Source organism: Pseudomonas sp. C1C7 (assembly GCF_013359595.1).
Taxonomy (GTDB): Bacteria; Pseudomonadota; Gammaproteobacteria; order Pseudomonadales; family Pseudomonadaceae; genus Aquipseudomonas.
In genome coordinates this window covers 57672-115342 of the sequence record NZ_JABFMP010000018.1, presented here as the reverse complement: position 1 = coordinate 115342, position 57671 = coordinate 57672, and the positions used below count along the sequence as shown (strand labels likewise).

The following is a 57671-nucleotide window of genomic DNA, read 5'->3' as shown; positions in this document are numbered from 1 at the left end:
TCACTTCGCGGAAGGTCTGGCGCGGCACGCTGGTTTCTTCCAGCGGCAGGTCGTAGCGCTTGTTGACCACGGTGAACCAGTCGATGTCGTCGTTGACGCTGTTGTCCAGAATCCGGCTCGCCCGGCCGACCGCCTTGGCCGAATGGAAATACCGCGACTGCTCGCCGTACACGATCAACTCGGGACCGCGCTGGCTGATGCGCTCCACCTTGTAGCCGGCGTTCTGTTGCAGGCGCTGGGAAACGTTCGCCCAATCCACCTGATCCGCAGGAGTGGAAGGCGCCTTCGCCGGCAGCGGTTCGGCCGGTGGATCGTAGGTTTTCACCGGTGCCTTGCGACTGGCGAAGTTGGTGTGGAAGGTGACGCCGAACATCGCCGTGTTGCCGCGCTCCCAGGCGGCGCTGAGGTCGACCGAATCGGTCAGCTTGAACACCGCACCGAGGTTGATCGGCGAGTCCTGCTTGATCACGTTGTCCTTGGGTTCGTGCTTGTAATCATTGCCTTCGTATTCGAGCTTCAGGCTCAGCCGGTCCCAGGGCGTCTGGTAGCTGACACCGCCAAAGAATGACGGACTGCCACGAAAGTACGACCCGGCGTTGACGTCACCGGTGCCTTCGCTGTCTGGCCGCGTCTCGAAGCGATCATCGAGCGAGGCCAAGGGGTTTTCGAAGTCGCCGCGATTACCCAGATAACCCCATGCGATGCCGGCGCTGAAATCCAGGTTCTCGTAGCGCTTGCTGGCCACGAAATACTCACTGGAGAACAGGCCCGTACCGCCGATGTCTCGGAAGCCCAGCGCCACTTCCGGCGCCCAGTGAGTTTCCTCCCACAGCCGGGCCTTGATATCGACCGCCTTGTCCTTATAGCTCTGGCTGCCGCTCAGCGATTCGGGGCCGTAAGGCCGGTTGGTGATGGCGGTGTAGCGAAACGAACCTTCCAGCCATTCGAACGGCTGCAACGACACGCTGTAACGGCTGTAAGGGTCGGTGCGGTTGGCGTTCAGGCTCAGCTCGCCGGCCGGGGCCATGCGCGCGGTCGGCGTCTGCAACAGGCCGGCGCCACCGAAGTCATTCTGGGTAATACGTGGTTCGCCATGGGCCAGACCACAGGGCAATAACAACACCGCTGCAAAACGTAAATTCAACGAACCACCTCAGCCAGCTGCGTGGCAATGAATTCGGCCAACTGCTGATTCAGTTCAGGAACAGGCGGATCAAGATCATCGGTCTTGACCGGCACCAGAATCTTGCTGCCAGCGGCAGGTATCTGCCCGCTCTCGCGATTCCACGCGGCGATACCGACGCGCCGCGACACGCCATTGGGCTGGATCAGCCACAGGTAGTCGGCGTCGGCATCGTCCAGGATCGCGCAGCCTTGCAGGTATTCGCTGGCTTCCTGCATCGGCTGATAGGCCAGGCGGCACGACTCGGCGACCGCGCCGAGCACTTCAACCTCGTTGACCCGAGGCGGATACGTCAGGCGATCGCCATCGTCCAGGCGCATGTTGCGGGCAAAGCCGACCTCCACCGCGACCGGATCCAGCACCGCGACCTGACGCCCGGTGACGGGCATCTGCGTGACCTGCTCGGCCAATCGCACCGCCAGCGCCGCGCGGCTCGGCCGGTCGAAGAGCAAGGCCATGCGCTGCAAGACGTTCAGGTCGAACAGCACGCCGGCCTTGAGTCGCTCCTGCTCTTCGAGCAACGACTTGCGCTGCAACTCAGCCGCCAGCCAGTAACTTTCGGCATTGGGGATGGCCACGCTGATCACGTCGAGCAAGCGACCGCCGGGCGGCAGATCCACCGGTCCCGGATTGGCCACGTCACCGCTGACGATGACCGCTGCCTGACTCATCCCCGTGATCAACAGCAGGCACGCCGATAACGCCCTCACCCGCTTCAAGGCGCGGTCCTGCGTTCGGGGGTCAGTTGCACGATCTTGACCCGCAGTTGCGAGGTCAGTTGTTGCTCGCTCTGCACAATGAAACCGTCAACGGGATCGACCCAATAACGATTGGTCGCACTCAGACCGATGGCCGGGGCGTCAATCTGCTCATCGACACGTAGCACGGTGTATTCCTTGTTGAGAATTTCGAGGGTTTCCACGGACTTTCGGGAGAAGCGGCTGTTGAGGGTCACGCCGACTTCCTGGCCCTGATACAGGTCGATCCAGCGCTGGCTGGTGTAGCCATCGGGCAATCGATGCAGGCCTTGCTTGAACGGCGAGGCCGTCGCCAAACGGGTGCCGTCCAGGTCGCCGCCCAGGCCCAGGCCGATGCTGCGCACCGCCAGGCCGTCACGCAGGAGCAGTACCTGCTTGCCGGACGCGACCCAGAACTGCAGGTCGCCCCGCTCACGCACCAGCGCCAGCACCCCGGAGCCGGACGGTGTGGTCAGCCTGAGCTGCGGATAACGAACGTCCGCGACCTGCGCCGCCGTCACCTCGATCTCATCCGGCCCCACCAGCGCCGACTGCAGGTTGTTCACCGACGCGACCATCAACGGGTTGCAGCCACACAACGACAAGCCCGCCATCAAGCAGACGCCAACTTTCAACGTTCTCACTGTCTGACCCGGCCTTATTTACTGTTGCTGCTGACTTCACTTGCGTTCTTGGCGGCCGATGCGCCGGTGCCGACGATCGACGCCGATGGCACCAACTGGCTGACGAAGCGGTTCCAGCGCGTCACGTTGGCAGGGCCGACGTAAACCACGTCCTGGGGACGAACCTGAAAGTGTGTGGCCAGGGCCATGGCGGTCGGCGACTCGGCTTCCAGCTGGAAGACCTTGGCCGGCTCCACGTCGAGGTTTTCCACACCGCGGATGACGTACACCGCGTTGCCGTTGGAGGTGGTTTGGCTCAAGCCGCCCACCGAGCCCAGCACGTCGGACAGGTTCATGGTGGCAGTCTTGAAGCTCAGCGCGCGCGGCTGGTTGACCTCGCCCATGACATAAATGCGCTTGTTGTCGTTGTACGGCAGGTACAGCTGATCGCCACCCTTGAGGTAGACGTTCTGCAACTCGGAATCCTGCTGGTTGAGCCCGTCCAGGTCGAGCTTGTACACCCGCCCGTTGCGCGTCAGCAGCAGGCCGGACAAGTCGGCATTGTTGGTATCGATCCCGGCGGAACCGAGGGCTTCGACCACGCTCAGCGGGTTGGTGGAAATCGCCTGCGGACCGGCCTTCTCGACCGCGCCGGAGACCACGACTTTCTGGCTGGCGAAACGCAGCACCGCGACATCCACCTGCGGCTCGGCAATGAAGGCCGACAGCCGTTGCTCGATGTCCGCGCGCAATTGCTGGATGGTTCTGCCCGCGGCCTGGACTTCCTTGATGTACGGGTAGAACAGCGTGCCGTCGGAACGCACCAGGCGGCCGTTGGCGTCGATCTGCTGTTGCGCACCGGACGGGGCCGTCAGCTCCGGGTGGTCCCACACCGTGATGTACAGCACATCGTTGCGACCGATACGGTACTCGACAGGATCGGTCAACAGTTCCGCCGGCACCGTCTCACGCTTGAACGTGGCGCGGTCCATGGAAATCAGCTTGGGGGTGATCGGGATGAGCTCCACGCGGCTGCTTTCGCTGGCGCCCTGACGCGTGATATCGCTGGTGCTCAGGTACTGACCGGGGGAAAACATGCAACCTTGTAAAGCGAAACTTGCCAACGTCAAAAGATAAACACTGCGATTCATAATGGCACTACGCTATTCAAGGGCAACTCTAAAAACAAAGTCACCCGACTTGCGTCGGGCGACCTTGTACTACACGTGCGGTTTCTGCTTAGTTGTGCGTGCCGGTTGTACCCGTAGTACCTGTGGTACCGGTTGTACCGCCGTTGGCACTGCCACCACTGTTGGACGCCGCTATCGCACTTGCCACCATTGCAGTACTGGCCGCCGTGGCTTGAGACGCCGCCACATTGCCCAATACATTAGTGGCAGCCGTTAACGGCGCCTCCACCGCGGATGCCCAGTTGCTCAACATCGACAACAGGGCAATTGCCATCACTTTCTTCATATCAACTCCTTTCCAACATTCAACCGCACAACTACCCGGAAGTCCGTTGGAGGTGAGAGACCAAGTCGCAAACATTGCGAACAGGGCCATTGTTCATTCACAGTTTTACGCGACTGATAAATGTCGAATGGCGAGGTTTATATCTACGGACTTGCAAGTGGCAATTCCAGTCTATTTTCCCGACGATATCTAACATCCTGACCGGAAATAACATTTCATCGAAATGACGGTTAACGGTCATTAAATTGACATCAACCGAGATAGCCCCGCGGGTTGTTCGATTGCCAGCGCCAGGTGTCGGTCATCATTTGCTGCAAGTTGCGCGTGGCTTTCCAGCCCAGCTCTTCGGCTGCCTTGGACGGGTCGGCCCAGCTCTCGGCGATATCGCCCGAGCGGCGCGGCATCACCCGATAAGGCACCGGCCGCCCGCACGCCTGTTCGAAGGCCCGCAGCACCTGCATCACGCTGTAGCCATCGCCGGTGCCGAGGTTCCAGGTGTGGATGCCGGTGCGCCCGCTGATGGACTGCAAGGCCTTGAGGTGGCCGTCCGCCAGGTCCACCACGTGGATGTAATCGCGCACGCCGGTGCCGTCGACCGTGGGGTAGTCGTCGCCGAAAATCGACAATTCCTGCAGACTGCCGACCGCGACCTGGCTGATATAGGGCACCAGGTTGTTGGGAATGCCATTGGGGTCTTCGCCCATCCGGCCGCTGTCGTGGGCGCCGATCGGGTTGAAGTAGCGCAGCAGCGCGATGCTCCAGCGCGGCTCGGACCGGGACAGGTCACGCAGCACGTTTTCGACGATCAGCTTGGACTGGCCGTAGGGGTTGGTCGGGATGCCGGTGGGGAAGTCCTCGCGGATCGGCATCTTGTCGGGCTCGCCGTACACCGTGGCCGAGGAACTGAACACCAGGCGGAACACACCGGCAGCGGCCATCGCCTGGCACAGCGTGATGCTGCCGCCCACGTTGGTTTCGTAATACTCCAGCGGCTTGCGCACGCTCTCGCCGACCGCCTTGAGCCCGGCAAAGTGCAGCACCGCATCGATGGCGTGCTCCTGGAAAATCCGGTCCAGCAGCGCCCTGTCGCAAACATCGCCGTGAATCATCAACGCACTTCTGCCACAAATGGCTTCCACGGCATGCAGCGCGGCGTCGGAACTATTGCAAAGATTATCCAGTACAACGACTTCATAACCTGCTTCAAGCAATGCAAGTGTGGTATGCGAACCGATATAGCCGGTGCCACCGGTTACCAGAATCTTCATAGCGCGGTCCATAGTGGGGAAAGTGCCAAGTAGTGTGTCAAGCCCCCTTTATTGAATGTGCGAACCAGGCCTCACAAACAAGGGCGGCAACAACCGAAAACAAATTTAGTTCAACGACTGGCAATAATTATTTTTGCAGGCCAAACTGTATTGCCGGTTACTTATTAGCACTCGAACGCAAACACCACTATCAACAGATACCGACTAAAAATAACTAACAACTATCAAACCGACATCTCATAACATTACCCTGTTTCTCCTGCATTGCCATTTGCCATCAACTAGCCGCGTCGGGTATTAAAGTAAGCCTTCAATAATCATTGAAACTTGCAATCACTCGTTATTGCGCACACTTGGCTGTGTGCCGTGACACCCCCAGGATATTTTTATGATTCGTAAATGTTTGTTCCCCGCTGCCGGCTATGGCACTCGTTTCCTGCCGGCAACCAAAGCCATGCCCAAGGAAATGCTGCCGATCGTCAACAAGCCGCTCATCGAGTACGCCGTCGAAGAAGCACGGGACGCGGGCCTGGAGCACATGGCGATCGTCACCGGACGGGGCAAGCGTGCGCTGGAAGACCATTTCGACATCAGCTACGAGCTTGAGCACCAGATCCGCGGAACCGAGAAGGAGAAGTTCCTCGCCGGCACCCGCGAGCTGATCGACACCTGCACCTTCTCCTACACCCGCCAGATCGAAATGAAGGGACTGGGCCACGCGATCCTCAGCGGCCGCCCGCTGATCGGTGATGAACCGTTCGCCGTGGTGCTGGCCGATGACCTGTGCCTGAACCTGGAAGGTGATGGTGTACTGGCGCAAATGATCCAGCTCTACAAGAAATTCCGCTGCTCGATCGTGGCCATTCAGGAAGTGCCGCGGGACCAGACGCACAAGTACGGGGTGATCGCCGGCGAGCAGATCTCCGAGGGCATCTACCGGGTCAACAGCATGGTGGAAAAACCAAGCCCGCAGGATGCGCCGTCCAACCTGGCGATCATCGGCCGTTACATCCTGACGCCGGACATTTTTGATCTGATCACCGACACCCAGCCGGGCAAGGGCGGGGAAATCCAGATCACCGACGCCCTGATGAAGCAGGCGCAGAACGGTTGCGTGCTGGCCTACAAGTTCAAGGGCCTGCGCTTCGACTGCGGCGGCGCCGAGGGTTACCTCGAAGCGACCAACTTCTGCTACGAGAACCTGTACCTCAAGGGCCGCTAAGCGACCCGGGATTGCATCCACGCCCACTCTTCATTCAGGCAGGCCACTATGAACATTGCACAACATTCGGCAGACATTGAACTGGAGGTGGGCAACCTCGGGGTGATGAGCTGGCTCTCACAGCACCAGCCGCTGCCCAGCGCCAACGAACCCTGGCTGGGCACTCACCTGCTGGTGGAACGGATCGGCGTATTCCCCTCTTCCGGCGACATCCGCCGGGCGACACCCGATCCCTATCCCCTGCTCGCCCACCTGAAAAGGATCTACGGCGAACAGGCACTGGAAATCTGCGACCGCGACGGGTTGAAAGTGATCTTCAGCGATTGGCGATTCCGGGTCCGCCTGTGCTGCAACGAACCGGCGATCATCATCAATGTGGAAACACGGTGCGACATGCAGTCGATGCCGGTGAGGACGGCGCAGCTGTTGAGTCAGTTGGAGCAATTCGAAGCCACAACCCGGTAACCCTGCAGGAGCGAGGCTTGCCCGCGAAGAGGCCCGCACATCCAGCATCGATGGAGCCAGACACACCGCCTTCGCGAGCAAGCCCGCTCCCACAGTTTCGATCGCGGTGATACCCAAATCCTGCATCCACAGCAGATCCCCTGTGGGAGCGGGCTTGCCCGCGAAGAGGCCCGCACATCCAGCATCGATGGAGCCAGACACACCGCCTTCGCGAGCAAGCCCGCTCCCACAGTTTTTGTGATGCGCCCGCCTACAACGCAGGGCCGCAGCCTTCCTGCGATGAACCGCTGGTGATCATCCGATACAGATAATCAGCAATCACCCGCCCTCCCGTCTCCGGGATCGGGTGGATGTTGTCGGGGCCGATCATGGGGGTTGGGCCGCTGCGGGCGTAGCGTTTGGGGTCGGTGCCGAAGGCGCATTGCAGGTTGGCGTATCCCAGATGCTCGGCGCGGGCCCAGGGCTGCAGGACTTGCGCGTAGGCCGACATCGGGTAGGCGCTGGAACGGGTGGTGTCCTGGCGCAGGATCAGGTTGATGCTCGCCGCCGGCTGAATCTCGCGCACCATCCGCACCAGCCCCTGGATGTTCTGCAGATACTGCTCGGGCTTGACCCCAAACCCCTGGTCATTACCACCAAGCATGATCAGGTAAACATCCGCGGGAATCTTCGAGACCACCGCTTTCCACTGCGCCTGCCAGCGACCATCGTTGTGATAGAAATCAGCCGACGCCGCCCCGGACGCCGCCAGCTTGGACACCCGAACGCCACCCTGGTCATTGCTCAACCACAGACCAAACAGCGTCGGCGTCCCCTTCACCACTTCCAGCCTGAACGCCCAATCCCGTGATGCTGACAAGCCAGGCAACTGCACTTCCTGAACCCCGCTGCCGCCGAGCGTGAACGACTGCCAAGGCTGCGACGGCGACCAGCGATAACGCACCTCACTGGCAGTCCCATCTCCCAGATACAGCAACTTCGCAGCAGACACGGCCGTATCGATGCCCTTGCCCGAACCGGCATCCACCTCCAGCCATGCACCCGGCCGCCCCGTCACAGTCCGGCTGTCAGGACTCGCCTGCCCCAGCCCCGACACCTGCCAATCACCACCAAAGTACTTTTCGCTACTACGCGTGTACTTGAAGTGCGAACCACCCAGCGCCGCACCATGGTTGAAACCCACATACCCAGGCCCGGCGAAACCCGCCTCACCCGCCAGCCGCTGGACCAACCGGTTCAGATAAAAATCCTGTCCCGCGCTGTAGCTGTCCCCGATCACCGAGATGGCCAGCACCTTCCCCGCCTTGCCCTCGCGCCACTGGGCAAAGCGCTCACGAGCATCACCCACCTCGACCACTGAAGCCGCAACCGGTTGCGCACCATCGACTGTCAACATGAATCAGCGAACCTGCGGCACGGCAACCACGGTTTCCCGAGGCTTTTTGTTCGCAGCGCGCTCGCCCAGAAACAGCACGGAAGTGAAGTTGAACCGACTGAACACCATCGACAGCACCACCGGCCCCAGCAAGCCACACATCAGCCCGCCAAACACCAGCACGCTCTCATCCTTCACGCCCAGACGCCCCAGCACGAACCGCGACGTGGCGGCGAACAGCACATGGAACAGGAAGATTGCGTAGGAATAGCCGCCCAGCCAGGTCAACCACTTCGAGCGCACGTCACTCGACAGCAGCGCAATGCAGGACACGCAACCCACCGTCAGGCCAATCAGGCTGCGGCGATCGACGATCAACTCGCGATCCACCGCCGCCACGTACAACAGCACCAGCGCAATCAGGGCGAACACCAACGGCCCCACCACCTTGAACGATTGCTTCAACACGACAACTTTTTCCTGGCCAATCATCCCGGCCACGAAAAACGGCAGCAGGTACAACGCGCCATTGATACCGAACGCATCCACCGTGAACGGCGGCAGCAGAAACAGCACCGCAGCAAAGGCAAACAACAGATACAGCCGCGTCATCCCACGCAGCAATCCACGCCACTCCAGCAGGCCGACGAACATGAAGATGATGAACACCGCCTGCAGGAACCAGAAGTGATTGATCGGCACGTAGAACGACAGCAGCGCCTCCATCACACCGACATCCTTGTTCACACCGGGGCCGACCGCCTGCAACACGGAAAACGGCACACCCACGCAAAGCAGCGGAACCAGCAGCCGCCGGACCTTACCGGCAAAAAAGCTCGGGAAGTGATTGCCCCTGATTTTGTAGATGGAATAGATGTAGCCCGAAATGAAGGTGAACAGCGGCATGCGCACGTACACCATGGAATCGGCGATCACCCGGAACGGCGAACCCAGGTCGATTTTCAAGCCGCCGCCCAGCGGGCCGATCACGTGATAGAGCACCAGCAGCAGGCACGCCAGGCCGCGCAGGGTTTCGATCTCCAGTGACTTTTTATTGCTCGACATAACGTAGCCTCAACTCATGTTTCCAGGTTCGGAACTCTCGATTCAACCAACACCGGTTTTCGCGCTCGCAGCATCAGCCCAAGCCCGACGAACAGCACCGGCACCACCATGGAAAAGTGCCGGGCGAAGGAACCGAAGTCCGGCTCGAACAACCCTTGAACCAGCAGGAAGGACAACGGAATCGCGATCAGCTCCTTGGCCTTGGTCTGGATCGGCACGCCCTTGTACTCGGACGAGGTGATCACCTTGAACAGCAGCAAGGCGGTCATGATCATCAACGACACGAAGATCACCTGGCCGGGACCGGACAGCATGATCAGCTCCACCGGGAACGACAGGCGGAAGAAGATCACCATCGAGTCGATCGCCTGGGAAACGAAGTCACCACCGCTGATCCAGGACACGATCAACGACTTCGAGCCCTCCTCCCCCGCCGTGCGCAACTCGTTGTTGCTGGCGCGAATCGACGACACCGAGTAACCGAGTGCCAGCTGAATCGCCGTGGCGATGGCCAGGTAGAACAGGAACAGCATCAGGAAAAAGGTCGTGCGCGAAACGTACTTCTTCATCACGCAAACCCCGACCCAGGCCATGGAAAACAGAATCCAGTAAGGCCGAATCAGCACGCCATAGATCAGCGCGGAGACGAAGAACCCGACACGGTATTGCCTGGAATAGGAAGTCAGCAGGATCGACAGCACCGCCACCGACACGATGATTTCCTTGGTCAGGTTTTCCAGGAAGAACGAACGGACCACGCCCCACAGGCACAGGGTAAAAAATATCGTCAGCGGCATGCGCCGGAAGATGAAGACCGGAATCGTCGTCAGCAGGAAATTGCAGAACATGCCGTAGGCCCAGGCATTGGTCAGATTGATCCCGGTGGGCCGCAGGAGAAATGCCGAACACTCGTAGGACGATCGATCCGGCGAGAAGGGATTCCAGAAGTTGCAGTTGTCAGCCCGGGCATAGGACGACCACAACGTCATGGCGTCCGGTCCCGGGTCCCGGGAGATCAGCAGCGGCATGGCCACCGACAGGAACAGGCCGCTGAACAGGATCAGGAACGACAGCGACGAATCGAGTTTCTGCCCGCGAAACTCGATGCAGGGCAATTTCAATCCCATGCCAAGGCACCTTTTCCTCGCGGCGCACGGGTCAGCACGGCGATCACGCCGAGCTGCACGATGATCGCAAAAACGTTGCCCCAGGCCGCGCCATAAATCGAATGGTGCTTGATCAGCAGATAGCTGACCGGCGTCGATACCAGCAGGCAGATGGCTGCACTGGCCACCGACACCCGGCTGTTTTTCGAGGCGATCAAACCACCCCAGACGATGTCGCCGATGGCCCGCAGGGCGAAGGAAACAATCAGCACGCCGAGGATCGCGTTATCCGGACGCGGCACCGTCGCGGCGACGTAATCCAGCACCACGTTGAAGAACAGATAGATCAGCACCGCCACCGCCGCGGACACCATCAGCGAACGCATGACCCACTGATTGACGAACAGTTCGCGGACCGTGAACGCCTGCTGGTCGCGCTGAAAACGCTTGGACAGCACCGGAATGCCCACCACCGCCACCACCGCATAGGACAACGCCTGCAAAGTGTTGGCCGCCGACCAGGCATACACGTATTTACCCAGGCTGGCGTAAGGCTCGATGTCGATGATGAGGAAGCGCTCGACGTACTGACTCAACGCAATCAGGCCGGTGCCCAGATAGAACGGCAAGCCGGCCTTCCACACCGACGTCGCCCCCAGTTCACCCTTGACCCGGCCCTCATGCAGCTTCGCCACGATCAGATAACCCATCACCATCACCACGACGTTGGCCGCGACCCACAGCCACAGCACCGTGTCGATCGCCGACACCCGACCGAGCATCATCCCGCCCACCGCCAGCAACGCCCAGAGGCCGGTCTTGATGAAAAACAGCATCGCGCCCCAGGTGGCTTTCTGCGCGGAGAACACGAAGGAGTTGATCTCGAACGACAGGTGCTCGGTGAGCAGCACCAGCGTCACGCAGAGAATCAGCGCGGTACTGGCCTGCACGTCCTGGAACAGCGAATAGATCGCCACCGTCGCTACCGAAAGCACCAGCCCTACGGCCAGGTACAGCAGCAGCACCTTGTTGACGACCCGCCGCGAACTCAGGCCGACGCTGATCAGGCGGTTGATTTCGGAACTGAAACCAACACTATAGAACTTCGAAGCGATCAGCGACGCGGCCACCACCACGCCGTAAAAACCCAGGGCGTCGTAGCCCAGGTAATGGGTGATGGCCAACACCAGCAGAAACTTCGCACCCAGGGCCCCGCCCCGGAGCAACAGCCGGAATATCATCGAACGATTCCCTTGATGATGTCGTCCATCATCACCGACTTGGCTTCGATCTCGCGGCAGGTGTCGGTCAGGCGTTTGCCGAAACTGGCCAAGGCGTTCGGCGCGTAGACCGTGTTGATGATGGTGTCGACATCGATATCGCCGCCATTGATCACCCAGTCTTCCACGCCCATGTCCTGATAGGCGCCAAAGCCCTTGCGCTCATAGCTGATGTGGTACGCCGGCACGCCCGACAACAAGGATTCGATGGCGCCGTGCAGGCGCACGGAAATGACCAGGTCCGGCTGATGTTTGGCGATGGTCGCCTTCAACGACAGCAGTTCCTCGGTAATGCCCAGCTCGCGATAAAACGCGCCGTCATCGTTGCCACGCACGGCGCTCTGCACCGCGCAAATCACCTTGCTCTTGTTCTTCAGGCGCTGCAGCAGCACCTTCAGATTGGCCACGTAGGCGACCTTCTTCTCTTTGCTCCACTGCGGCGGCTTGCGCAGCACCACGCACACCACCGCCGGCGACGATGCGCAGCGGGTGAACTTGGGTTGCATGAGGATTTTGCTGGCCAGCGACTGCACCGCCAGATCGGGCGCGCGGTAGACGTTTTCACAGGCATCGAACATCGCCGAGGAGCGGTTATCGCGCACGAACACCGCGTCGGCGCTGGCGTAATGCTCGACGATCTTGCTGCTCTCACCGTGGAACGGGCCGATGCTTTGCGGCAGGTAAACCGACGGCACCTTGCTCAGGATCGCGGTTTCCAGCTGCTTGGCGTGTCCCAGTTTCAATTTGATGTGCTCGAAGGCGCTTTTGGAACGCATGTAGCCGCCGCCGACGCCAACGATCAGGTCGGTGGTCTTGAGCAGATCCGCGAGCCCGGCGTAGGACTGGTTGAGGAACACCGCCTGCTTGACCCGCCCCAGCCCCTTGGCCGCCATCACCGGTGCGTCGTAACGCTTGTGGGGCAGATAGCTGAAAGACTCGGGATCGGAGGCCACGACGTTGATCGTGGTGTCTTCGCCAAAGTTGCGTTGCACCAGGGCAATCGCCAGATCCACGAGCAGGCCGTCGCCGGAGTTGGACGCGCTGTAGCCGTGCAAAATCGTTACGTTCATGAGCTGATGTCTACTTAATAAGTTTGAGCGGAATACACGTCATAGGTTTGCCGGATCATCAACGCGGCACTGAAGCGCTCGCGCACGGTCTTGCGGCCTTCGGCGCCAAGGTCCTGCAGACGCGGCTTCTGGATGTCCACCAGCACATCGGCCAGGGCCTGGTGATCGCCGGTCGGGAACACGTAGCCCGTCACCCCGTGGCTGACCAGTTCGGGCAACGAGGTGCAATCGCTGGCGATCACCGGCAGCCCCATGGCCATGCCTTCCAGCGGCACCATGGCGAAACCTTCCCAGCGACTGGGCACGATCAGCGCATCGGCCTTTTGATAAAGCGCATTGACCTCGGTCGGTGTGACCCAGGGCAGGTATTCCACCGAGTCCATCTCGGGCCGTTCGACGGATTCCTCGTTGACCGCACTGCCCACCACCGTCAGTTTCATGTCGCTGCGTTGCACCTTGGCGTACGCCTTGAGCAGCACATCGAAACCTTTCTGGTAGTCGAGACGACCGACAAACAGCAGGTGAATCGGCTTCTGCTCATCGTCCTTCTGCGGATCGTCCCGGTGATGAATGCCGTTGTAGATCAGCTTCATGCGGTGACGATCGATGCCGAACGCGGCGGCCTTGTCCATCTCGTACTGGCTGACGCAAATGATCACGTCGGTGACCTTCTGCAACGCCCGTTCGATCAGCGAATAGACCTTCTGCTTGGCCGGCGAGCTTTCCATCAGGAATGAAAAGGCGTGGGGGCAGTAGACGATTTTCGGCGAGCGCCACGGCCGCAGGACCAGGCACACGCAGCGCCCGATCACCCCGGAAAAGGTGCTGTGCAGATGCACGACCTGGGGTTTTTCCTTGAGGATCACCCGGGTCAGTTGCCAGGCAAAACGCAGCAGCGACAGCACATCGCGGCGGGTCCTGTCGAAGGTCCTGATCTGTTGTTCGTCGATACCGTGCAACTCTTTGCGCTGATCGAACGGGATCAGGTAGATCAGCTCATAGTTGGAGGTATCGCCTTCCGGCGGCGCGGAAATCGTGCGGATAACCGTGGCGACACCACCCTTGATCGTTTCGGCTACGTGCAATATTTTTTTCACAGCCCACCCACTTCCATGCATGTAAAAACAGTCGCTGACACTCAGGATTTGTCCGACGCGTATTCGTAGTTGTAATAACCGTAACCACCGTTGCCGTAGTAACTGGCGGCCCGTTTCTCGACGCCGTTGAACACGGCACCCTTCAACTCGATGCCGTTCTGGGCAAAGCGGCGAATGGTCAACTCGATCTCTTTGGCGGGGTTCACGGCAAAGCGCGTGACGATCAGGCTGATCGCCGCTTCACGGCCGACAATCGCCGCATCGGTCACCGCCAACAGTGGCGGCGTGTCGATGATCACCACGTCGTAGCGCTCGCTGAGTTCGGCCATCAGCTCGCGGAAGTTGGCGTGCATCAACAGCTCCGATGGGTTGGGCGGGACCTGTCCACGGCTGATGAAATGCAGGTTCTCGACTTCGACGGTGTTGATCGCCTGGTCGATGGTGCAACGCTTGACCAGCAGGTCCGACAGGCCATTGGCGATCGGCGTGTTCAGGGTCTTGTGCAGATGGCCCTTGCGCATGTCGGCGTCGATCAGCACCACGCGCTGCCCGCTCTGCGCCATGACGGCGGCGAGGTTGGAGGAGACGAAGGTCTTGCCGACCTGAGGGCTGGGGCCCGAAATCATGATGCGGTTGTTGGTCGAATCCAGCGCCGCGAAGTGCAGGCAGGTGCGCAGGCTTCGGATCGACTCGATGGACAGGTCCGTGGGGTTACGCAGCGCCAGCAGATAGGCCTGGTCGGCCTCCTTTTTCGCGCGGAGCTTCTTGCTGTCTTCTTCCTGTTGCAGCGCGCTGTAGGGAATCGAGGCGTACACCGGCAAGCCCAGTTGCTCGATGGCTTCCGGCCCTTCCAGGCCGCGGCTCAGGGATTTGCGCAGCAGCACCAGCGCTACGCCGACAAACGCGCCGAGGAAGGTGGCGATCAGCACGATCAGCGCCTTGCGCGGTTTGACCGGGTTGGTCAGGTCGACATCCGCGGTGTCGATCAACCGCGCATTGCCCACTGCCCCTGCCCGGACGATGTCCAGTTCCTGGGATTTGTTCAGCAATTGGGTGTAGATCTGCGAGGCCACTTCCACGTCGCGGGTCAGGTTCAACAGTTCCTGCTGGGTCGAAGGCAGGTTCTGGGATTTGCTCTCCAGCGCCTTCTGTTGCTGGGTCAATTCACCGATCTGGGTCATCAGCGCGCGATACGCCGGATGCTGCTTGGTGAATTTGCGATCCAGCTCGGCCTGCTGCATTTTCAGCTCGGAAATCCGCGTGTCCAGGCTGACGATCTGCTCCAACACCGATTGGGTTTCGAGGGAAATGTTCACGGTCTTGCCGCGGGTCTGGTAGCCGTTCAGCGCTTCGCTGGCCTTGGCCAGATCCCGCTTGACCTGCGGCAGCTGGCCTTGCAGGAAGTCCAGGCTCTGCGCCGCTTCGGCGGAGGTGCGCTGCACGTTCTGCTCCACGTACAACGACGAGACTTTATTGAGGATCCGCACGGCTTCGGCCGCGTCGGTGCTGGCCAGGGCCAGGCGAATGATGCCGGACTCCTTGCCCTGCTCGGAAATATCCAGGCCATCCTGATAGTTCTGGATGGTCACGATCCTTGCACTGCGCACCACCTCGAAGCGAGTGCCGGGATTGGCCTGCAGGTGGGTCACCAGACCTTCCACGCCGTCCTGGACAAAAGCCGTGCCGACAACACCTTCGGCCAGCAGGTTGTCGCTGTCATCGAACAGCTGGAAACGCTGCTGCTCGCCGGCGACCAGTGTGAGCTTCTTGCCCAGCAGTTCGTTGGGCAGATTGAGTCGCGCAATGTCCAGCCGCTCACCGCCCCACGCATAGCTGTTCAAGCCAAAACGCGGCGCCGCAACACTTTCGGGTGTCTCGCCGCGGAAACGCCGCGCGAGAAACCCGCCAATTACCGGAAAGGTGTTGGGAGTAACGTCGATGTCCAGGTGCAGGTCATCGACGGTTCGGCCGATCACCGCGCGGGACTTGATGATGCCGATCTCGGTCACCGACGGCGATTGCCCGCCGAGCATGCTGTTGAGGTCGGAAAAACCGAGCATGTCGTTCTTCTTCGGTTCGACCTGAACCAGCGCATTCGCCAGGTACACCGGCGTCGACAGAATCGCATAGGCGACACCGGCCGCCATGAATGCGCCGGTGAATGCGCCGATCAACCATTTCTGATCGATTAAAGTGCCGAATATACCGAGAAGATCAATATTGTCTTGCTCGTTATCGCGGGTGCTGATGACTGACGGTAACTGCATAAGTCTGTTCTTACCATTCACGGGTCTGAAGAATATTGATCAATGTCCGAGGCGCTGCGCCCATGAGCAAACAGCATCTTCAATCAATGCATGGGCATGAATAAATGCTGCTTGTCCTTGACGATAAGGGTCTTGTATTTCTCGTTCGCTCTGCCATTTACCGAGCAGAAACACCTTGCCCCGGGCGTGGGATGCAATCTTCAGTACTTGTTTTACATGCTCTTTTTCCATCACCAGAATCAGGTCTGATTCATTGACGATGTCCGATGTGAGTTGCCGGGCCTTGAACGCCTCGGCGCTGTGCCCGCGGTCTTCCAGGACCTGCCGCGCCGACGGCTCCATGGCTTCGCCGACCCGTGCGGCAAGGCCTGCCGAGGTCACGCTGATCGATGAAGTTGCCAATGCGTTGCGCAGCAACAGTTCTGCCGTAGGACTGCGGCAAATATTGCCCACGCATACGACAAGAATATTTTTGAACAAGGTTACTTTCCTGTGTAATGCTGCCCGTGTAATGCTGATCGGCCACTACGTCGCGCAGGTTTAATGAACCCGCACAACCTTCCTGCACTCAGAAATAGATTCACCCTGCAAGTACAGGTGCATTAAGTACCACAGCCGCGGAAAGTCCCCCAACCAGAATTGCCGGACCAAAAATAACGAGCGTTATCTAACATTTACTACCCGACAAAAATTAACATTCGTGCACTTCAGCGCCTGACAATCATCGAATTTCAAGTAACGGAATAACTAATGACTGATGTCAACTCTCATGAGGAGAACGGACATGAATTCGGTACATTTGAAACGACTTACCCTTTCGACCTTGATGATGCTCGGTGCCGCCAGCCAGGTGCACGCCAACGAGCTGTTTCCAGCATTGGCCGCCAACAAGAACATCGGTGTTCAGGTCAAGATCCAGAGCTTTACCGCCGCCGATGCCGAGGACATCAAGGCGCAGGGTTTCGGCTTCGTGCGCTTTGGCGTCTGGACCAACAGCCTGGGCGGCAAGGCTTATCAAAAACAGGTTAGCGATGCGTTCGCCGCTGCCCGCTCCTCCGGCCTGCCGGTGCTGCTGACCATGCGTTCGACCAAGGCGCTGACCACATCGCCGGGCAATACCAGTGAACTGACTGCCGCCGGGGAAAGCTTCGCAGGTTCCGTGAAGGATCTGGAGCAAACCTATGGATCGCAACTGGTGGCGATCGAGATCTGGAACGAGCCGGACCTGGGCACCTACTGGCCGACCGGCAGTTTCGACACCACCTTCGTGCCCTTCATGAACGCCATGTGCAGTACGCTGCAGCAAAAGCCGCCGTCAGTGCCGGTGGTGGGCTTCGGCTTCGCCCGGCCGCCGACTGCCGGTTCCGCGTCGACGGTGGCGATGAACAAGATCGTCAGTGCCTACCCCGACTGCCTGGATGCGGTTTCCTACCATCCCTACGGCATGACGAGCCCCCAGATCAGCAATGCCCAGGCGTTCATTCAACAGAACTTCCACATTCCCGGCGTGATCAGCGAATGGGGCGTGTCGGCGCTGGCCTCCAACGGCGGCGCAGACGGCCAGGCAGCCAAAATCAGCGCGTTCATCAGCGATGTGAAGAAGCAGAAGATCGGATTGGCCTCGATCTACGAATGGCGGAACACCGACTCGGGCAGTGACGAGCGGGAGAAAAACTTCGGCCTGCTGTTCTCCGACGGTCAACCGAAGCCGGCCAAACTGGCTGCCAAAACCCAGCTGGATCTTGAATGAGGCACAGGCGATAGACGGACCTGGCGGGGTGCTGGCGGTCGGTTGCCTGGAACCTCAGGGCGCTTTCGGTATCTCAATTATCGATATGTTGCCCGCCTTTCAAACAGCCGTTTTCAGGATGTTGCCGCCGGGACCGTCTATACACGTATGCGCCCTTGAGCGGCTGTCGGCGCTCGGGTAATGTCATCAGACCCATAGGACAGAGCACGCTCATGACTTCCAAGCTGGAACAACTCAAGCAATTCACCACCGTGGTTGCCGACACCGGTGACTTCGAAGCAATCGCCCGCGTTAAACCGGTGGATGCCACCACCAACCCTTCCCTCCTGCTCAAGGCCGCGGCCATTCCAGGCTACGCCGACCTGCTCAACCGCTGTGTCAGCGACTGCAAGGGCGATGTGGGCCTGGCCAGCGACCGCTTTGGCGTCGCGGTGGGTCAGGAAATCCTCAAGGTGATTCCGGGTCGCATTTCCACTGAAGTGGATGCGCGCCTGTCGTTCGACACCGATGCAGTGCTCAAGCGTGCGCACCGTCTGATCGAGCTGTATGAAAAAGCCGGCGTCGGCCGCGACCGCGTGCTGATCAAGATAGCCTCCACCTGGGAAGGCATCCGTGCCGCCGAGATCCTGGAAAAGGAAGGCATCCAGACCAACCTGACCCTGCTGTTCTCCTTCGCCCAGGCCGCGGCCTGTGCCGACGCGGGTGTGTTCCTGATTTCGCCGTTCGTGGGCCGCATCTACGACTGGTACAAGAAAGCCACCGGCAACGAATACACCGGCGCGGACGATCCTGGCGTGCAGTCGGTGACCCGCATCTACAACTACTACAAGGCCAACGACTACAAGACCGTGGTGATGGGCGCCAGCTTCCGTAACCTGAGCCAGATCGAGCAACTGGCCGGCTGCGACCGCCTGACCATCAGCCCGGACCTGATCGACAAACTGGCCGCCGACACCGGCAAGCTCGAGCGCAAACTGGCGCCGGGGCATGCGGGTGAAGCACGCCTGAACCTCAACGAGGCGCAGTTCCGCTGGTTGTCCAACGAGGACGCCATGGCGACCGAGAAACTGGCCGAGGGCATTCGCCAGTTCGCCCGGGACCAGGAGAAGCTCGAGGCGCTGCTGCAGGCCAAGCTGTGATCTGAGTCGGTGCAATGCAAAAAGGGCGAACCCTGGTGGGTTCGCCCTTTTTTATGGTGTCTGCTCAGGATCGATGGTGATTGAGCTGCCGCCTTCGCGGGCAAGCCTCGCTCCTACAAGGGATCGTGTGTACCTGTAGGAGCGAGGCTTGCCCGCGAAGCTTTAATGCCGCTCCAGCGCATTCACCAAATCATGGAACGCTTCCCGATTGGAATCGTTAAGGCCCATGAGGATCTTGTGCGCTTCGAGCACCTTGATCCGCACCACTTCTTCGGACTGGTCCTGATCCGGCAGGTCGTCCAGGCATTCCGGGCACGGAATCGGCTTGTTGACGATATTGAACACCTGCTCGAAGCCCATCGACTGCAACAGTCGGGTGATGTCTTCGTGGGTGGTGACGACGGTCGGCAGCAGGCCGACTTTCTGCCTCGACAGGATCGACAGCTTGGCCAGAAGGCCCAGGGTCGTGCTGTCGATGCTGCGGGTTTCGGTCAAATCGATCACGATCGCGTTGAAATTCATCGCGGTGAAGATTTTCTCAATAGTCGCATCCAACGCCGAACACAGGGTCAGGCGAACTTCACCGACGAACTTCAGGACGAAGGTGCCGTCCTGCTCGGCGAACTGGATTCTACCGGTACTCATTGAAGATTCCTGCTCAACACCAACAGGGCGATATCATCCGGCATCTCCCCTAGCGTGGCCAATCCAAAAACCTGCCGCAGGCCATCCAGGCTGCCGCCCGCTGCCTTGACCCGTTGGGGCAACGCAGCTTCTTTCTCTTTGAGTGTGGGTTCTGGCAAAAGGTCCAGAATGCCATCAGACATCAGCGTCAGGCTGAACGTCTCTGGCAGCTCCAGCACGTGGTCTTCGTAGGTGGCTTCGTTGAAGAGGCCCACCGGCAAGCCACGCCCTTCCAGATAACGGACACTGTCGGGTGTGTACAACACAGGCAACGGCAAATGACCACCGATGCTATAGGTCAACAAACCTGTCTCCTCGTCGATGACTCCACCGACCATTGTGACGTGTTTACCCAGCTTACAACTGATCAGGCCCCGGTTGATATGACCAAGAACCTCTGAGGGCTTGAATTCCGGCAAGGTGCCGCTGCGCTTGGACTCGAACAGCAGGCGCGTGGTCATGAACTTCAGCAGCACGGTGACGAAGGCTGAAGAGGCACCATGACCCGATACATCCGCCAGGTAGAACGCGACCCGGCGCTCGTCGACGCGGAAATAGTCGACAAAATCACCCGACAGGTACAGCGACGGGATGATCTGGTGCGCAAACTTGAAATCGTTGATCGCCCAGGGGCTGCCCGGCAGCATGTTCATCTGCACCTGGCGACCGGCGTTCTGGTCTTCCTGGAGCAGGTTCAGGCTGGCGGCGAGCTCGCGGTTGGCCTTTTCCAGCTTCTCGCGGTAGCGCTGGTTTTCCAGCAACAGGCGCGCACGATCCAGGGCCCGGCGCACGGAATGCTCGAGCACGGCCAGATCTTCGAGAGGTTTGATCAGGTAGTCCGCCGCGCCCAGGCGCAGCGCCTCGACCGCGTCGTTCATCACGCCGGCACCCGACACCACGATCACCGGGGTTTGCGGCGACAGTTCGGTAACCTGGCGAATGAGTTCGAGTCCACCCATCTGCGGCATGCGCAGATCGCAGATGACCAAGTCGGGCTTGTCTTGCTCGAATACCTGAAGACCCTGCTGACCATTGCTGGCCTGCAAGACGCTGAAACCACTGTCTTCCAAATAGGCCGCGAGGCTCGCGCGCACTACTTCGTCATCATCGATTATCAGCAGCGTGGCACTGGTTTTTGGCATGTGGGCAAACGGCGCCAGAATTAGGTTGGCGTAGCGGCACGGACGTTGACCCGTTTCACACTACTGGATTCGCTTTCTAGCCTCTCTGCCGCACCGTTTTCGAGCGTTTGCCCTAAAGCCGGTACACCAGAGGTGCCCTTCTAAGGCGCAGACGGTACTCCCATCCGCGAGGCGTTTCAAGCTCACGCCGATGGTCGATTTGAGGTCTGGCGCGTTGAAATCACCGGGAGTTATAAGAACCCTTGCAACCGTAACTTAATTGTAGGAGCGAGCTTGCTCGCGATGGAGGTCCGGCCACCGCGGGCATTCAGATAGCCAGCGTTATCGTTGAAGACCATCGCGAGCAAGCTCGCTCCTACAGTTAGACGCAGACGAATCAGAAGTCGTCTTCGACCTGGCCGTCCTTCACCTTGAATTCGCGGTTCTGCAGGTACGCGTTGCGGATGAAGATGTACTTGTCGCCCGTGATCAGCTTCTCGGAGGACAGCAGGTCGGCGCGGGTATCGACAACGTTCAGGGCGAAGATCGAGTTACGCACCGGCACATCGTTGATGTAGCGGTAAGGGCCTGTGTAGCTGTCGACGTATTTCGAAGGCGCATCACGCAAGGTGCTTGGCCCCAGCAGCGGCAAGACCACATACGGGCCGCTGCCCACGCCCCAGTAACCGAGGGTCTGGCCGAAGTCTTCGTCGCTGCGATGCAGGCCCATCTTGGTGCCGACGTCGAAGAAGCCCAGCAGGCCGAACGTGGTGTTGAAGATCAGACGCGCAGTGTCGACACCGGCCGCCGCTGGCTTGGCCTGGAGGATGTTGTTGGCCAGGTTGGTCACATCGCCGACGTTGCGGAACATGTTGTGGATCCCGTCCTCGAGGAACTGCGGCGTCACGAACTGATAACCCTGCGCCAGGGGCTTGAGTGCGTAGGTGTCGATGACGTCGTTGAATTCGAAGATCGGGCGGTTGACGCTTTCCCAAGGGTCGTCTTCCGAGGCTGCCTGGGCAACGAACGGAACCAGCATGGCGCTGGCGCACACACAGAAAGAGGCTAGAGGATGGGTCCAGCGCATAAAAAACTCCTTGGGGTTGTACTGGCACGGGCGCCTGGCCCGGCAACAAGCTGGCAGTATAAGTCGGAAACACCTGACAGGCATATTGCACGAAGGCTACCCGCAAGGATTGAGGGTAAATGTGAGCGATTCACATCAATGTCACCCAACTGTCACCGCCGCGCTCTAGTCTTCCTGCTATTTCAGGGACGCTCACATGCCACACGCCGATGTCTTGCCGCAAAACGCACCCAACCTGACCGCCGTACTGTTCGGGCTCAGTGGATGTCTGGTGGATTTCGGCGCACACACGCACAAATACGGCAGCCACTCGGCCGAACACCGCGAAGCCACGCCCGGCGCCCTCGACAGCCTGCTCAGCCTGCAGCGCCAGCAAATCCCCTGCGCCTGGCTCGATGAGCTGCCCCCTGCCCTCAGCCAATCCCTGGCCGCGACGTTGCCGGACTGGATCAAACCTTTGCAACACTGCGCAACAATTCAGCCTTGGCCGGCACCGAATGCGTGTTGGCAGGCGCTGATGGCGTTGAACGTCGAACGCCTGGACGGTTGCGTGCTGGTCAGCGGCGAACCGCGCCTGCTGCAATCGGGGCTCAACGCCGGGTTGTGGACCATTGGCCTGGCGTCCTGCGGCTCGCTGTGCGGGCTCTCGCCCGAGCAATGGCAGGCGCTGCCGCCCCAGGAGCGGGATATCAAGCGCGGCAAGGCCACCTTGCATCTGTTCGGCCTTGGCGTGCATTCGGTGATCGATCACCTGGGCGAACTCGACACTTGCCTGGCGGACATCAGCCTGCGCCGGCTCAAGGGCGAAAAGCCCTGACCGCCGCCTCACTCTTATGAAGGCATGCAGGTTGCCCGGGAGTGGATTAATCTTAGGAAAGCCATAGATCTTTGGCCGGCCGCCACGGTCTATGCCAGTGCCTATCGAGAAAAGGAACGACGCCATGCCCGCCCGCGAACTGCAAGAACAGCTCAATGCCCTGCGCGAGCAACTGGAACAGAATCCGCCGCTGTCCGAAGCCGAGCGCGAGAACCTGCACGAACTGATGCAACAGATCGAACTCAAGATCGAGCTCGAAAACCAGACCCATGACACCAGCCTCGCCGATGGCGTGAACCTCGCTGTCGAGCGCTTCGAACTCGAACACCCGACCCTCGCCGGCACCCTGCGCAACATCGCCCAGGCGTTGGGCAATATGGGTATCTGACCGCTAAAAGTGAATCTGCAAGACCTGTAGGACTTGTAGGAGCTGTCGAGTGAAACGAGGCTGCGATCTTTTGATTTTTAAAAGCAGGATCAAAAGATCGCAGCCTCGTTTCACTCGACAGCTCCTACAGGATGCCGGCGTTACTGGCGGACCAGGCGATGGTTCGGCAACTGCACTTCTTCAGTACTGCGATACGGATTGATATCCAGCCCACCGCGGCGCACATAACGCGCATACACCGTCAATTTCTCCGGTTTCAGCAAGCGCTGCAGATCGAGGAAGATCCGCTCCACGCACTGCTCATGGAAGTCCGAATGCTGGCGGAAGCTGACGATGTACTCCAGCAGGCTCGCGTGATCCAGCGCCGAACCACGGTACTCCACCACCACGCTGCCCCAGTCTGGCTGGCTGGTCACCGGACAGTTGGACTTGAGCAAATGGCTGTGCACGCTCTCCTCGACAATCCGCGATGGATCGCAGCGCAACAGCTCCGGACGCGGATGCTCATAGTTGCTGACGCTGATATCCAGATCATCGACGCACACGCCCGGCAAGGCCACGACGCCTTCGGCCTCGACGTCCTTCAGACTGCGCACGCGCACGCCGACCGGCTTGCCGGCAGCCGCCGACAGGTCCTTGACCAGCGTCGCCTCGAGGCTTGCGGTGTCGGCGAACGGCGTCTGGTTCAGGGAGTTGAGGTACAGCTTGAACGACTTGGATTCGATGATGTTCGGCGAGTCGGCCGGAATGCTGAACTCGCCGATCGCCACCACCGGCTTGCCCGATGGCAGCAGCCAGGACAGTTCGAAGCAGTTCCAGAAATCCACGCCCTTGTACGGCAGCGTGTCGGCCGTCAGGCCCAGCTCGGCCCACTTGGCGGTACGCGGGATCGGAAACAGCAGGGACGGCGTGTACGTGGCGATGTATTCGCTGGATTTGCCCAGCGGCGAGTGTTCGGCTGCGGGATGCATGGCGGAAACCTGACTGAAGAATCAGCGGATTCTATCAGCCTTTGCCTCCGCCTTTGAGTGCTTACTGACTGACTGTCAGTTTGCCGACCATGCCCGCCTGGTAATGGCCGGGGATGTTGCAGGCAAATTCCAGGCGGGTGGCCTTGCTGAAGGTCCAGGTCAGCTCGGCGGTCTTGCCCGGTTCCACCAGCACGCTGTTGGGATCGTCGTGCTTCATGCCGTGCCCCATCGATGCGTGATCCATGCCCGCCATGGAGCCGTGATCCATGTCCTTCATGCCCGTCGGCGTCAGCATGCCGCTTTGCTGCATCTTGAGCATTTCCTGCTGGTGGCTGGCGTGCATCGCCGCGTCACCGAGGTTGAACTCGTGCAGCAACTGGCCCTTGTTCACCAGCACGAAACGCACGGTCTCCCCGGCCTTGACCTCGATAGCCTTGGGGGTGAACGACATATCGCCCATCACCACCTCGACACTGCGGGTCGCCTTGGCCGCCGGGGCCGGCTGGCCGAAGTCGTAACTATGGCCGGGCGTGGCCCAAACCTGCGAACTCAAGGCCAGCACACAGGCCGCCAGCAACATGGATTTGCGCAAAAACATGGTCGTATTCCAACTCGATAAGGTTCAGCCTGTGGAAAACTCTAGACTGTCAGCGCTGCCCGTAACCTGACAGCCAGATTACAACTTTGTCAGGTTGGCCCGCACCGTCGCCGGCCGCGGTATAACGCTTTCGTTCCATTTAGCCCGAGTCGCCCATGAAACTGCTGATCGTCGAAGACCAACCGAAAACCGGCCACTACCTGCGCCAGGGCCTGGCCGAAGCCGGTTTCAATACCGAGCTTGTGGCCGACGGCAGCGCTGGCCAGCAATTGGCGCTGAGCGGCGATTACGCGTTGTTGATTCTCGATGTCATGCTGCCGGGTCGCGATGGCTGGCAGATTCTGCAGGCGGTGCGCAGCGCCGGCCTGGATACGCCGGTGCTGTTCCTGACCGCACGGGATGCCGTGGAAGACCGGGTTCACGGCCTGGAACTGGGCGCCGACGATTACCTGGTCAAACCCTTCGCCTTCTCCGAACTGCTGGCCCGGGTGCGCAGCCTGTTGCGCCGTGGCAGCGCGACGCCCCAGGAAATCAGCCTGCAACTGGCCGACCTGCGCCTGGACCTGATCCGCCGCCGCGTGGAGCGCAGCGGCCAGCGCATTGACCTGACCGCCAAGGAATTCGCCCTGCTGGAGATGCTCCTGCGCCGCCAGGGCGAAGTGCTGCCCAAATCGCTGATCGCTTCCCAGGTCTGGGACATGAATTTCGACAGCGACACCAATGTGATCGAAGTGGCGATCCGTCGTTTGCGCCTGAAAATCGACGATGACTTTCCCAACAAACTGATCCACACCGTGCGCGGCATGGGTTATGTGCTCGAAGAGCGCAGCGCCTGATGCCGCGGCTTTCGTTAAGCAGCCGCCTGGCCCTGCTGTTCGCCGCGTGCACCGCCGTGGTGTCGCTGTTCGCCGGGGTGCTGTTCAGCCGCGCCAGCGAGGCGCACTTCATCGAACTGGACCAGCAATTGCTCGAGGGCAAGCTGATCGGCCTGCGCCGGGCGTTGCACGACATTCAATCGAGCGACAGTGAAGTCAGGCTGAACGATGAAATGAGCCGCCAGGCCGACCTGTCGCTGCGCATCAGTGGCAGCGACGGCAAGCGCTGGTACGACAGCTCGGCGAACTTGCCTTCGATGCTGCCGCAAACAACCGGATTGTCGACGATCAACAGCGCGGGCACCGACTACCGTGTGCTCAATGCGCCGCTGTTTCCCGATCAGGCCGGCTCCCCGCAATTGACCCTGCTGCTGGACATCACCCACCACCAGCATTTCCTGCAACGCATGCAGCACCTGATCTGGCTGACGGTCGGCCTGTCGGCCCTGGCCACCGCGCTGCTCGGTGCCTGGGCGGCGCGCAGCGGCTTGCGTCCGCTGCGACGCATCAGCGCCGTCGCCAAGGGCGTGTCGGCACAATCGCTCAACGCCCGCCTGCCCGAAGAAAACATGCCGCCGGAAGTGGCGGAAATGGCCCGCCACTTCAACGCCATGCTAGGGCGCCTCGACGATTCCTTCCAGCGGTTGTCGGCGTTCTCGGCCGACATCGCCCATGAACTGCGCACACCGCTGTCGAACCTGCTGACCCACACCCAGGTCACCCTCACCCGCCCACGCCCCATCGAGGACTATCGCGAAGCGCTGCACAGCAACCTGGAAGAACTGCAATGGATGGCGCAACTGGTCAACGACATGCTCTATCTGGCGAAGGCCGATCACGGCTTGCTCGCGCCCAAGCGTGAAACGCTGGACCTGGCGGAAGAAGTGGATGTGTTGCTGGAGTTCTTTGCGCCTTTGGCCGAGGACGCCCGGGTGACGCTGGGCCGCGAGGGCAGCGCTCGCATCGAGGGTGATCGGGGCATGTTACGTCGGGCGCTTTCCAATCTGCTGGATAACGCGTTGCGCTTTACTCCCGCTGATGGGGAGATTCGCATACGCATCGATGATCGGAGCGAGGGTTTGCGCCTGACGGTGGAGAACAGTGGCGAGGGGATTTGCGAAGCGTTGCTGCCGCGTCTGTTTGATCGCTTCTACCGGGCGGATCCGGCGCGTCATGAGGGCAGCAGTGAGCATGCGGGGTTGGGGTTGGCGATCACCCAGTCCATTGTGCGGGCGCATGGGGGGAGGATTTGGTGTGAATCGAGTGAAGGGTGGACCAGGTTTGTGATCGAGTTGCCAAGGGGGGATTGAGGCCAGCAGGACCGGCCCTTTCGCGGGCAAGCCTCGCTCCTACAGTGTTTTGTGTGAGTGCTGTAGGAGCGAGGCTTGCCCGCGAAGGCGATTTCAGAGATTACGAATACCGCAACGCATGCGCCGGCTCGACCTTCGCCGCCCGCCACGCCGGATAAACCGTGGCCAAAAAGCTCATCACAAACCCCGCCGTACAGATCAAAGCCACATCCCCACCCTGCAACTCGGAAGGCAGATTGCTGACGAAATACACATCGGAACTGAAGATGTGCTGACCGGTAACCCGCTCGACCCAGCCCACCATCTCGCTCACGTTCAACGCCGCAATCACCCCGAGGATGCCGCCAATCAGCGTGCCGACGATCCCGATCACCGTGCCCTGGACCATGAAGATCGCCATGATCTGCCGTGGCGTGGCGCCGATGGTGCGCAGGATCGCGATGTCCGCGCCCTTGTCGTTCACCACCATGATCAGGGTCGCGATGATGTTGAACGCCGCCACTGCCACGATCAGCAGCAACAACAGGCCGATCATGGTCTTTTCCATTTTCATCGCGCTGAACAGGCTGCCCTGGGTGTGGGTCCAGTCGTCAGCCTTGTACGCCTCGCCCAGGCCCGTGGCGATGGTGCTCGACACTTGCGGCGCCGCGTACAGGTCCTTCACCGCCAGGCGCACGCTCTGCACCTGATTCGGCTCCCAGTGCTGCATCTGCGCGGCGTCGGCGACGTTGATCAGTGCCATCGAGCCATCCAGCTCGGCACCGACCTTGAACACGCCGACCACGTTCAAGCGCTGCATGCGCGGGGTGATGCCCCCCGGCGCGGTGCTGACTTCCGGCACGATCAGGGTGATCTTGTCGCCGACGTTGAGGCGGAAGCGGCGCGCGGTGATTTCACCGATCACCACACCGAACTCACCCGGCTTCAAGGCATCCAGACGCCCCTGGACGATGTGTTTGGCAACGATGGACACCTGACCTTCCAGCGCCGGGTCGACACCGCTGACCTGGATCGGCTGCATCGTGCCCTTGTAGGAAAGCATGCCTTCCATTTCGGTGAACGGCACCGCCGCGGTCACTTGCGGGTTCTTCATCGCGGCCGCCGCCACCGGTTGCCAGTCATCGATCGGGTTGACGCCGACGATGGTCGCGTGGGGCACCATGCCGAGGATGCGCGAGCTCATTTCGCGCTGGAAGCCGTTCATCACCGACAACACCACGATCATCGCCAGCACGCCCAGGGCGAGGCCGATCATCGAGGTCATCGATATGAAGGAAACGAAGCGATTGCGGCGCTTGGCGCGGGTATAGCGCGTGCCGATAAAGATCGATAACGGTCTGAACATTCGCTGGGGCACCGTATAGAAACAAAAAGACCCGACGCACTGTTCAGTCACGTCGGGTTTCGACCAGTCAGATAGGCGTCAGGCGACCTTCCTGCAGATGCAGGACGCGGTCCATCTGGCGAGCCAGGTTCATGTCGTGGGTCACGACCAGGAACGCCGTGCGCATCGATGTGCTGAGTTCCAGCATCAATTCCTGGATGCCCTCGGCCGTGTGCAGGTCGAGGTTACCGGTCGGCTCGTCGAGCATCACCAGCCCTGGCTTGTTCACCAGCGCACGGGCGATGGCCACGCGCTGACGTTCGCCACCGGACAATTCAGCCGGCTTGTGCTCCAGGCGATGGCCCAGCCCTACCCGCTCCAGCAACGCGGTCGCACGCTGGCGCGCTTCGGGGATTGCAGTCTTGCCGATCAGCAGCGGCATGCAGACGTTTTCCAGCGCGGTGAACTCGGGCAGCAAGTGGTGGAACTGATAAACGAAGCCCAGCGCGCGGTTACGCAGCAGGCCACGCTTCTTCTCGCTCAGGGCAGACAGTTCTTCACCGTCGAGCCAGACGCTGCCCTTGGTCGGCGTATCGAGGCCGCCGAGCAGGTTGAGCAAGGTACTTTTGCCCGAGCCCGACTTACCGATGATCGCCACACGCTCGCCCGGGTGCAGCTCCAGCTGCAGACCGGCCAGCACCTCCACCGACTCCGGGCCCTCCTCGTAGGATTTGCCCAGGTTGCGGCAACTCAGGATTGCTTTATCACTCATGCGCGACTCACTCATAACGTAGCGCCTCCGCCGGCTGGGTGCGCGCGGCACGCCAGGCTGGATACAGGGTGGCGAGGAAACTCAGGACCAACGCCGCGGAGCAGACCATGACCACGTCCTGGCTCTGCACCTGCGAGGGCAGGTAATCGATGAAGTACACGTCGGCGTTGAGGAACTTGTGCCCGATCAGGCCTTCGAGCGCCGAGATCGCGGCGCTGACATTCAGCGCGGCGAAGATCCCGAGCACCGCGCCGATGGCGGTACCGACCACGCCGATGACCGTGCCCTGGACCATGAAGGTACGCATGATGGTGCCGGGCGTAGCGCCGAGGGTACGCAGGATCGCGATGTCGCTCTTCTTGTCATTGACCACCATCACCAGCGTGGAAATGATGTTGAACGCGGCGACTGCGACGATCAGCAGCAACAGCAGGCCGATCATGGCTTTTTCCATGCGGATCGCCTGATACAGGTTGCCGTGGGTACGGGTCCAGTCGCGGGCGTAGTAATGATCTTCGCCCAGTTCTCGGGCGATGTTCCACGCGGTGCGCGGTGCCTGGAACAGATCGTCGAACTTCAGGCGAATGCCCTGGACCTGATCCGGCTTCCAGCGATGCAGGCGCGCCAGGTCCTGAAGATTGGTGATGCCCAGGTAGCCGTCGATTTCCCCGGCCCCGACATGGAAGATGCCGACCACGGTGAAGCGCTTCATGCGCGGGAACATCCCGGCCGGGGTCACGGTGACTTCCGGCGCGACGAAGGTCAGCTTGTCGCCGATGGCCGCACCGAGCTTGGCCGCCGCCTTGTCACCGATGACGATGCCGAATTCGCCGGGCTTGAGGTCGTCGAGTTTGCCCTGCTGCATGAAGTTATCGATGATTGAAACCTGGCGCTCCAGCGCCGGATCGATGGCGTTGAGCAGGACCTTGGAAACCTTGCCGTTGTTGGTCAGCAAACCCTGCATTTGCGTAAACGGCGCCACGGCCGTGACCTGCGGATTCTGCTTGACCTTGGTCGCCAGACCTTGCCAGTCGCTGATCGGCTCGGTGGACTCGATGGTCGCGTGGGGCACCATGCCCAGTACGCGGGTGCGCATCTCATGATCGAAGCCGTTCATCACCGATAGCACCACGATCATCACGACCACGCCCAGGGCGAGCCCAATCATCGAAGTCAGGGAAATGAATGACACGAAATGGTTGCGACGCTTTGCACGGGTGTAACGCGTGCCGATAAATACGAAGAGAGGTCTGAACATGTCGGGGCTTGTTCGGAGGGAAAAGGAACGTCCTTGTGGCGGGGGTCGATAACCAGCTTTACACTCAGACCACCGCCGCTACCATGGGTTCGCCATGTCGACATTAGATGAAGAAGATCGCCGCGAATACTACCGTATCGAGGACATGATCGCACTGGAAATTCGGCCCCTGTCCGCCGCCGAGGCCACAGGCCAGGAAGTGTTGCAAGATGCTTCCCCACTCTTCAACCTGCTCAGCGAATTGCACCTGAGCGAATTCGAGTCGCAACACCTGTTGCGCCAGATCAGCGAACGCGACCGCAACCTCGCTGCCTTTCTCAAATCCCAGAACAAACGCATCGATCTGCTCAGCCAGGTGATCGCCATCACCGTGCTTGGCCAGATCGGCGAGCCGCAGCCGGTGGTCATTTCCGAGGGCGGCCTCGAGTTCCGGCACCGGACCCCGATTGCGACCGACGCACGCCTGTCGGTCAAGCTGGTGCTGATGCCCCAGGCACTTGGCCTGTTGCTGCGCGCCCGCGTCATCCACTGCGACCGCAAGGGCGAGGGTTACGACGTCGGCACCGAGTTCGAGCACCTGACCGATGCCCAGCGCCAACTGCTCGCCCGTCACATCTTGCAAAAGCAGGCCCAGGAACGACGTCTGGCCCGCGAACAACTCGACTCAGGCATTTAAATTAAGGAAGAACCGTGACCCTCATCTACGGCCATCGCGGCGCCAAGGGCGAAGCACCGGAAAACACCCTGACCAGCTTTCAGGAATGTCTCAAGCACGGCGTACGCCGCTGCGAACTGGACCTGCACCTGTCCATGGATGGCGAGCTGATGGTCATCCACGACCCGACGCTCAAGCGCACCACCGACCGGCGTGGCAAGGTCGTGGAGCACACCGCGGCGGAACTCAAGACCTACGACGCGCGCAAGGGCGGCCCCGGCTGGATCAAGCCCTGCCCGATCCCGACGCTGGAAGAGTTGTTCGAGAAATGCGATTTCGAGCACTGGCAACTGGAGGTCAAGAGCGCTTCACGCACCCGCGCGGCGACCACTGTGCTGGCGATTCGTGAAATGGCGCAACGCCACGGCCTGCTGGACAAGGTGACGATCACCTCGAGTTCCCGGGAAGTGCTCAAAGCCGCGCTGGAGCTGGTGCCGGATGTGTCCCGCGGACTGGTGGCCGAATACGCCTGGCTCGACCCGTTGAAGGTCGCGGCAAGCTATGGCTGCGAGATTCTGGCGCTGAATTGGACCCTGTGCACGCCGGAACGCCTGCAGAAGGCGCAGCGTCAGGGGCTGCATGTGTCAGTGTGGACCGTCAACGAGCCTGCGCTGATGCGCAGACTCGCCGACTTCGGCGTTGACAGCCTGATTACAGACTTTCCCGGTTTGGCCACTGCCACGCTCGAGAATTGCTGAAATCGGTCTCCCCGGCCGGCTCAGGCCACCGGCCGGAGCCGCTCAAAAAAGCCGGTTGAGGCCGTCGTACGCCGCTACCCGATAGGCTTCGGCCATGGTCGGGTAGTTGAACGTGGTGTTGACGAAATACTTCAGGGTGTTGAGCTCGCCCGGCTGGTTCATGATCGCCTGGCCGATGTGCACGATCTCCGAAGCCTGGTAGCCGAAGCAGTGCACGCCCAGCACTTCCAGGGTTTCGCGGTGGAACAGGATCTTCAGCATGCCTTGCGGCTCGCCGGCGATCTGCGCGCGCGCCATGCTTTTGAAGAAGGCCTTGCCCACTTCGTACGGCACCTTGGCCTGGGTCAGTTCCTGCTCGTTCTTGCCGATCGAGCTGATCTCCGGAATGGTGTAGATGCCGGTCGGCACGTCATTCACAAAACGCCAGCTGCCGTTATCGACGATGCTGCCAGCGGCCGAACGGCCCTGGTCGTGGGCGGCACTGGCCAGGCTTGGCCAGCCGATCACGTCGCCCGCGCCGTAGATGTTCTGGATGCCGGTACGGTAGTTTTCGTCGACTTCGATCTGGCCACGGCTGTTGACCTTCACGCCGATGTTTTCCAGACCCAGCTGATCGGTGTTGCCGGTACGGCCGTTGCACCAGAGCAAGGCGTCGGCCTTGATCTTCTTGCCGGACTTGAGGTGCAGGATCACGCCGTTGTCCACGCCTTCGACGCGGTCGTACTCTTCGTTGTGGCGAACGGTGATGTTGTTGTTGCTGAAGTGATAGCTCAGCGCCTGGGAAATTTCCGAGTCGAGGAAGCTCAGCAACTGACCGCGGTTGTCCACCAGTTCGACCAGAACCCCCAGACCGCTGAAGATCGAGGCGTATTCGCAACCGATCACACCGGCGCCGTAGACGATCAGTTTGCGCGGGGTGTGGCCCAGGCTGAGGATGGTGTCGCTATCGTAGATACGCGGGTGGTGGAAATCGATGTCGGCCGGACGGTACGGGCGCGAACCGGTGGCGATGATGATGTGCTTGGCCACCAGCTTCTCGACCACGCCGTTGGCGCAGACCACTTCGATGGTTTGCTCGTCGGCGAAGCTGCCGGTGCCGAAGAACACGTCGACGCGGTTGCGGGCGTAGTAGCCGGTGCGCGAGGCGACTTGTTTGGAGATGACTTTCTCGGCGCTTTTGAGCACGTCCGGGAACGAGAACCAGCGCGGCTCACCAATGGCCCGGAACATCGGGTTGGTGTTGAACTGCATGATCTGCCGGACCGAGTGACGCAGGGCCTTGGACGGGATGGTACCCAGGTGGGTGCAGTTGCCGCCGACCTGGCGACGGCTATCGACCATCGCCACCTTGCGCCCTGCCTTGGCGGCGTTCATTGCCGCGCCTTCTCCCGCCGGACCGGAACCCAGCACCACCACGTCGTAGTTGTAGACAGCCATGCGTACTCCTCAGAACAGGCCGCGGCGCCATCGGCACCTGCGGCTAAATCACGCCAGTCAGTGGCGTGAAGGAACAATTTGGGGCCAATACAGAACCCGGACACAGTCTATAGAAGCGTCAACGCCGCGCACATTAACCCTTGGTCGCGTCGTAGGCTAGTTTTGCCTGCACAACAACGCCAGCCTTCGATGCTCGAATCACCCGAATCACTCGGTTTTGCCGCCGGCGAGGCGCTCGAAAGCGTGACTGGTTCGTGTGACGAAACCTGTATCGGCACGAATCACAAAAAATGCGCCGATACCGTGTTTTTCCGCGTAATCCCAACCGCGCTCGGGGCCGAGAATCAGCAACAGCGTCGACAGGCCATCGGCCAACATCGCTGAAGGATGAATCACCGTAACGGACGCCAGGGTGTGCGAGACCGGCGCACCGGTGCGGGCATCGAAGGTGTGGGAGTAACGCTGGCCGTCCTGATTGAAGTAATTGCGGTAATCGCCGGAGGTGGACAGGCCGTAGCCGTTGATCGTGACAATACGCTCGGCCACCTGTTGATCGTCGCGCGGTTCTTCCAGGGCAATGCGCCACGGCGAGCCGTCGAGCTTTCTGCCTGCGGCCTTGAGTTCGCCGGTGGCTTCAGCCAGGTAATTGTGGATACCCAGCGCTTCGAGCCTGGCTGCCATCTGATCGACCGCGTAGCCGGCGGCGATGCTGTTGAAATCGACTTCGACGGCGGCGTCCTTGCACAACTGCTCACCCTCAATGCGCAGATGGGCATGGCCGACGCGCTGCCGGGTTTCTGCCAGCGCCTGGGCAGTGGGGACTTTTTCTTCGCGCGCCTGGGGACCGAAACCCCAGAGATTGAGCAGCGGCTCCACCGTGAGATCGAACGAGCCGTCGCTCTGCACCGACAGCTGCTCACCGACGCGGACCAGTTCGAGGATTGACGCGGGCATCCGCTGACAACGGTTGGCGGGCAGCTGGTTGAAGCGTTCGATATCGGAGTCGCTGCGATAAGTCGAGAGTTGCCGGTCGACATCGGCCAGGATCTTTTCCACTTCGACCTGAACCAGCGCGGGCTTGGGCAGACCGGCGTGACGCACGTACTTGATCGAATAGGTGCTGCCCATGGTCGGGCCGCCGAAGCTTTCCATGGCGTCGTCGTTGCCGCACGCGGACAACGCGCCCGCAAGCACCAGGAGAATACCCCATCGCCCCATCAACGAATCCCCTCCTGACACCCCACCAAAGCCAGCCATTATGCAATACAACTGTGGGAGCGAGCCTGCTCGCGATGGTCGTCAACGATGACGAGGGATGCCTGACGCCCCGCGGTGTTCTTGAGTGCATCGCGAGCAAGCTCGCACAGTGAATCTCACAAACAAAAACGCCCCGAACAAGTCGGGGCGTTTTCATTCGGCAGCTGAAGCTTAGCGCGGGAACGACGGCGGGTTCACACCAGCCATGTCTTCCATCACGCGAACCACCTGGCAGCTGTAACCGAATTCGTTGTCGTACCAGACGTACAGAACGACGCGGTTATCCTGGGTGATGGTTGCTTCGGCATCCACGACGCCAGCGTGGCGCGAGCCAACGAAGTCGGTGGAAACCACTTCCTGGGAGCTGACGTAGTCGATCTGCTTGTGCAGATCCGAGTGCATGGCCATCTGGCGCAGGTACTCGTTGATTTCGTCGCGGGTGGTGGCCTTTTCCAGGTTCAGGTTCAGGATGGCCATCGACACGTTCGGCGTAGGTACGCGAATCGCGTTGCCGGTCAGCTTGCCCTTGAGCACTGGCAGTGCCTTGGCGGCTGCGGTGGCGGCACCGGTCTCGGTGATTACCATGTTCAGCGGCGCGGCGCGGCCACGACGGCTGCCCTTGTGGAAGTTGTCGATCAGGTTCTGGTCGTTGGTGAACGAGTGAACGGTTTCGACGTGACCGTTGACGATGCCGTACTGGTCGTTGACTGCCTTGAGCACCGGCACGATGGCGTTGGTGGTGCAGGAAGCGGCCGAGATGATCTTGTCGTCAGCGCTGATGTCGCCGTGGTTGATGCCGTGAACGATGTTCTTCAGCGCGCCCTTGCCAGGTGCGGTGAGGATCACGCGGGCAGCGCCCGGGCAGGCCAGGTGTTGGCCCAGGCCGTCGGCGTCACGCCACACACCGGTGTTGTCGACGATCAGAGCGTTTTCGATGCCGTACTGGGTGTAGTCGACTTCGGCCGGGCTCTTGGCGTAGATCACCTGGATCAGGTTGCCGTTGGCGGTGATGGTGTTGTTGGCTTCATCGATGGTGATGGTGCCATCGAACGGACCATGGACCGAGTCGCGGCGCAGCAGGCTGGCACGCTTGACCAGGTCGTTCTCGGAGCCCTTGCGGACAACGATGGCGCGCAGACGCAGGCCGTCGCCACCACCGGTTTTCTCGATCAGGATGCGCGCCAGCAGACGGCCGATACGACCGAAGCCGTAAAGAACAACGTCGGTGCCTTTGCGAGCGGAGGCGTTCTGCTGACCCACGACGTCGGCCAGTTCTTCACGGACGAACTGCTCGGCAGTGCGGCCATTGCCTTCGGTCTTGAATTTGGAGGCCAGCTTGCCCAGATCTACCGAAGCGGCGCCGAGCTTGAGCTCGCTCATCGCCTTGAGCAGCGGGAATGTTTCGTGGACGGACAGTTCGGTGTCGTCGGACTGACGGTGACGAGCAAAGCGGTGAGCTTTGAGAATCGCGATGACTGAACGATTGATCAGGCTGCGGCCATAGATCGAGCTCACCACGTTGTTGTTGCGGTAGAGCTGACCGATAAGCGGAATCATCGCTTCTGCGAGTGCTTCACGGTCGATCCATTCACCAAGACACTGGTCGGGCTTCTGAGTCACGGGAACCTTCCACATGTAGGGGCAGAAAAAAGGGGCTACATTATGCCGCCGAGTGCAACGCGTAGCAATGCGCGCTTGTCGCACAGCCCGTAACATTTTCCCGTTCAAAAAAATCACGCCACGCTGAAACCCAGTAAAACCGGGCCTTTCAGCATCGTCAATTTTTTGGGAACAGCGCAGCGTTGTCCGTAACCATCCGTAACACCCGTTGTTTTTGCCACTACATAATCAACGATTTTCGGCAAAAAACCGCCCGATTTTGTCATTACCACTACATTTCGCCCCACCCGCGTAATAGACACATCAGCAACTGACAGCCGGCATCACAGACCGCTACAATTACCGACTTTGTCGCAACGCTTGGAGCTCAACCTTCCGTGCCCGTTCTGCGTCTACCGCATCTTCCTGCCGCGGCAGGTAAACAGCATTGGGGCAACCTGCCCGGTGCCGCCCTGAGCCTTGCCATCGCCGAGGCCGCCAGCGCTGCGAAGCGCTTTACCCTGCTGCTGACCGCCGATAGCCAGAGTGCCGAACGGCTGGAGCAGGAGCTGGGCTTCTTCGCCCCGGATTTGCCCGTGCTGCATTTCCCCGACTGGGAAACCCTGCCCTACGATCTGTTCTCGCCGCACCAGGACATCATTTCCCAGCGCATCGCCAGCCTGTATCGCCTGCCGGAACTGGCCCACGGCGTGCTGGTGGTGCCGATCACCACCGCCCTGCACCGCCTGGCGCCGACCAAATTCCTGCTCGGCAGCAGCCTGGTGCTGGATGTCGGGCAGAAGCTCGACGTGGAACAGATGCGCACCCGGCTTGAAGCCACCGGTTACCGTTATGTCGATACCGTGTACGAGCACGGCGAATTCACGGTCCGTGGATCGCTGATCGACCTGTTCCCGATGGGCAGCAAACTGCCTTATCGCATCGACCTGTTCGACGACGAAATCGAGACCCTGCGCACCTTCGATCCGGAAAACCAGCGTTCCATCGACAAGGTCGATTCGGTCAAGCTGCTGCCGGCCAAGGAATTCCCGCTGCAGAAAGAAGCCGTGACCCGCTTCAAGGCGCGGTTCCGCGAGCGCTTCGACGTCGACTTCCGGCGCTGCCCGATCTTCCAGGACTTGAGCAGCGGGATTACCCCCGCCGGCATCGAGTACTACCTGCCGCTGTTCTTCGAGGAAACCTCGACCCTGTTCGATTACCTGCCCCAGGACACCCAGGTGTTCTCGTTGCCGGGCATCGAGCAGGCGGCGGAAAACTTCTGGAACGACGTGCGCAATCGCTACGAAGAACGGCGCGTCGATCCATCCCGCCCTTTATTGCCGCCCGCCGAGCTGTTCCTGCCGGTAGAAGACTGCTTTGCGCGTCTCAAGAGCTGGCCGCGAGTGGTGGCCAGCCAGCAGGACGTGGAAACCGGCGGTGGCCGCGAGCGCTTCCCAGCACGGGAACTGCCGAACCTGGCCATCGAAGCCAAGGCCACCCAGCCACTGGCGGCGCTGTCGGAATTCCTCGACCAGTTCCCCGGACGCGTCCTGTTCACCGCCGAGTCCGCGGGCCGGCGCGAAGTATTGCTGGAATTGCTCGAGCGCCTGAAACTGCGACCGAAGACCGTCGACAGCTGGCCGGACTTTGTCGCCGGCAAGGATCGCCTGGCGATCACCATCGCACCGCTGGATGAAGGTTTGCTGCTGGACGACCCGGCCCTGGCGCTGGTCGCCGAGAGCCCGTTGTTCGGCCAGCGCGTGATGCAGCGCCGTCGCCGCGAAAAACGCGCCGACGCCAACAACGACGCCGTGATCAAGAACCTCACCGAGCTGCGCGAAAACGCGCCGGTGGTGCATATCGATCACGGCGTTGGTCGTTACCTGGGCCTGGCGACGCTGGAAATCGACAATCAGACCGCCGAGTTCCTCGCCCTGGAATACGCCGAGGGCGCCAAGCTCTACGTGCCGGTGGCCAACCTGCACCTGATCGCGCGTTACACCGGCAGCGACGACGCACTGGCGCCGTTGCATCGCCTGGGCTCCGAGACCTGGCAGAAAGCCAAGCGCAAGGCCGCCGAACAGGTGCGCGACGTGGCCGCCGAACTGCTGGACATCTATGCCCGCCGCGCGGCGCGCGAAGGCTATGCCTTCACCGACCCGAAAGCCGATTACGCCACCTTCAGCGCCGGCTTCCCGTTCGAGGAAACCCCCGACCAGCAAACCGCTATCGAAGCCGTGCGCGAAGACATGCTCGCGCCGAAACCGATGGACCGGCTGGTCTGCGGCGACGTCGGCTTCGGCAAGACCGAAGTGGCGATGCGTGCGGCGTTCATCGCCGTCCACGGCGGCCGGCAAGTGGCGATTCTGGTGCCCACCACCCTGCTCGCCCAGCAGCACTACAACAGCTTCCGCGATCGCTTCGCCGACTGGCCGGTGACCGTCGAAGTGATGAGCCGCTTCAAGTCGGCCAAGGAAGTGAATGCCGCCGTGGCCGATCTGGCCGAAGGCAAGATCGACATCGTCATCGGCACCCACAAGCTGCTGCAGGAGGATGTGAAAATCAAAAACCTGGGGCTGGTGATCATCGACGAAGAACACCGCTTCGGTGTGCGTCAGAAAGAACAGCTCAAGGCCCTGCGCAGCGAAGTCGACATCCTGACCCTGACCGCCACGCCGATTCCGCGCACGCTGAACATGGCGGTCTCGGGCATGCGTGACCTGTCGATCATCGCCACGCCGCCGGCCCGTCGCCTGTCCGTGCGTACCTTCGTCATGGAACAGAACAAGAGCACGGTCAAGGAAGCCCTGCTGCGTGAATTGCTGCGTGGTGGCCAGGTCTACTACCTGCACAACGACGTGAAGACCATCGAGAAGTGCGCCGCCGACCTCGCCGAACTGGTGCCGGAAGCGCGGATCGGCATCGGCCACGGGCAGATGCGCGAGCGCGAACTCGAACAGGTGATGAGCGACTTCTACCACAAGCGCTTCAACGTGCTGATCGCCTCGACCATCATCGAGACCGGCATCGACGTGCCGAGCGCCAACACCATCATCATCGAGCGCGCCGACAAGTTCGGCCTGGCGCAGCTGCACCAGCTGCGCGGCCGGGTCGGACGCAGTCACCACCAGGCCTACGCCTACCTGCTGACGCCGCCGCGCCAGCAAATCACCCCGGACGCGGAAAAGCGCCTGGAGGCGATCGCCAATACCCAGGACCTCGGCGCCGGCTTCGTGCTCGCCACCAACGACCTGGAAATCCGCGGCGCCGGCGAGTTGCTCGGCGACGGCCAGAGCGGACAGATCCAGGCCGTCGGCTTCACCCTGTACATGGAAATGCTCGAGCGCGCCGTGAAGGCCATCCGCAAGGGCGAGCAACCGAATCTCGACCAGCCGCTGGGCGGCGGTCCGGAAGTCAACCTGCGTGTTCCGGCGCTGATTCCCGAGGACTACCTGCCGGACGTGCACGCCCGCCTGATTCTCTACAAGCGCATCGCTTCGGCCACCGACGAGGAAGGCCTCAAGGACCTGCAAGTGGAGATGATCGACCGTTTCGGCCTGCTGCCGGAACCGACCAAGAACCTGATGCGCATCACCGCCCTGAAATTGCAGGCCGAAGTGCTGGGCATCAAGAAAGTCGACGGTGGTCCGCAGGGCGGTCGTGTCGAGTTCGCGGCGCAGACGCCGGTCGACCCGCTGACGCTGATCAAACTGATCCAGAGCCAGCCAAAACGCTACAAATTCGAAGGCGCCACGATCTTCAAGTTCATGGTTCCGATGGAGCGCCCGGAAGAGCGCTTTAATACGTTAGAGGCGCTGTTCGAGCGCCTCATCCCGAAAACTGCTTGAAGGACGCCGCATGCGCCTGTTTCGCTCGTTGACTGTATTGATGGCATTGGCCGCTCCTTCGGTATTCGCCGATGACCTGTATCAGGTTGAAATGATTCTGGTGCGGCAGAATGCCGTGCCGGCGATCGTCAGCCGCGCCGCGCCTGAAGACTGGGATGCCGGCGCGCAACACCTCAACCCCGACAGCCTGCGCACCCCGAGCCTGAACGGCGAGGTGGAAAAGCTCACCGCCAGCAATGAATACACGGTGTTGCTGCACAAGGCCTGGCAACAGAACCTTGGCGAACAAGCCAGCAAGGTGGCGATCAGCGACGGCAAGGAACAATTCGGCCAATTCCCGATCGAGGGCACATTGAGCATCAAACAGGGCCGCTTCACCGACGTCGAAGCCGATTTCTGGGTCAACCAGATCGACAACGACGGCCTGGTCACCGCCAGCGAGCGCCTGAAGACCGACAGCCATACCAAAAACGGGCAGCTGAACTTCCTCGACGCCGGTCATCTGGGCCTGCTGATCAAGATCACCTCGCTGACCGCCCCTGCACCTCGGCCAGTCCCCGAAGAAATTCCGGACTGATTGAGCCCCCTATGTCCGCGACCCTGAGCAAACCCCTGGCACCCTCCTGGGTCAGCCGATTCAAGGAACAGAGCCTGGAGCGCGGCCGACGCTACGCGCTGGAAAACCGCGTCAGGATCGTCGAAGCCGGCGACGCCACCATCGTCGCCGCATGCGAAGGCTCTGGCGGTAACGTTTACCGTCAGACCATTCGCCTGCGAGAGTCGGCCAAAGGCACGTTGCTGATGATCGACGCCACCTGCTCCTGCCCCGTCCACAGCAACTGCAAACATTGCGCGGCGGTCCTGCTGCAAGTGCAGGAAACCCTCAATTACCCGGCGGCCGCCAAGGACGCCGAGCTGCTGGAAAAGCTTCAGGCCGTCCTCGAAAACCGCAGCCCGAAAGCGCCGCCGCAAGTGCTGGTGGACAACGTGCAGCCGGTGCCGCGCCTGTGGCTGGCAAGCATCGAGTTCAGCGCCTTCGAACCACGCAACGGGCGGATGCAGCGTTACATCCAGCACCGCGCGGCGCTGTCCTTCAGTTATCTGGACGAATACGTCTCCGGGCAGAAAAACTCCGACATCCTGATTCGTCAGGAGACACAGACGCTACGGATAAAACGTCACCCGGAAGTGGAACAGTCCTACAGGGAACAACTGCGCATTCTCGGTTTCAGGATCGCCACCCGGCAGAGCAAGGCTTTGCCTGAGAGCGCTGGCGAACTGTACGAGATGGTCAACGACAGCGCCTGGCTGACCTTCACCCTCAACGAACTGCCGAAGCTGCGCACCCAGGGCTGGGAGCTGCAGATCAACGAGGACTTCGGTTTCGACCTGACGGCGGTGGACGACTGGTACGCCACGGTCGAGCAGGCGCCGGAGCGCGACTGGTTCGACCTGGAACTGGGCATCATCGTCAACGGCGAGCGCCTGAGCCTGCTGCCGATCCTGTTGAACCTGATGCGCTCGCACACAGAGATCCTCAACCCGGAGCGCCTGGCCCGTCGTCGCGATGACGAGCTGATCCTGGTGAACATCCCCAATCGCCCGAACTCCGAGCATGGTCCCCTGCAGGTCGCCCTGCCCTTCGGCCGCTTGAAACCGGTGCTGGCGACCCTCGGTGAGTTCTATCTGCAAGAGCCCGGCGAAACCACGTTGCGCCTGAGCCGGGCCGACGCCACGCGCCTGAATTCGCTGGAAGACCTGCCACTGCTTTGGGAAGGCGGCGATCAGATCCGCACCTTTGCCCAGCGCCTGCGGGACATCAAGGACTATACCGCCAGCGTGCCGGAAGGCTTGAACGCGACCTTGCGCCCGTATCAGCTGGAAGGCCTGAGCTGGATGCAGTCGCTGCGTCAGCTGGAGGTCGGCGGGATCCTCGCCGACGACATGGGCTTGGGCAAAACCCTGCAAACCCTCGCGCATGTGCTCAGCGAGAAGAACGCCGGACGCCTCGATCGCCCATGCATGGTGGTGATGCCCACCAGCCTGATCCCCAACTGGCTCGACGAGGCCGCGCACTTCACCCCGCAACTCAAAGTGCTGGCGCTGTACGGTGCCAGTCGCAAGAAGCATTTCGACAACCTTGCCGATTACGACCTGATCCTGACCACCTACGCGCTGTTGCCCAAGGATGTCGAAGCCCTGGCCAGGCAACCGCTGCACGTGCTGGTGCTGGACGAAGCGCAGTACATCAAGAACCCCGGCAGCAAGGCCGCGCAGGCCGCTCGCGAGCTGAATGCACGCCAGCGCCTGTGCCTGAGTGGCACGCCGCTGGAAAATCACCTGGGTGAGCTGTGGTCGCTGTTTCACTTCCTGCTGCCGGGCTGGCTTGGGGATGTGAAGAGCTTCAATCGCGATTACCGGGTGCCGATTGAAAAGCGCACCAGCGAAGTCAGACTTCAGCACCTCAACGGTCGGATCAAACCGTTTCTGTTGCGTCGGACCAAGGAACAGGTCGCCACCGAGCTGCCGCCGAAAACCGAAATCATTCACTGGGTCGAGCTCAACGAAGCCCAGCGCGATGTGTACGAAACCATGCGCCTGGCGATGGACAAGAAGGTGCGCGATGAAATCACCCGCAAGGGTGTGGCCCGCAGCCAAATCATCATCCTCGAGGCGCTGCTGAAACTACGCCAGGTGTGCTGTGACCTGCGCCTGGTCAACGATGCCGCCCTGCCCGCCCGCGGCAGCACTTCGGGCAAGCTCGACAGCCTGATGGAAATGCTTGAGGAGTTGTTTGAAGAAGGACGGCGCATCCTGCTGTTCTCGCAGTTCACCTCGATGCTGACCTTGATTGAGGACGAGCTGAACAAACGCGGCGTGGCCTACGCCCTGCTGACCGGGCAGACCCGCGACCGGCGTACGCCGGTGAAGGATTTCCAGAGCGGCAAGCGTCAGATCTTTCTGATCAGCCTGAAGGCCGGCGGTGTTGGCCTGAACCTGACCGAAGCCGACACCGTGATCCATTACGACCCGTGGTGGAACCCGGCAACCGAACACCAGGCCACCGACCGCGCCTATCGCATCGGCCAGGAAAAACCGGTGTTCGTCTACAAGCTGATTGCCCGCGGTACGGTGGAAGAGAAGATTCAGCTACTGCAAAAAGAAAAATCCGACCTGGCGGCCGGTGTTCTGGACGGCCGTCAGGCCGGGGACTGGAAGCTGCAGAGCGATGATATCGAGGCGCTGTTTGCGCCGTTGCCGGATAAGCTCGAAAAGCGCTGAGGCTGGTGGGGCTCGATAGATTGCTTTCGCGGGCAAGCTTCGCTCCTACAGGTTTTGCGTCGATCATGATGTTTGTGATCCACATCAAACCTGTAGGAGCGAGGCTTGCCCGCGAAGAATCCAACTCGGTCATGAGCCAACTCAGCCCTTGAGCACCCGCGCATAAACCGTCATGGCAGCCAGTCCCTAGTCGATCAATTGAGCTTCTTTGAGCGAACCGATGGCGGCCAGCCAGCGAGGATCCTGACGGTAGTCGGTGCAGGCATGCGCCTGACCGCGCATCCGCGCGATGCGCGCCGACGGCTTGACCTTCAGGCGTTGCGCGGCGCTCAGCGCCAGCTCGGCGGCAGCGCGATCGTTGCACACCAGGCCCATGTCGCAGCCAGCTGTCAGCGCCGCCTCGATGCGGCTGGCGGCATCGCCCACCACATGCGCGCCGGCCATGGACAGGTCGTCACTGAAAATTACCCCGTCAAATTGCAGCTCGCCACGCAGGATGTCCTGTAGCCAGCGACGGGAGAAGCCGGCGGGTTGCGCATCGACCTGTGGATAAATCACGTGGGCCGGCATGACGGCAGCCAATTGTTCGCTCAGTCTGGCGAACGGCACCAGATCCTTGGCGCGGATCTCGTCGAGACTGCGCTCGTCATTCGGGATCGCCACGTGGGAATCGGCCTCGGCCCAGCCGTGACCCGGGAAATGCTTGCCGGTTGCGGCCATGCCGGCGCTGTTCATGCCACGAATGAAGGCGCCAGCCAGCAGCGCGGCGCGCTCCGGATCGCCTTCGAACGAGCGGGTACCGACCACGGCACTGCGCTGGTGATCCAGGTCCAGCACCGGGGCGAAGCTCAGGTCCAGGCCGACGGCCAGGACTTCGGTGGCCATGATCCATCCGCATTGCTCGGCCAGATACTCGGCGTTCGGGTTGTCGGCAATGGCACGCATGGCCGGCAGGCGCACGAAGCCCTGGCGCAGGCGTTGAACCCGCCCGCCTTCCTGATCCACCGCCAGCAGCAGATCAGGGCGAATGGCGCGAATCGCCGCGCTCAACTCGCGAACCTGGCGCGGATGCTCGATGTTGCGGGCAAAAATGATCAGGCCGCCCACTTCGGGCTGGCGCAACAATTGGCGATCTTCGGCCGTCAGCCAGGTACCGGCGACGTCCACCATCAACGAGCCTTGCAGGCCAGCAGTCATAGAGATTCCTTGATAACGAAAAATCCGCCTCGCACGGATTCGCCGCCGTGGGCAGTGCCCGGCAGGTCGGCGATATCAGTGGGAAGCGGATTCAGAACGAGAGTCGGCATGGGCGGCTAGCTTAACGGATGTCAGCTGCCGCGCCCACCCGTGCAGGGTCAAACCTTGGCGGCGACCTGTGTCGATTTGCTACGTGGACGCAATTGCGCCGCGGCCATGGCGGCGTCGGTGACGCCCGTCTCGGCGCGCATGCCGGCGGCGAGGAACGGCACCATCAGGCGCATGACCTGCTCGATGGAGGTGTTCACGCCGAAGTCGGTTTCGGCAATGGCACGCAATGCCTTGATACCCGACATGCTGAACGCCGCGGCGCCGAGCATGAAATGCACGCGCCAAAACAGCTCGATCGGCGGAATGCGTGGCGCGGCCTCGTTGACCAGCATCATGTAGCGGCGGAAAACCTTGCCGTACATGTCTTCCAGATAACGACGCAAATGCCCCTGGCTCTGGCTGAAGGCCAGACCGAGCAAACGCATGAAGATAGAAAGATCGTTACCGCTGCGGGGCTGCACCACCAGCGCCTGTTCGACCAGGATTTCCAGCAGTTCTTCGAGGGAAGGCTTGATTTCAGGTTTGGCCTGGCGCCGCTCCAGCTCTTTATCGAGGCTGATGCAGAATGGCCCGAGAAAACGCGAAAAGACCGCTTGAATCAGCGCCTTTTTCGATCCGAAGTGATAGTTCACCGCAGCCAGGTTGACACCGGCCTTGCTGGTGATCAGACGCAATGAGGTTTCGGCGAAACCTTTTTCCGCGAACAACTGCTCGGCGGCATCGAGAATGCGTTCAACGGTTTCCGACTGGGCCATGGCTACTCCGCCTGACAAACACTTGTTTGAAACATACGTTTCAAGCTATGTCTTGTCAAGTCTGGCAGTTCGTTTTGGGAATGGTCGGTCAGACATTTAACCATACAACCGCAAAGCTTCCATCCACCGGCTTGTCGACCGTCCGGCAGTCTGGAGAAAAAGGGGCATTGCCAAGACCGCTTCACTGTATATAATCCCAGTCACTGTATAAAAAAACAGAGCGATCAATATGCTAAAGCTGACGCCACGCCAAGCCGAGATTCTGGCTTTCATCAAACGCTGCCTGGAAGACAACGGCTACCCTCCGACCCGCGCGGAAATCGCTCAGGAACTGGGTTTCAAATCGCCAAACGCTGCTGAAGAACACCTCAAGGCGCTGGCGCGCAAGGGCGCCATCGAAATGACCCCGGGCGCGTCCCGCGGCATCCGTATCCCTGGCCTCGAAGCCAAGGCCGACGACTCCACCCTGCCCATCATCGGACGCGTAGCCGCTGGCGCACCGATCCTGGCCCAGCAGCACGTCGAAGAGTCCTGCAACATCAATCCTTCCTTCTTTCATCCCCGCGCCGACTACCTGTTGCGAGTGCACGGCATGAGCATGAAGGACGTGGGCATTTTCGACGGTGACCTGCTGGCCGTGCACACCACTCGCGAGGCTCGTAACGGGCAGATCGTGGTGGCGCGCATTGGCGATGAAGTGACCGTCAAGCGCTTCAAGCGTGACGGCAGCAAAGTCTGGCTGATCGCCGAGAACCCGGAATTCGCCCCAATCGAAGTGAACCTCAAGGATCAGGATCTGGTGATCGAAGGTTTGAGTGTCGGCGTCATTCGCCGCTAACGGAGGCTTTATGCATTTCCCGCACACATCACCACAGCAAGCCCAACTGCCGTTGCTGTTCGAGGCATTCCTGGCCCAGCCTCTGGCGCCGATCCTGGAGGAAGTGGTCGAGTCGCCCTGGAGCGCCGAACCCGAGGTCTTCAGTGAGCTGTCTCTACGTGGTGCGGCCGGGAACTGCCTGAACCTGCTGGCCCCGATCCTCAGGGAGCTGAGCCAGGACCAGGACGCACGCTGGCTGACCCTGATCGCCCCGCCCGCCAGCGTGACCCAGGCGTGGCTTCGGGACGCCGGCCTCAATCGCGAGCGCATCCTGCTGCTGCAACCGAGCGGCACCCAGAGCGCCCAGCAACTGACCTGCGAAGCCTTGCGACTGGGCCGCAGTCACACTGTCGTCAGCTGGCTCAACCCGCTGAGCACCAGCGCGCGCCAACAACTGATCAGCGCCGCCCGGACCGGGGACGCACAAAGCCTGAACATTCGATTGGGTTAACGTCGCGCCTGAAACGGCGCAGGGCTTCTCCTGGGGCAGAGAAGCCGATCTGTGGCGGTATTGGCAGAAACCGACGGGCGGGATCAGTGAAGGACCCGCGGCCCCTCTTCCTTGTCCAATTCCCCTTCAACCAGGCGCCCGGCCATCTGCACACCAACGCTCAGCATCGCTTTGGCGACTTCGACATGCTGGCCTTGCAGGAACGCCTTGGCATCCTCCGAGAAATCCAAAGTAACCAGAGAACCCTCGTCCTCGGCCCTGCGCAGCTCGATTCGGCCGTCTGGTAACTCGACAATTTCTAAAAAGGACGTTGGCATAAAGGTGTGTTCTCCAGGAAAGGCGGGGATTATATAGCCATCAATCGGGCTTCGCTCGGGATCTTGACCAGCTGCCATCACGAAGAGAAATTTCCGACAACTCTCTTCCCTCGAATGGCAGCCTTGGCGTGCCGCCCGTCAAAGACCCCTGGCCTTCAACATTCGTTCAAGCCTTCTCGAAAACGCAGCGCCAGGCTCTTGAGGTTCTGGCGCCAGCTCTCCAGTTCTTCACGGCTCAACTCATCGGGCGTCTCTTCTTCGTCCAGGTTCACCGCCTGAATCAAAGGCTGCGTGACGTCGCCCTTGGGCTTGTGTGGCGCACGAGGCGGCTGAAACAACGCCGAGTGGGCGGCCAGCAGCCTGGCCAGCCAGGTTTCCGGATTGTTGGCCAGCTCGATCATCTCGGCCAATTCAGGAATGGCGATGGTTTCCAGCACCTCCCGAGTCAGCAGCGCTTCCGCGCGCTGGGAATTGGCCTGCGGCAGGCGATAGAACCCGGCGATTTCATGGCACAAACCCAACAGGGCGCCATACAGGTGAAACAACGCCGATTCGCGACCTGCCTGGATCAGCGCCAGGGAATTCATCGACCGCGCCTCTTCAGCCTTGGCAAGCGCTTCCAGTGAAAGGCCGGCGAAATAAATCTTCTGGTTGGTACGGGTATAGAGTTCGTGGGCCATGACGGCAGCCTCCACAACGATATGATGCATCACGCAGGTCGAACAGTGTCGTGGATCAACCAAGTCCACCGCAAGCGCAAAAAAAGGCCGCATGGTGACATGCGGCCTTTTCGGTTCAGCTCAGATCAAGACTTCGCGGCAGGACGCTTGTCTTCAACGGTCCACTTGCCACCGTCGTAATACGCTTTCCAGCCGGTCGGCTTGCCGTCGACTTCGGTCTGCACGTATTGCTCCTTGGTCTTGCGGCTGTAGCGGATGACCGCAGGCAGGCCGTCCGGATCCTTCTTCGGTGCTTCACACAGGAAGTGGTACTTCGGATCGATCTCGTCCTTGTGCGGGATGATCTCGGACACCAGCGGCGCACGGGTCTCGCGGTTTTTCGGGAACTGGCTGGCCGCCAGGAACAGACCGGACGCACCGTCGCGCAGGATGTAGGTGTCGTTGACCTTTTCGCATTTCAGCTCAGGCATCTTCACCGGGTCCATCTTCGGCGGCGCCGCGTCACCACTCTTGAGCAGCTTGCGGGTGTTCTTGCAGGTCGGGTTGGTGCAACCGAAGAACTTGCCGAAACGACCGGTCTTGAGCTGCATCTCGCTGCCACACTTGTCGCACTCCAGGCTCGGGCCTTCATAGCCCTTGATGCGATAAGCGCCCTCTTCGATTTCGTAGCCAGCGCAATCCGGGTTGTTGCCGCAGATGTGCAGTTTGCGCTTCTCGTCGAGCAGGTAGGCATCCATCGCGGTGCTGCAGATCGGGCAACGGTGTTTGCCACGCAACACCAGCGATTCCGACTCACCTTCGTCGTCCGCGGCGATCTCGTCGCCCGGCACCAGGTTGACGGTGGCCTTGCAGCGCTCTTTCGGCGGCAGGCTGTAGCCCGAGCAGCCAAGGAACACGCCGGTCGACGCCGTACGGATCTGCATCGGACGACCGCAGGTAGTGCACGGAATATCGGTCATGACCGGCTGGTTGGCGCGCATGCCGTTGTCCGGGCTCTCGGCTACTTCGAGCTTCTTCTTGAAGTCGCCGTAGAACTCGTCGAGCACGTTCTTCCAGTCGCGCTCGCCCTGAGCCACATCATCGAGATGCTCTTCCATGCCGGCGGTGAAGCCGTAGTCCATCAGGTTGGAGAAGCTCTCGGCCAGACGCTCGGTGACGATGTCGCCCATCTTTTCCGAGTAGAAACGACGGTTGTGCAGCGCCACGTAACCGCGGTCCTGGATGGTGGAAATGATCGCCGCGTAGGTCGAAGGACGACCGATACCGCGCTTTTCCATTTCCTTGACCAGACTGGCTTCGGAGTAACGCGCCGGCGGCTTGGTGAAGTGCTGGGTCGGATCAAGCTGGATCAGCTTCATCGCATCGCCCTGGGCCATGTCTGGCAGCACGTCATCATCGCCCGGCTTGGCAATTTGCGGCATCACGCGGGTGTAGCCGTCGAACTTGAGGATACGGCCCTTGGCACGCAACTCGAAGTCGCCGGCAGCGACGGTGACCGTGGTCGACAGGTATTGCGCAGGCAGCATCTGGCAAGCGAGGAACTGGCGCCAGATCAGCTCGTAGAGACGCTCGGCATCGCGCTCCATGCCCGACAGCTTGGCCGGCGTGATGTTGGCGTCGGACGGACGAATCGCTTCGTGAGCCTCTTGTGCGCCTTCCTTGCTGCTGTAGACGTTCGGGGAATCCGGCAGGTACTTCTTGCCAAACTCGCCTTCAATATAAGTACGCGCCATCGCCACGGCATCGGCCGAGAGGTTGGTGGAGTCGGTACGCATATAGGTGATGTAGCCGGCTTCGTACAGACGCTGGGCCATCATCATGGTTTTCTTCACACCGAAGCCCAGGCGGTTGCTCGCGGCCTGTTGCAGGGTGGAAGTAATGAACGGTGCCGACGGCTTGCTGCTGGTCGGCTTGTCTTCACGCTTGACGATGCTGTAGCTGGACGCCTTGAGCTTTTCCAGCGCGGCCATCGCCTGGGCTTCGTTCAGCGGCCTGAAGGCCTCGCCTTTCTCGCGAGCGACTTCGAAACGCACGGAGGCGCCTTTGGCGGTGCCGAGGTCGGCGTGGACTTCCCAGTACTCTTCCGGGATGAACGCGCGGATTTCACGCTCACGCTCGACCACCAGCTTCACCGCAACCGACTGCACGCGACCGGCGGACAGACCGCGAGCGATCTTGGCCCACAGCAGCGGCGAAACCATGTAACCCACTACGCGGTCGAGGAAACGACGCGCCTGCTGGGCGTTGACGCGGTCGATGTCCAGCTCGCCGGGCTCGGAGAAGGCTTCCTGGATGGCTTTCTTGGTGATTTCGTTGAACACCACGCGCTTGTAGCGGCTGTCATCACCACCGATGGCTTCGCGCAGGTGCCAGGCAATGGCTTCCCCCTCGCGATCCAAGTCGGTTGCGAGATAGATGGTGTCAGCATCCTTGGCGAGCCGGCGCAGCTCTTCGATGACCTTTTCCTTGCCTGGAAGGATCTCGTACTTGGCTTTCCAGCCGTGATCGGGATCGACCCCCATGCGAGCGACCAGCTGCTTGCGTGCCTTTTCTTTCGGCGACAGCGCCGGCGCTTCGCCCGCAACGGCCTTGCCACGCTTGGCGGCAGGCTCCTTGGTGGCACTCGCCGAACCACTGGTGGGCAGGTCTCGGATATGGCCGATACTCGACTTCACCACGTATTGGTTGCCCAGATACTTGTTGATGGTCTTGGCCTTAGCCGGGGATTCCACAATGACCAGCGATTTGCCCATGGATCAGAAAATTCCTGAATTCTAGAAGTGAAAGGCGGTTGGCGCCTGACGCGGCACCGCTATATATAGTGGCTACAAGGTGAGGTCAAGCGCAGGGTTTTGCGCGCACTCAGCTCATGGCTTGTTAAAAAGACTCTCTTCGGCCTGCACCAAAGCAAAGCGTGGCACCTGCTCGCCGTCAACTTCGACCGACTCCAGGAACATGCTCAAGGGACGTACCCAAAAGCCGTAATCGCCATACAGGGCTTGGTAGAAGACCACTTCTTCCTCGGTCTCCGAATGCCGCGCGACACTGAATACGCGGTACTGCGGACCTTTGTAATGTTGGTAGAGCCCTGGTTGTATCGGCATGCTTCGGCCCTCACTCAAATTTTTTCAAAATAAAAACAAATTAAACCCGGAAAAACAAAAACCGGGGCACTTGGCCCCGGCTTCCGTCAACGATTCGCTTAAACGCGTTCGAAGACGGTGGTGATGCCTTGGCCGAGACCAATGCACATGGTGGATACCCCGAAGGTACCGCCATTTTGCTTCATCACGTTCAGCAAAGTGCCGGAGATACGGGCACCGGAGCAACCGAACGGGTGACCCAGGGCGATCGCGCCGCCGTGCAGGTTAACCTTCTCGTTCATCTTGTCGAGCACTTTCAGGTCTTTCAGCACTGGCAGGGCCTGTGCGGCGAAAGCTTCGTTGAGCTCGAAGAAGTCGATATCGTTGATACCAAGGCCTGCGCGCTTCAGTGCTTTTTGTGTAGCCGGTACTGGACCATAGCCCATGATCGCCGGATCCACACCTGCCACTGCCATCGAACGGATCACCGCCATCGGCTGGATCCCCAGGTCCTGTGCACGCTGCGCCGACATCACGATCATGCACGAAGCACCATCGGTGATCTGCGACGAAGTACCGGCAGTCACGGTACCACCTTTCGGGTTGAACGCCGGCTTCAGCGTCGCCAGGCTTTCCAGGGTGGTTTCCGGACGAATGGTTTCGTCGTAGTCGAACAGTTTCAGGAAGCCGTTCTCGTCATAGCCCTGCATCGGGATGATTTCGTCCTTGAACTTGCCTTCCACGGTCGCCTTGTGGGCGAGCTGGTGGGAGCGCAGACCAAAGGCGTCCTGCTGTTCGCGGGTAATGCCGTGCATTTTGCCGAGCATTTCCGCGGTCAGGCCCATCATGCCCGAAGCTTTTGCCGCGTACAGCGACATGTGCGGGTTCGGATCGACACCGTGCATCATGCTCACGTGGCCCATATGCTCGACGCCACCAACGACGAAAACGTCACCGTTGCCGGTCATGATCGCCTGCGCAGCGGTGTGCAGCGCGCTCATGGACGAACCACACAGGCGGCTGACGGTCTGGGCGGCCGAGGTGTGCGGGATCTGGGTCATCAGCGACGCCATGCGCGCAATGTTCCAGCCCTGCTCCAGGGTCTGGTTCACGCAGCCCCAGATCACGTCCTCGACTTCGTTCGGGTCGATCCTGGTGTTGCGTTCCAGCACTTTGCTGATCAGGTGCGCCGACATGTCTTCGGCACGGGTGTTGCGGTGCATGCCGCCCTTGGAGCGGCCCATCGGAGTACGACCGAAGTCGACAATCACGACGTCTCTAGGATTCAAGCTCATAAGTTCACTCTCACTCTAGTTGGGGGCGCTTAACCGAAGAAGCTCTGGCCGTTCTTGGCCATTTCGCGCAGCTTCGCGGTCGGGTGGTACAGCGCGCCCAAATCAGCGTACTGGTCAGCCAGGGCGACGAACTCGGCAACACCGATCGAATCGATGTAGCGCAGCGCACCGCCACGGAATGGAGGGAAACCAATACCGTAGACCAGACCCATGTCGGCTTCGGCGGCGGTTTCAACGATGCCGTCTTCCAGGCAGCGTACGGTTTCCAGGCACAGCGGGATCATCATCCAGTTGATGATGTCTTCGTCAGTGACTTCACGCTGCTCGAAGACAACTGGCTTGAGCACTTCAAGTACCGACGGATCGACGACCTTCTTCTGCTTGCCCTTCTTGTCGGCCTCGTAGGCGTAGAAACCCTTGCCGTTCTTCTGACCGAGACGATTGGCTTCGTACAGCGCGTCTACAGCCGAACGAGTGTCGTCTTTCATGCGGTCCGGGAAACCTTCAGCCATGACGTCGCGACCGTGGTGGCCGGTGTCGATGCCGACCACATCCATCAAGTAGGCCGGGCCCATCGGCCAGCCGAATTTTTCCATGACCTTGTCGATGCGCACGAAGTCGACACCGGCGCTGACCAGCTTGGCGAAACCGCCGAAGTACGGGAACAGGACGCGGTTGACCAGGAAGCCCGGGCAGTCGTTGACCACGATCGGGTTCTTGCCCATTTTCTTGGCGTAGGCAACGGTGGTGGCAACGGCCAGCTCGCTGGACTTCTCGCCACGGATCACTTCCACCAGCGGCATCATGTGTACCGGGTTGAAGAAGTGCATGCCGACGAAGTTTTCCGGATGCTTGAGGGCCTTGGCCAGCAGGCTGATGGAAATGGTGGAGGTGTTGGAAGCGAGGATGGTGCCTTCCTTGACCTGGGATTCGACTTCGGCCAGGACGGCTTGCTTGACCTTCGGGTTCTCGACGACCGCTTCAACCACCAGGTCCACGTGACCGAAATCACCGTAGGACAGGGTCGGGCGAATGCCGTTGAGCACTTCAGCCATTTTCGCGGCGGTCATGCGGCCTTTTTCGACACGGCCAACCAGCAGTTTGGCGGCTTCGGCCAGACCCTGCTCGATACCGTGCTCGTTGATGTCCTTCATCAGGATCGGCGTGCCTTTGGAAGCCGACTGATAGGCGATACCGCCACCCATGATGCCGGCGCCCAATACGGCGGCCTGCTTCACGTCCTTGGCGATTTCGTCATAGGCCTTGGCCTTTTTCTTCAGTTCCTGATCGTTCAGGAACAGACCGATCAGGCTTTGCGCAGCCGGGGTCTTGGCCAGTTTGACGAAACCGGCGGCTTCGACTTCCAGAGCCTTTTCACGACCGAAGTTCGCGGCTTTCTGGATGGTCTTGATCGCTTCGACCGGCGCCGGGTAGTTAGGACCCGCCTGACCGGCCACGAACCCTTTGGCGGTTTCGAAAGCCATCATTTGCTCGATGGCGTTGAGCTTGAGCTTTTCCAGCTTCGGCTGGCGCTTGGCCTTGTAATCGAACTCGCCGGAAATGGCGCGCTTGATCAGTTCCAGCGCAGCTTCCTGCAGCTTCTCAGGGGCAACCACGGCATCGACGGCGCCGACTTTCAGCGCGTCTTCGGCACGGTTTTCCTTGCCGGCGGCAATCCATTCGATGGCGTTGTCGACACCGATCAGGCGTGGCATGCGCACGGTACCGCCGAAGCCCGGGTAGATGCCCAGCTTGACTTCCGGCAGGCCGATCTTGGCGCTGGTGGACATGACGCGGTAGTCCGCGGCCAGGCACATTTCCAGACCGCCACCCAGCGCGATGCCATTGATCGCGGCAACGGTCGGAACGTTGAGGTCTTCGAAATCGCTGAAAATCCTGTTGGCTTCGAGGTTGCCAGCAACAAGCTCTGCATCCGGCAGCTTGAAGTTGTCGACAAATTCGGTGATGTCGGCGCCGACGATGAACACGTCCTTGCCACTGCTGACGATCACGCCCTTGATCGAAGCATCTGCCTTGATGGCGTCCACGGCCTGACGCAGTTCGTTCAGGGTTAGACGGTTGAACTTGTTGACGGACTCACCCTTGAGGTCGAACTTCAGTTCGACGATGCCACTTTCAAGAGCCTTAACCGTGATGGCTTTACCTTCGTAAATCATCAACTGATCTCCACGATATGGAAGCTGAACAGTACACGTCGGAAGCAGGCGAAGGGCTGGCAGGGACGTCAATCGTCGATGCTACGCCAATCCACCCGGCACACCCGCCAACGCGATAGTCGGGATTCTGTAGGAGCGATTTTAAATACAAACGCTCAATTCATACGCCCGTTTGATTTGGGTACGCCACCTTCACGGAGTTTCCGCCAATTGTCAATCGCCCAAAATGCGGGGTGAAACGCGACTTTGCGGTCATTTCTGTAGGACAACGACCTAAAACATGCGTTTGCATGTAGGGACATTCATAGGATCAATCATTAGAAAAGTCGCCCTAATTCGCGGCAGCCTTTGTTTAACAAGCTACGCTGGCGAAACCTCAAGGGAATTTGTACGCCGCTGGCGAATGCCGGACGCGAGATGAAACAAAATTAATTTACCGGCCTGCCTGGCCATCCCGCCCGATGATGTTGTCGGGCTTTTTATTTTTTGCTTTCTGTAGAAGCGAGCTTGCTCGCTCCTACAGGGTCCTGCTACGCCAATGCCTTGAGGGTGGCATCGATGTGCTGCAGAACTTCGGCCTCGCCCTTCTCGCCCCAATACAGGGCGATCATCTGCTTGTCGGCCTCGACCTTGAAGACATTGCCCGGCAACTTTTCGAAATGATCTAGCAGCGCGCGATCCTCGCACGGCTCCTGCCATTGATTCACCCACAGACCCGGTGATTTTTGCCAGAAACTCCAACAGGCCGGCTGGGTGCCGCGCCTTGGTCGGTGGTACTGCGCACACGGATTTGGCGGCTCCTGACTGAGCCAGTGCGGCCACTCCTGAGGGGCCAGTTGCATGGCCAGGCCGATGCGTCGCGCCTCCATGCGCAGGGCCATGCGACCACTCTGCTGGCGCGATGGGCGCAACCATGCCAGGGGGCTGAGCACCACCAGCAGGATTGACACCACTATCCAGACCGTCATATCTGTACTCCCGATTTTGAATGAGCGGATTGAGTCACTTTGGAACCAATGCGCTTGAAACCAGCCATACTTACCAATATTGCGTTTCTCAGGAGGAGCACCTCATGCCCTACGAGCATATTCTGGTCGCTGTAGATCTCACCGAAGAGTGCGACCCTGTCATCCACCGCGCTCGCGAACTGTCGGTGAGCAACGGCGCGAAATTGTCCATGGTCCACATCGTCGAGCCAATGGCCATGGCCTTTGGTGGTGACGTGCCGATGGACCTGTCACAACTGCAACAGCAGCAGTTCGATCAGGCCAAGGAGCGCCTCGATCGCCTGATCGTGAAGTACCCGGAGCTCTCCCGGGAAAACTGTCACCTGACCTACGGCCAGCCGCGCCAGGAGATTCACCACCTGGCCAAGGAACAGAACTGCGACATGATCGTAGTGGGGAGTCATGGTCGACATGGCCTGGCATTGCTGCTGGGCTCTACCGCCAATGACGTCCTGCACGGTGCGCCTTGCGATGTGCTGGCGGTGCGCCTGCAAAGCAAAAACTGACCTCGCTCCTGCAGATACAGGGATCGAGACAGATGTGAAAAAGCCCGGCGCTCTTTAAAGAACGCCGGGCTTTTTCATGGCCGGTTCAATCACTCATCCAGTTCGGCCCAGCGCTCGACCATCACGTCGAGCTCAGCCTGCAACTGCGCCAGCTGGGCGATCACCGCAGCCGTTTCGGTCGACGGACGCAGGTAGAAACCGGCATCCGCCATCTGTGCTTCAACGGCAGCGATTTGCTGCTCCATGTCGTCGATCTGTCCTGGCAACGCTTCCAGCTCGCGCTGCAACTTGTAGCTGAGCTTCTTCTTCGCCGCAGCCGGTGCTTCGACGACTGCCGCAACCGGAGCCGGCTCGGCCTTGACGATCGCGGAGTTCAGGTCAGCCTTGCCGGACTTGCTTTCCGTCACGCCCAGCAGACGCGGCGAACCGCCCTGACGCAGCCAGTCCTGGTAACCGCCGACGTACTCGCGAATCTTGCCTTCGCCTTCGAACACCAGGGTGCTGGTCACCACGTTATCGAGGAATGCCCGGTCGTGGCTGACCATCAGCACGGTGCCGCTGAAGGTCAGCAGGACCTCTTCCAGCAGTTCCAGGGTTTCGACGTCGAGGTCGTTGGTCGGTTCGTCGAGGACCAGCAGGTTCGCCGGCTTGCTGAACAGCTTGGCCAGCAACAGACGGGCACGCTCGCCACCGGACAGCGCCTTGACCGGCGTGCGCGCACGCTGCGGGCTGAACAGGAAGTCGCCGAGGTAGCTCAGCACGTGGCGGCTCTGGCCGTCGATATCGATGAAGTCGCGACCTTCGGCGACGTTGTCGATCACGGTTTTTTCCAGATCCAGCTGGTGACGCAACTGGTCGAAGTAGGCCACGTCGATCTTGGTGCCCTCTTCCACCGTGCCGCTGGTGGGCTGCAAGCCGCTGAGCATCAGTTTGAGCAGCGTGGTCTTGCCGGTACCGTTGGCGCCGAGCAGACCGATACGGTCGCCGCGCTGCAGGACCATGGAGAAATCCTTGATCAGGAACGGACCGTCCGGATGCGCGAAGCTCACGTTGTCCAGCACCATCACCTGCTTGCCGGATTTTTCCGCCGTGTCCAACTGAATGTTGGCCTTGCCGGTGCGCTCACGGCGCTCGCTGCGCTCGATGCGCAGGGCCTTGAGGGCGCGAACGCGGCCTTCGTTACGGGTACGCCGGGCCTTGATGCCCTGGCGAATCCACACTTCTTCCTGGGCCAGGCGCTTGTCGAACAGCGCGTTGGCGGTGGCCTCGGCGGCAAGTTCCGCTTCTTTATGCACCAGGAAGCTGGCGTAGTCGCCGCTCCAGTCGATCAGCCCGCCGCGATCCAGTTCCAGGATGCGGGTGGCAAGGTTTTGCAGGAAGGAGCGGTCGTGGGTGATGAACAGCACGGCGCCCTGGAAATCCTTCAGCGCTTCTTCGAGCCAGGCGATGGCGCCGATATCCAGGTGGTTGGTCGGTTCGTCGAGCAGCAGCAGATCCGGCTCGGACACCAGGGCCTGGGCCAGCAGCACGCGACGACGCCAGCCGCCGGACAGTTCGGCGAGGGTCTTGTCGGCCGGCAGTTGCAGGCGGCTGAGGGTGCTGTCGACCAGGGTCTGCAAACGCCAGCCGTCACGGGCTTCGAGGTCGTGCTGGACGTGCATCAGCTTTTCCAGATCGGCATCAGTGACGATGTTCTGGCTCAGGTGGTGATATTCGGCCAGCAGCGCACCGACACCGTCCAGGCCCGCAGCCACGACGTCGAACACCGTCCGCTCGTCGGCTACCGGCAATTCTTGCGGCAATTCGCCGATCTTGAGCCCGGGCATGCGCCAGACGGCGCCGTCATCGGGCTTCTGGTCGCCCTTGACGAGCTTCATCATGCTGGACTTGCCAGTGCCGTTGCGGCCGATGATGCACACCCGCTCACCACGGGCGATCTGCCAGGACACCTTGTCCAACAACGGCATAGCGCCGAAAGCAAGGGACACATCGCTGAATTTGAGCAGGGTCATGAGCTTCTCCAAAAACCGGGCGCGCATTCTACCTGAATC

51 protein-coding genes (1 of these 51 only partly in view) are annotated in these 57671 nt (G+C 60.7%); 16 read left to right on the top strand and 35 right to left on the bottom strand.

Translation table 11 applies throughout. The features are described 5' to 3' along the window. The 6 genes from HNO86_RS16640 to galE all read right to left on the bottom strand — a co-directional run. Window positions 1-1144: the 5' portion of a YjbH domain-containing protein gene (locus tag HNO86_RS16640; protein WP_175378028.1), read on the bottom strand. Its footprint begins 935 nt before the window's first position; only the first 1144 of its 2079 coding nucleotides appear in the window; its start codon is at window positions 1142-1144; the stop codon falls past the left edge of the window. Then, a complete protein-coding gene (locus tag HNO86_RS16635) occupies window positions 1141-1854 on the bottom strand; it encodes a capsule biosynthesis GfcC family protein (protein ID WP_175378027.1) in 714 nt (237 codons plus the stop codon). The genes HNO86_RS16640 and HNO86_RS16635 overlap by 4 nt, the downstream gene beginning before the upstream one ends. Window positions 1855-1898: 44 nt before the next feature. Then, window positions 1899-2564 carry a YjbF family lipoprotein gene (locus HNO86_RS16630; protein ID WP_175378026.1) on the bottom strand — a complete coding sequence of 222 codons (666 nt, stop codon included), beginning with the start codon at window positions 2562-2564 and terminating at the stop codon, window positions 1899-1901. Between the two features lie 14 nt (window positions 2565-2578). Continuing rightward, a complete protein-coding gene (locus HNO86_RS16625; protein ID WP_175378025.1) occupies window positions 2579-3640 on the bottom strand; it encodes a polysaccharide biosynthesis/export family protein in 1062 nt (353 codons plus the stop codon). A 142-nt stretch (window positions 3641-3782) separates the two neighbouring features. Then, window positions 3783-4019 (bottom strand): hypothetical protein, encoded by a 237-nt coding sequence (locus HNO86_RS16620; RefSeq protein ID WP_175378024.1) that lies wholly within the window; start codon window positions 4017-4019, stop codon window positions 3783-3785. 251 nt (window positions 4020-4270) lie between these two features. Beyond that, window positions 4271-5287: a UDP-glucose 4-epimerase GalE gene (galE, locus tag HNO86_RS16615; protein WP_175378023.1), complete on the bottom strand. Its 1017-nt coding sequence runs from the start codon at window positions 5285-5287 to the stop codon at window positions 4271-4273. A 388-nt stretch (window positions 5288-5675) separates the two neighbouring features. Here galE and galU point away from each other — a divergent pair, with 388 nt between their 5' ends. Both galU and HNO86_RS16605 read left to right on the top strand, forming a co-directional pair. Next, window positions 5676-6509: a UTP--glucose-1-phosphate uridylyltransferase GalU gene (gene galU, locus HNO86_RS16610; RefSeq protein WP_175378022.1), complete on the top strand. Its 834-nt coding sequence runs from the start codon at window positions 5676-5678 to the stop codon at window positions 6507-6509. 48 nt (window positions 6510-6557) lie between these two features. Then, window positions 6558-6974 carry a mannose-1-phosphate guanylyltransferase gene (locus tag HNO86_RS16605; protein WP_175378021.1) on the top strand — a complete coding sequence of 139 codons (417 nt, stop codon included), beginning with the start codon at window positions 6558-6560 and terminating at the stop codon, window positions 6972-6974. A gap of 250 nt (window positions 6975-7224) precedes the next feature. On the opposite strand, the gene HNO86_RS16600 is transcribed toward HNO86_RS16605, so the two are convergent. From HNO86_RS16600 to HNO86_RS16565, 8 genes are read right to left on the bottom strand one after another with little or no spacing between them, the layout of a single operon-like run. Next, window positions 7225-8370 (bottom strand): SGNH/GDSL hydrolase family protein, encoded by a 1146-nt coding sequence (locus tag HNO86_RS16600; RefSeq protein ID WP_175378020.1) that lies wholly within the window; start codon window positions 8368-8370, stop codon window positions 7225-7227. Between the two features lie 3 nt (window positions 8371-8373). Beyond that, window positions 8374-9414: an acyltransferase family protein gene (locus HNO86_RS16595; RefSeq protein ID WP_175378019.1), complete on the bottom strand. Its 1041-nt coding sequence runs from the start codon at window positions 9412-9414 to the stop codon at window positions 8374-8376. A 14-nt stretch (window positions 9415-9428) separates the two neighbouring features. Further along, window positions 9429-10541 (bottom strand): hypothetical protein, encoded by a 1113-nt coding sequence (locus HNO86_RS16590; protein WP_175378018.1) that lies wholly within the window; start codon window positions 10539-10541, stop codon window positions 9429-9431. Then, window positions 10532-11761, bottom strand: a complete 1230-nt coding sequence (locus HNO86_RS16585) for a phosphoribosylaminoimidazole carboxylase (protein WP_175378017.1) — start codon at window positions 11759-11761, stop codon at window positions 10532-10534. The genes HNO86_RS16590 and HNO86_RS16585 overlap by 10 nt, the downstream gene beginning before the upstream one ends. Then, window positions 11758-12870, bottom strand: coding sequence for a polysaccharide pyruvyl transferase family protein (locus HNO86_RS16580; protein WP_175378016.1), 1113 nt, complete (start codon window positions 12868-12870; stop codon window positions 11758-11760). Before HNO86_RS16580 ends, HNO86_RS16585 begins: the two co-directional genes overlap by 4 nt. A gap of 14 nt (window positions 12871-12884) precedes the next feature. Continuing rightward, the gene (locus tag HNO86_RS16575; RefSeq protein ID WP_175378015.1) at window positions 12885-13967 is read right to left on the bottom strand and encodes a glycosyltransferase; all 1083 of its coding nucleotides are present in this window, start codon (window positions 13965-13967) and stop codon (window positions 12885-12887) included. A gap of 41 nt (window positions 13968-14008) precedes the next feature. Next, a complete protein-coding gene (locus HNO86_RS16570; RefSeq protein ID WP_175378014.1) occupies window positions 14009-16234 on the bottom strand; it encodes a polysaccharide biosynthesis tyrosine autokinase in 2226 nt (741 codons plus the stop codon). Between the two features lie 39 nt (window positions 16235-16273). Continuing rightward, a complete protein-coding gene (locus tag HNO86_RS16565; RefSeq protein WP_175378013.1) occupies window positions 16274-16714 on the bottom strand; it encodes a low molecular weight protein-tyrosine-phosphatase in 441 nt (146 codons plus the stop codon). Window positions 16715-17018: 304 nt separating this feature from the next. Here HNO86_RS16565 and HNO86_RS16560 point away from each other — a divergent pair, with 304 nt between their 5' ends. Both HNO86_RS16560 and tal read left to right on the top strand, forming a co-directional pair. After that, window positions 17019-17984 (top strand): cellulase family glycosylhydrolase, encoded by a 966-nt coding sequence (locus HNO86_RS16560; RefSeq protein WP_175378012.1) that lies wholly within the window; start codon window positions 17019-17021, stop codon window positions 17982-17984. Between the two features lie 212 nt (window positions 17985-18196). Next, window positions 18197-19123 (top strand): transaldolase, encoded by a 927-nt coding sequence (gene tal / locus HNO86_RS16555; protein ID WP_175378011.1) that lies wholly within the window; start codon window positions 18197-18199, stop codon window positions 19121-19123. A gap of 162 nt (window positions 19124-19285) precedes the next feature. On the opposite strand, the gene rssC is transcribed toward tal, so the two are convergent. The 3 genes from rssC to HNO86_RS16540 all read right to left on the bottom strand — a co-directional run bounded on the left by rssC (window position 19286) and on the right by HNO86_RS16540 (window position 22015). Next, window positions 19286-19768, bottom strand: a complete 483-nt coding sequence (gene rssC / locus HNO86_RS16550) for an anti-sigma factor antagonist RssC (RefSeq protein ID WP_110967230.1) — start codon at window positions 19766-19768, stop codon at window positions 19286-19288. Continuing rightward, window positions 19765-20949, bottom strand: coding sequence for a two-component system response regulator RssB (gene rssB / locus HNO86_RS16545; RefSeq protein ID WP_175378010.1), 1185 nt, complete (start codon window positions 20947-20949; stop codon window positions 19765-19767). The genes rssC and rssB overlap by 4 nt, the downstream gene beginning before the upstream one ends. A gap of 376 nt (window positions 20950-21325) precedes the next feature. Beyond that, window positions 21326-22015 (bottom strand): VacJ family lipoprotein, encoded by a 690-nt coding sequence (locus tag HNO86_RS16540; protein WP_175378009.1) that lies wholly within the window; start codon window positions 22013-22015, stop codon window positions 21326-21328. Window positions 22016-22211: 196 nt separating this feature from the next. Between HNO86_RS16540 and HNO86_RS16535 the strand changes: the two genes are divergently transcribed. Both HNO86_RS16535 and HNO86_RS16530 read left to right on the top strand, forming a co-directional pair. Further along, entirely contained in the window at window positions 22212-22832 is a 621-nt protein-coding gene (locus tag HNO86_RS16535) for an HAD family phosphatase (RefSeq protein ID WP_175378008.1), read from the top strand. Between the two features lie 124 nt (window positions 22833-22956). Beyond that, the gene (locus tag HNO86_RS16530; protein WP_175378007.1) at window positions 22957-23220 is read left to right on the top strand and encodes a DUF4404 family protein; all 264 of its coding nucleotides are present in this window, start codon (window positions 22957-22959) and stop codon (window positions 23218-23220) included. 140 nt (window positions 23221-23360) lie between these two features. Here HNO86_RS16530 and queF read toward each other — a convergent pair whose 3' ends face one another. Both queF and HNO86_RS16520 read right to left on the bottom strand, forming a co-directional pair. After that, a complete protein-coding gene (queF, locus tag HNO86_RS16525) occupies window positions 23361-24191 on the bottom strand; it encodes an NADPH-dependent 7-cyano-7-deazaguanine reductase QueF (protein WP_175378006.1) in 831 nt (276 codons plus the stop codon). Between the two features lie 61 nt (window positions 24192-24252). Next, window positions 24253-24771, bottom strand: coding sequence for a plastocyanin/azurin family copper-binding protein (locus tag HNO86_RS16520; RefSeq protein ID WP_372242538.1), 519 nt, complete (start codon window positions 24769-24771; stop codon window positions 24253-24255). Window positions 24772-24944: 173 nt separating this feature from the next. Here HNO86_RS16520 and HNO86_RS16515 point away from each other — a divergent pair, with 173 nt between their 5' ends. Together HNO86_RS16515 and HNO86_RS16510 are read left to right on the top strand one after the other, a co-directional pair. Next, entirely contained in the window at window positions 24945-25625 is a 681-nt protein-coding gene (locus HNO86_RS16515) for a heavy metal response regulator transcription factor (RefSeq protein ID WP_175378004.1), read from the top strand. After that, window positions 25625-26974: a heavy metal sensor histidine kinase gene (locus HNO86_RS16510; RefSeq protein ID WP_175378003.1), complete on the top strand. Its 1350-nt coding sequence runs from the start codon at window positions 25625-25627 to the stop codon at window positions 26972-26974. The genes HNO86_RS16515 and HNO86_RS16510 overlap by 1 nt, the downstream gene beginning before the upstream one ends. A 100-nt stretch (window positions 26975-27074) precedes the next feature. Here HNO86_RS16510 and HNO86_RS16505 read toward each other — a convergent pair whose 3' ends face one another. The 3 genes from HNO86_RS16505 to HNO86_RS16495 all read right to left on the bottom strand — a co-directional run bounded on the left by HNO86_RS16505 (window position 27075) and on the right by HNO86_RS16495 (window position 30328). Beyond that, entirely contained in the window at window positions 27075-28319 is a 1245-nt protein-coding gene (locus HNO86_RS16505; protein WP_175378002.1) for a lipoprotein-releasing ABC transporter permease subunit, read from the bottom strand. 67 nt (window positions 28320-28386) lie between these two features. Beyond that, window positions 28387-29070 (bottom strand): lipoprotein-releasing ABC transporter ATP-binding protein LolD, encoded by a 684-nt coding sequence (gene lolD / locus HNO86_RS16500; RefSeq protein WP_175378001.1) that lies wholly within the window; start codon window positions 29068-29070, stop codon window positions 28387-28389. Between the two features lie 7 nt (window positions 29071-29077). Further along, on the bottom strand, window positions 29078-30328 hold the full coding sequence (locus tag HNO86_RS16495) for a lipoprotein-releasing ABC transporter permease subunit (protein WP_175378000.1): 1251 nt from the start codon (window positions 30326-30328) through the stop codon (window positions 29078-29080). A 94-nt stretch (window positions 30329-30422) separates the two neighbouring features. Here HNO86_RS16495 and HNO86_RS16490 point away from each other — a divergent pair, with 94 nt between their 5' ends. After that, window positions 30423-31004 carry a PilZ domain-containing protein gene (locus HNO86_RS16490; protein WP_175377999.1) on the top strand — a complete coding sequence of 194 codons (582 nt, stop codon included), beginning with the start codon at window positions 30423-30425 and terminating at the stop codon, window positions 31002-31004. A gap of 14 nt (window positions 31005-31018) precedes the next feature. After that, window positions 31019-31741 (top strand): glycerophosphodiester phosphodiesterase family protein, encoded by a 723-nt coding sequence (locus HNO86_RS16485; protein ID WP_175377998.1) that lies wholly within the window; start codon window positions 31019-31021, stop codon window positions 31739-31741. 42 nt (window positions 31742-31783) lie between these two features. On the opposite strand, the gene sthA is transcribed toward HNO86_RS16485, so the two are convergent. The 3 genes from sthA to HNO86_RS16470 all read right to left on the bottom strand — a co-directional run bounded on the left by sthA (window position 31784) and on the right by HNO86_RS16470 (window position 36070). Next, on the bottom strand, window positions 31784-33178 hold the full coding sequence (sthA, locus tag HNO86_RS16480; protein WP_020798487.1) for a Si-specific NAD(P)(+) transhydrogenase: 1395 nt from the start codon (window positions 33176-33178) through the stop codon (window positions 31784-31786). Between the two features lie 207 nt (window positions 33179-33385). Then, window positions 33386-34396: an FAD:protein FMN transferase gene (locus tag HNO86_RS16475; protein ID WP_256672658.1), complete on the bottom strand. Its 1011-nt coding sequence runs from the start codon at window positions 34394-34396 to the stop codon at window positions 33386-33388. Window positions 34397-34606: 210 nt separating this feature from the next. Then, entirely contained in the window at window positions 34607-36070 is a 1464-nt protein-coding gene (locus HNO86_RS16470) for a glyceraldehyde-3-phosphate dehydrogenase (protein ID WP_175377996.1), read from the bottom strand. Between the two features lie 362 nt (window positions 36071-36432). On the opposite strand from HNO86_RS16470, the gene mfd reads away from it, so the two are divergent. The 3 genes from mfd to HNO86_RS16455 are packed head-to-tail and all read left to right on the top strand — an operon-like array spanning window position 36433 to window position 43164. Further along, window positions 36433-39882, top strand: a complete 3450-nt coding sequence (gene mfd, locus HNO86_RS16465) for a transcription-repair coupling factor (protein WP_175377995.1) — start codon at window positions 36433-36435, stop codon at window positions 39880-39882. Between the two features lie 10 nt (window positions 39883-39892). Beyond that, a complete protein-coding gene (locus HNO86_RS16460; protein WP_175377994.1) occupies window positions 39893-40459 on the top strand; it encodes a CsiV family protein in 567 nt (188 codons plus the stop codon). A gap of 11 nt (window positions 40460-40470) precedes the next feature. Next, window positions 40471-43164, top strand: a complete 2694-nt coding sequence (locus HNO86_RS16455) for a DEAD/DEAH box helicase (protein WP_175377993.1) — start codon at window positions 40471-40473, stop codon at window positions 43162-43164. 186 nt (window positions 43165-43350) lie between these two features. Here the strand turns inward: HNO86_RS16455 and nagZ are convergent, their stop codons facing one another. Together nagZ and psrA are read right to left on the bottom strand one after the other, a co-directional pair. After that, window positions 43351-44361: a beta-N-acetylhexosaminidase gene (gene nagZ / locus HNO86_RS16450; RefSeq protein ID WP_256672657.1), complete on the bottom strand. Its 1011-nt coding sequence runs from the start codon at window positions 44359-44361 to the stop codon at window positions 43351-43353. 158 nt (window positions 44362-44519) lie between these two features. Then, complete coding sequence (gene psrA / locus HNO86_RS16445) at window positions 44520-45227, bottom strand: transcriptional regulator PsrA (RefSeq protein WP_175377992.1); 708 nt, start codon at window positions 45225-45227, stop codon at window positions 44520-44522. A 229-nt stretch (window positions 45228-45456) separates the two neighbouring features. Here psrA and lexA point away from each other — a divergent pair, with 229 nt between their 5' ends. Both lexA and sulA read left to right on the top strand, forming a co-directional pair. After that, window positions 45457-46065, top strand: coding sequence for a transcriptional repressor LexA (gene lexA, locus HNO86_RS16440; RefSeq protein WP_175377991.1), 609 nt, complete (start codon window positions 45457-45459; stop codon window positions 46063-46065). A gap of 10 nt (window positions 46066-46075) precedes the next feature. Continuing rightward, the gene (gene sulA, locus HNO86_RS16435; protein WP_175377990.1) at window positions 46076-46555 is read left to right on the top strand and encodes an SOS-induced cell division inhibitor SulA; all 480 of its coding nucleotides are present in this window, start codon (window positions 46076-46078) and stop codon (window positions 46553-46555) included. Window positions 46556-46638: 83 nt separating this feature from the next. Here the strand turns inward: sulA and HNO86_RS16430 are convergent, their stop codons facing one another. The 7 genes from HNO86_RS16430 to HNO86_RS16400 form a co-directional block, all read right to left on the bottom strand. Further along, entirely contained in the window at window positions 46639-46872 is a 234-nt protein-coding gene (locus tag HNO86_RS16430; RefSeq protein ID WP_047538925.1) for a hypothetical protein, read from the bottom strand. A gap of 155 nt (window positions 46873-47027) precedes the next feature. Continuing rightward, window positions 47028-47552 (bottom strand): DUF6586 family protein, encoded by a 525-nt coding sequence (locus tag HNO86_RS16425; protein ID WP_175377989.1) that lies wholly within the window; start codon window positions 47550-47552, stop codon window positions 47028-47030. A gap of 125 nt (window positions 47553-47677) precedes the next feature. Beyond that, window positions 47678-50305, bottom strand: a complete 2628-nt coding sequence (gene topA, locus HNO86_RS16420) for a type I DNA topoisomerase (RefSeq protein ID WP_175377988.1) — start codon at window positions 50303-50305, stop codon at window positions 47678-47680. Between the two features lie 114 nt (window positions 50306-50419). After that, a complete protein-coding gene (locus HNO86_RS16415; protein ID WP_008050054.1) occupies window positions 50420-50656 on the bottom strand; it encodes a DUF1653 domain-containing protein in 237 nt (78 codons plus the stop codon). Between the two features lie 98 nt (window positions 50657-50754). Beyond that, window positions 50755-51930: an acetyl-CoA C-acyltransferase FadA gene (gene fadA, locus HNO86_RS16410; protein ID WP_175377987.1), complete on the bottom strand. Its 1176-nt coding sequence runs from the start codon at window positions 51928-51930 to the stop codon at window positions 50755-50757. 29 nt (window positions 51931-51959) lie between these two features. Then, entirely contained in the window at window positions 51960-54107 is a 2148-nt protein-coding gene (gene fadB, locus HNO86_RS16405) for a fatty acid oxidation complex subunit alpha FadB (protein ID WP_175377986.1), read from the bottom strand. A gap of 530 nt (window positions 54108-54637) precedes the next feature. After that, a complete protein-coding gene (locus HNO86_RS16400; protein ID WP_175377985.1) occupies window positions 54638-55075 on the bottom strand; it encodes a hypothetical protein in 438 nt (145 codons plus the stop codon). Between the two features lie 104 nt (window positions 55076-55179). Here HNO86_RS16400 and HNO86_RS16395 point away from each other — a divergent pair, with 104 nt between their 5' ends. Continuing rightward, window positions 55180-55620: a universal stress protein gene (locus HNO86_RS16395; protein WP_175377984.1), complete on the top strand. Its 441-nt coding sequence runs from the start codon at window positions 55180-55182 to the stop codon at window positions 55618-55620. A gap of 89 nt (window positions 55621-55709) precedes the next feature. Here the strand turns inward: HNO86_RS16395 and HNO86_RS16390 are convergent, their stop codons facing one another. Continuing rightward, entirely contained in the window at window positions 55710-57632 is a 1923-nt protein-coding gene (locus tag HNO86_RS16390; RefSeq protein ID WP_175377983.1) for an ATP-binding cassette domain-containing protein, read from the bottom strand. Between the last annotated feature and the right edge of the window lie 39 nt (window positions 57633-57671).

What these genes read in the sequence shown, in the direction of transcription:
- HNO86_RS16635 (WP_175378027.1), bottom strand. Translation starts at nt 1,854, where the DNA reads ATGAGTCAGGCAGCGGTCATCGTCAGCGGTGACGTGGCCAATCCGGGA.
- HNO86_RS16625 (WP_175378025.1), bottom strand. Translation starts at nt 3,640, where the DNA reads ATGTTTTCCCCCGGTCAGTACCTGAGCACCAGCGATATCACGCGTCAG.
- HNO86_RS16620 (WP_175378024.1), bottom strand. Translation starts at nt 4,019, where the DNA reads ATGAAGAAAGTGATGGCAATTGCCCTGTTGTCGATGTTGAGCAACTGG.
- galE (WP_175378023.1), bottom strand. Translation starts at nt 5,287, where the DNA reads ATGAAGATTCTGGTAACCGGTGGCACCGGCTATATCGGTTCGCATACC.
- galU (WP_175378022.1), top strand. Translation starts at nt 5,676, where the DNA reads ATGATTCGTAAATGTTTGTTCCCCGCTGCCGGCTATGGCACTCGTTTC.
- HNO86_RS16605 (WP_175378021.1), top strand. Translation starts at nt 6,558, where the DNA reads ATGAACATTGCACAACATTCGGCAGACATTGAACTGGAGGTGGGCAAC.
- HNO86_RS16600 (WP_175378020.1), bottom strand. Translation starts at nt 8,370, where the DNA reads ATGTTGACAGTCGATGGTGCGCAACCGGTTGCGGCTTCAGTGGTCGAG.
- HNO86_RS16595 (WP_175378019.1), bottom strand. Translation starts at nt 9,414, where the DNA reads ATGTCGAGCAATAAAAAGTCACTGGAGATCGAAACCCTGCGCGGCCTG.
- HNO86_RS16590 (WP_175378018.1), bottom strand. Translation starts at nt 10,541, where the DNA reads ATGGGATTGAAATTGCCCTGCATCGAGTTTCGCGGGCAGAAACTCGAT.
- HNO86_RS16585 (WP_175378017.1), bottom strand. Translation starts at nt 11,761, where the DNA reads ATGATATTCCGGCTGTTGCTCCGGGGCGGGGCCCTGGGTGCGAAGTTT.
- HNO86_RS16580 (WP_175378016.1), bottom strand. Translation starts at nt 12,870, where the DNA reads ATGAACGTAACGATTTTGCACGGCTACAGCGCGTCCAACTCCGGCGAC.
- HNO86_RS16570 (WP_175378014.1), bottom strand. Translation starts at nt 16,234, where the DNA reads ATGCAGTTACCGTCAGTCATCAGCACCCGCGATAACGAGCAAGACAAT.
- HNO86_RS16560 (WP_175378012.1), top strand. Translation starts at nt 17,019, where the DNA reads ATGAATTCGGTACATTTGAAACGACTTACCCTTTCGACCTTGATGATG.
- tal (WP_175378011.1), top strand. Translation starts at nt 18,197, where the DNA reads ATGACTTCCAAGCTGGAACAACTCAAGCAATTCACCACCGTGGTTGCC.
- rssC (WP_110967230.1), bottom strand. Translation starts at nt 19,768, where the DNA reads ATGAGTACCGGTAGAATCCAGTTCGCCGAGCAGGACGGCACCTTCGTC.
- rssB (WP_175378010.1), bottom strand. Translation starts at nt 20,949, where the DNA reads ATGCCAAAAACCAGTGCCACGCTGCTGATAATCGATGATGACGAAGTA.
- HNO86_RS16540 (WP_175378009.1), bottom strand. Translation starts at nt 22,015, where the DNA reads ATGCGCTGGACCCATCCTCTAGCCTCTTTCTGTGTGTGCGCCAGCGCC.
- HNO86_RS16535 (WP_175378008.1), top strand. Translation starts at nt 22,212, where the DNA reads ATGCCACACGCCGATGTCTTGCCGCAAAACGCACCCAACCTGACCGCC.
- HNO86_RS16530 (WP_175378007.1), top strand. Translation starts at nt 22,957, where the DNA reads ATGCCCGCCCGCGAACTGCAAGAACAGCTCAATGCCCTGCGCGAGCAA.
- queF (WP_175378006.1), bottom strand. Translation starts at nt 24,191, where the DNA reads ATGCATCCCGCAGCCGAACACTCGCCGCTGGGCAAATCCAGCGAATAC.
- HNO86_RS16520 (WP_372242538.1), bottom strand. Translation starts at nt 24,771, where the DNA reads ATGTTGCTGGCGGCCTGTGTGCTGGCCTTGAGTTCGCAGGTTTGGGCC.
- HNO86_RS16515 (WP_175378004.1), top strand. Translation starts at nt 24,945, where the DNA reads ATGAAACTGCTGATCGTCGAAGACCAACCGAAAACCGGCCACTACCTG.
- HNO86_RS16510 (WP_175378003.1), top strand. Translation starts at nt 25,625, where the DNA reads ATGCCGCGGCTTTCGTTAAGCAGCCGCCTGGCCCTGCTGTTCGCCGCG.
- HNO86_RS16505 (WP_175378002.1), bottom strand. Translation starts at nt 28,319, where the DNA reads ATGTTCAGACCGTTATCGATCTTTATCGGCACGCGCTATACCCGCGCC.
- lolD (WP_175378001.1), bottom strand. Translation starts at nt 29,070, where the DNA reads ATGAGTGATAAAGCAATCCTGAGTTGCCGCAACCTGGGCAAATCCTAC.
- HNO86_RS16495 (WP_175378000.1), bottom strand. Translation starts at nt 30,328, where the DNA reads ATGTTCAGACCTCTCTTCGTATTTATCGGCACGCGTTACACCCGTGCA.
- HNO86_RS16490 (WP_175377999.1), top strand. Translation starts at nt 30,423, where the DNA reads ATGTCGACATTAGATGAAGAAGATCGCCGCGAATACTACCGTATCGAG.
- sthA (WP_020798487.1), bottom strand. Translation starts at nt 33,178, where the DNA reads ATGGCTGTCTACAACTACGACGTGGTGGTGCTGGGTTCCGGTCCGGCG.
- HNO86_RS16475 (WP_256672658.1), bottom strand. Translation starts at nt 34,396, where the DNA reads ATGGGGCGATGGGGTATTCTCCTGGTGCTTGCGGGCGCGTTGTCCGCG.
- HNO86_RS16470 (WP_175377996.1), bottom strand. Translation starts at nt 36,070, where the DNA reads ATGTGGAAGGTTCCCGTGACTCAGAAGCCCGACCAGTGTCTTGGTGAA.
- HNO86_RS16460 (WP_175377994.1), top strand. Translation starts at nt 39,893, where the DNA reads ATGCGCCTGTTTCGCTCGTTGACTGTATTGATGGCATTGGCCGCTCCT.
- HNO86_RS16455 (WP_175377993.1), top strand. Translation starts at nt 40,471, where the DNA reads ATGTCCGCGACCCTGAGCAAACCCCTGGCACCCTCCTGGGTCAGCCGA.
- nagZ (WP_256672657.1), bottom strand. Translation starts at nt 44,361, where the DNA reads ATGACTGCTGGCCTGCAAGGCTCGTTGATGGTGGACGTCGCCGGTACC.
- psrA (WP_175377992.1), bottom strand. Translation starts at nt 45,227, where the DNA reads ATGGCCCAGTCGGAAACCGTTGAACGCATTCTCGATGCCGCCGAGCAG.
- lexA (WP_175377991.1), top strand. Translation starts at nt 45,457, where the DNA reads ATGCTAAAGCTGACGCCACGCCAAGCCGAGATTCTGGCTTTCATCAAA.
- sulA (WP_175377990.1), top strand. Translation starts at nt 46,076, where the DNA reads ATGCATTTCCCGCACACATCACCACAGCAAGCCCAACTGCCGTTGCTG.
- HNO86_RS16430 (WP_047538925.1), bottom strand. Translation starts at nt 46,872, where the DNA reads ATGCCAACGTCCTTTTTAGAAATTGTCGAGTTACCAGACGGCCGAATC.
- HNO86_RS16425 (WP_175377989.1), bottom strand. Translation starts at nt 47,552, where the DNA reads ATGGCCCACGAACTCTATACCCGTACCAACCAGAAGATTTATTTCGCC.
- topA (WP_175377988.1), bottom strand. Translation starts at nt 50,305, where the DNA reads ATGGGCAAATCGCTGGTCATTGTGGAATCCCCGGCTAAGGCCAAGACC.
- HNO86_RS16415 (WP_008050054.1), bottom strand. Translation starts at nt 50,656, where the DNA reads ATGCCGATACAACCAGGGCTCTACCAACATTACAAAGGTCCGCAGTAC.
- fadA (WP_175377987.1), bottom strand. Translation starts at nt 51,930, where the DNA reads ATGAGCTTGAATCCTAGAGACGTCGTGATTGTCGACTTCGGTCGTACT.
- fadB (WP_175377986.1), bottom strand. Translation starts at nt 54,107, where the DNA reads ATGATTTACGAAGGTAAAGCCATCACGGTTAAGGCTCTTGAAAGTGGC.
- HNO86_RS16400 (WP_175377985.1), bottom strand. Translation starts at nt 55,075, where the DNA reads ATGACGGTCTGGATAGTGGTGTCAATCCTGCTGGTGGTGCTCAGCCCC.
- HNO86_RS16395 (WP_175377984.1), top strand. Translation starts at nt 55,180, where the DNA reads ATGCCCTACGAGCATATTCTGGTCGCTGTAGATCTCACCGAAGAGTGC.
- HNO86_RS16390 (WP_175377983.1), bottom strand. Translation starts at nt 57,632, where the DNA reads ATGACCCTGCTCAAATTCAGCGATGTGTCCCTTGCTTTCGGCGCTATG.